This is a genomic window from Sulfitobacter sabulilitoris (assembly GCF_005887615.1).
GTDB lineage: Bacteria > Pseudomonadota > Alphaproteobacteria > Rhodobacterales > Rhodobacteraceae > Sulfitobacter_E > Sulfitobacter_E sabulilitoris.
This window is the reverse complement of sequence record NZ_VANS01000002.1, coordinates 449,479-505,712: the sequence shown is the minus strand read 5'-3', so window position 1 is coordinate 505,712 and position 56,234 is coordinate 449,479. Positions and strand designations below refer to the sequence as shown.

Sequence of the window (56,234 nt, the reverse complement as noted above, 5' to 3'; positions counted from 1 at the left end):
GTTGCAGGCGTCCAAGGACTACACGCAGTTCACGATGGACGGTCTGCGCGAGGGCGGCATGACCGTCGGCCCCGCCAGCGACCAGCTTATGACCGAACTGCGCGCCATCGGGGAGACAATGACCGCAGAATGGCTCGAGGCCGCAGGAGAGCAGGGCCAAGCGATCGTCGATGCCTACCGCGCGTCGAACTGAACGCCCCCTGCGCACCGGTCCCAGCGCGGGGCCGGTGCAACCTGATCGTTACATGAGGACCCTGTCCGATGAAAACGCTGCGCCGGTTTCTTGACTTTCTCTACCTTGCATCGGGCGTGTTGGCTGCGGTGTGCCTCGTCGCGATCCTTGCCTTGATCGTGGCGCAAATGGTCGCCCGCTGGACCGGCGAGATCTTTCCCGGCGCGGCACAATACGCAGGTTATGCAATGGCCGCCGCCAGCTTCCTGGCCTTCGCCAACGCGCTGAACCGGGGCGCGCATATTCGGGTGTCGGTCTTGCTGAACGCGCTGCCCGCCGGGCCGAAACGTCTGCTTGAAATCTGGTGCTTCGGCCTTGGTGCGGCGATTGCGTGGTATTTCACCTACTACGCCTATTGGTTCGTCTACTGGTCGTGGAAATTCAACGAAGTCAGCCAGGCGCAGGACGCGATCCAGCTTTGGATCCCGCAATCCGTGATGGTCGTGGGCGGCGGCATCCTTGCCATCGCGCTTACCGACAACCTGGTCCACGTCATTTTCAACGGCAGTCATCGCATCACCCGCGATCTGGTCGATCAAAGCTTTGGGGAGTGACGCCATGACCGAGATTTATGCCATCGTCCTGTTCCTGATCGTTCTTTTCGTGCTTCTGGGCACCGGTGTCTGGGTCGGCCTGGCCTTGATGGGTGTCGCATGGGTCGGGATGGAGCTGTTTACCACCCGTCCTGTCGGCGATGCGATGATCACGACGATCTGGGCCAGTTCAAGCAGTTGGACGCTGACCGCACTGCCGCTGTTCATCTGGATGGGCGAAATCCTGTACCGGACAAGACTGTCCGAGGACATGTTCAAGGGCCTCTCGCCCTGGCTGGCACGGCTTCCCGGCGGGTTGGTGCATACCAATATCGTGGCCTGCACCGTCTTTGCCGCGGTGTCGGGGTCGTCTGCCGCGACGCTGACCACCGTGGGCAAGATGTCGATCCCGGAACTGCGGGCGCGGCGATACCCCGAAAAGATGATCATCGGCACGCTGGCGGGCGCGGCCACGCTGGGCCTGATGATCCCGCCCAGCCTTGCGCTCATCGTCTATGGGGTGACGGTGAACGAATCGATCACCAAGCTGTTCTTTGCCGGCGTCTTTCCCGGCCTGCTGCTGGCCGCGATGTTCATGGGCTATGTCGCGGTGGTGTCCTTCACCTCAAAAGACTGGAATCCGTCGGTCGAAACCGGAATGAGTTTTGGCGAAAAGATTGCCAATTCGCGGTTCCTGTTGCCGGTGTTCGCGCTGATCGCGGTGGTGATCGGGTCGATGTACCTTGGCTATGCAACCGCCACCGAAGCCGCCGCGATCGGAGTGATCGGCGCGCTGACTCTGGCGCTGTTCCAAGGGTCGCTGACCGCGACGTCTTTTCGCGAAAGCCTGATGGGGGCGATGCGCACATCCGCCATGATCGCGCTGATCCTGGCGGGGGCTGCGTTTCTGAAGCTGTCGATGGGGTTCACCGGACTGCCCCGCGCCTTGGCCGATGGCATCGCCGCGATGGAACTGGGACGGTTCCAGTTGCTGATGGCGCTTTTGGTCTTTTACATCGTGCTGGGTATGTTTCTGGATGGTATTTCGTCGGTCGTCCTGACCATGGCCATCGTTGAGCCGATGGTGCGCAGCGCGGGTATCGACCTCATCTGGTTCGGTATTTTCGTGGTGGTCGTGGTTGAGATGGCGCAGATCACGCCGCCCATCGGCTTCAACCTGTTCGTGCTGCAAGGCATGACCGAACACGAGATGGGATATATCACCAAGGCCGCGCTGCCGATGTTCGCGATCATGGTTCTGATGGTCTTTGTGCTGATCTGGTTTCCCGAACTGGCGACATGGCTGCCGGACAACCTGCGCCAGACGCCGGGTTAGAGCCTGCCTGAATTGGAGCGTTTCCTATGGATGATCTCGGACCATGCCCGCACCTGCCTGATCGCCGGGCTGCTGGCGGGGCTGACCCTGCCGGGGCTGGCTGCCAGCCTGTTCGCGTGGTTGCCGCAGATGGTGGCCGGACTGTTGCTGATTACGTCGCTGCGCATCGGCCTGCGCGCGGCCACGGGCGCGCTGTCCGACCTGCGCTGGGGCCTTGGATCGGTGGCGGTTCTGCAACTCGGGGTGCCTTTGGCGCTGCTGGCGGCAATGTGGGGGCTGGGCCTGCATGGCACGCCGGTGGCAATGGTGCTGGTATTGGCCACCGCGGCGCCGGCGATCTCGGGCAGCGCAAACCTCGCGCTGCTGCTGGGTCAGGACGCGGGGCGGATGATGCAAATTCTCGTTCTGGGCACGGCCGCTTTTCCCCTGACGGTGCTGCCGCTTTTGTGGCTGCTGCCGCAGCTGGGCGACCCGGCACAGGTGATCGCGGCCGCACTGCGTCTGCTCGTGGTGATCTCGGCGTCTTGCGCTGCGGGCTTCGCGCTGCGCCGCTGGGCCTTTCCCGCCCCCTCGCCCGCGCGCATCAAATCGCTCGACGGGCTGTCGGTGCTGGCCTTTTCGGTGATCGTCGTGGCGCTGATGGCGGCCCTTGGCCCCGCTTTGCACGCCGATCCTGCGCGTGTGGCGCTCTGGGCGATCCTGGCCTTCGCCATCAGCTATGGCCTTCAGGTTCTGACGTTCACCTGCCTGCGCCGGGGGCGATTGGAACACGTGGCCGGGCCGCTTGCCATCGGCGCGGGCAATCGCAACATCGCGCTGTTTCTCGTGGCCCTGCCGGATCACGTCATGGCGCCCTTGATGATCTTTGTGGGCTGTTGGCAATTGCCCATGTACCTGACGCCGATCCTGTTGCGTCGGCTTTATCTGCCGGAGGCGCAGAATGACGAAACACCCTGAATTTCCCCGAATTCGCACTGTCGGGCTGTCCGGTCTGCTGGTCAGTTTCGGCGCTGCCATGTCAGAGCCCGCCAATCGCGCGGCACTTGCCTTTCGGGCGGCAGTCGACGCGAAAGGCTGGGACGAGGTGGCCGAGACCAGCACATCGCTTGTCTCGACCTTTTTGCGCGTCGATCTGGCCGCCGTTCCCACGCAGGACATGATCGACAGCCTGACGGCCTTGCTGGCCACACGCGACTGGTACGATGCGGCGCTGCCTTCGGGCCGCAAGCTGTGGTCGGTTCCGACGCTTTATGGCACCGATCTGGCGCCCCAACTCGAAGAGGCCGCGCAAGCCGCCGGTGTGGATGCCGACACCGCCATCACGGACCTGTCGCAAGCCCGTGTGCGCGTGCTGACCATCGGCTTTGCCCCCGGCCAGCCCTACATGGGCGAATTGCCGGACCATTGGAACATCCCGCGACAGCAGGGGCTGACCAAAAGCGTGCCGCAGGGTGCGCTGGTGGTCGCGATCAGGCAGCTCATCATCTTCACAAACGCCTCGCCGACCGGATGGCGACACGTGGGCCAGACCGCGTTCAAGACCTTCCGTCCCGAAAGCGAAACGCCCTTTGCCCTGTCGCCGGGGGACGAGCTGTCCTTTCCTGCCATCGACCGCGCCGAGCTTGACCATATCCGCAAGCATGACGACAGCGGCAATGGCGGCGCCACTTGGGAGGACATCGCATGAGCCGCACACTGACCATCCTGACCGCCGGTCCCGGCGTGTCGGTGCAGGACATGGGGCGCCCCGGCTACCTGTCGCAGGGCCTGACCCAAGGCGGGGCCGCCGATCCGGTGGCCCTGCACGAGGGCGCGGCGTTGCTGGGCCAGTCCGCCATGCTGGCCGCGATCGAGATGCCCGGCATGGGTGGCACCTTTGAGGCGAGCGCCGACACACGAATCGCGCTGACCGGCGCACGCATGTCCGCAAAGATCGACGACGATCCGGTCGTCTGGAATGCCAGCCATCTGTTGCCCGCCGGCGCGCGCCTGACCATCGGCGGCGCACAGACCGGGGCCTATGGCTATCTGCACGTGGGGGGCGGATTCGATACGCCCGTCCTGCTGGGTGCGCGCGCCAGTCACCTGAGCGCCGGGATCGGATCGGTGCTGGAGGCCGGCACCAGCCTTCCCATCGGCGCCGACAACGGCGGTGCGACCGGCAACGTGCTTACGCCGGTCGACCGGTTCGGCGGCGGGGCGGTGCGTATCGTGCCAAGCATGCAGACCGACGAATTCACACCCGAGACGCAAAACCGGTTCGAAGCCACCGAATTTCGGCGCGACGCGCGTGGCAACCGAATGGGTGTGCGGATGGATCAGCCCGGCGACGGTTTCTTTGCCGCAGATACGCTGAGCATCGTGTCCGAGGTGATCGTGCCCGGCGACATCCAGATCACCGGCGACGGCGCGCCCTTCGTATTGATGTGCGAATGCCAGACAACAGGGGGCTATCCGCGAATCGGAACGGTGATCCCCTGCGATCTGCCGCGCATCGCACAGGCGCAGGCAGGCACCGCGCTTCGGTTCGCCTTTGTCACGCCCGAGGAGGCCGCCCAGATCACCGCACGCGCCCGGACCGAGATCAAGACCCTGGCCGGACAGGTGCGCCCGCTGGTGCGCAACCCCCGCGACATTCGTGATCTGCTGTCCTACCAACTGGTCGGCGGCGTCGTGTCCGCGATGGCCGACCCATTTGCCACCCTGACCGAGGAACCCACACCATGACCCGCGTAGATCTGAATGCCGATATGGGCGAAAGCTTTGGCCCTTGGGTCATGGGCGACGATGCCGCCCTTTTGAAAACCGTCACCTCGGCCAATATCGCCTGTGGCGGGCATGCGGGCGATCCCGACGTGATGGCCGCCACCATGCGCATGGCCACCGACAACGATGTCGGCATCGGCGCGCATCCCGGGTTCACCGACCTTCAGGGCTTTGGCCGTCTGAGGATGCAGGTTCCGCGCGGCATGCTGCAAAATCAGGTCCGCTATCAGGTTGCCGCGTCGGTCGGGATGGCGCGGGCGGTCGGCGCCCACGTGCGTCATTTGAAACTGCACGGCGCGCTTGCCAACATGGCGTCGGAGGACGAGCTGCTGGCGCGCGACTGCTATGACGCGGCGCTGAGCGTGGCGCCCGACCTGATCGTCATGGTGCTGTCTGGCACCGCGCAGGAACAAGCGGTGCGCGCGCTGGGGTGCACATGGGCCGGAGAGATCTTTGCCGATCGCGCTTATAACGACGACGCGACACTCGTGGACCGCAGCAAGCCCGGGGCGGTGATCCACGATCCCGTCATCGCGGGCAAGCGCATGGTCGAAATGGTGCAGGCCGGTGCGATCATCACCGAATCGGGCAAGCGCATCGACACGCCGGTGGACACCATCTGCCTGCACGGCGACACGCCCACCGCCGTGCAGATCGCGCAGTCTGTCCGCAAGTCGCTGGAGGATGCCGGAATCACGGTCAGACGCTTCGACGGGCGCAACGGTTAACGGTGCCTGAGGCGCCATGAGGGAAAAGAAAAGTGGTGAGCCCGTCCGGGTTCGAACCGGAGACCTACTGATTAAAAGTCAGTTGCTCTACCAACTGAGCTACAGGCCCACTGGCGGCTTACTAGAAAGCTGGCGCGATAGGGTCAAGCCCTTAATCCCAAGTTTCTGGGCTACGGGCTGGAATAGTCTGCCGGGCGGCGTTATATGCGCGAAATGCTTGAGGATATTCACACCACTTTACCCTTCATGAAGATGCACGGGCTGGGCAACGACTTTGTCGTGCTCGACGGTCGCATGCACCGCATCGACGTCACGCCGGCGCTTGCGCGCGCCTTGGGTGACCGGCATCGGGGCGTTGGGTTCGACCAGCTGGCGCTGATGACGCGTGAGGGCCTCGGCGATGTGCATCTGACCTTTTTCAATGCCGACGGATCGCTGTCGGCGGCCTGTGGCAACGCAACCCGCTGCATCGCGCGCCGGGTGATGGAGGAAACCGGCAAGACGCAGCTGCACCTGACGACCGATCGTGGCAATCTGCTGGCGCAGGACATGGGCGGCGGGCTGACCGCGGTCAATATGGGTCAGCCGCAGCTTGACTGGGCAGAGGTGCCGCTGGCGCGCGAGATGGACACGTTGGAATTGCCCATCGACGGAACGCCGACGGCCACCGGAATGGGCAATCCGCATTGCACCTTCTTTGTCAGCGACGCCGAGGCCGTGGACCTGCCTGGCTTTGGCGCGGCCCATGAGCATCACCCGCTGTTTCCGCAGCGCACGAATGTACAGGTGGCGCAGATCGTCGGCCCCGACCATATCCGGATCCGGGTCTGGGAGCGCGGCGTCGGCGTGACATTGGCCTCCGGATCGTCGAGCTGTGCCACGGCGGTGGCTGCCGCGCGTCGGGGCCTGACGGGGCGCACCGTGCGGGTGGATCTGGATGGCGGCACGCTTGGCATCGACTGGCGCGACGACGGCGTGTGGATGACCGGGCCCACCGCGCATGTGTTCGACGGCGTCGTGACGGCCGCGTTCCTGGCGGAGATCGCGCAATGACCGCACCGGTGTTTTCCACCCTTGGCTGCCGCCTGAATGCCTATGAGACCGAAGCGATGAAGGATCTTGCCGCTGCCGCAGGTGTCGAAAACGCCGTGATCGTCAACACCTGTGCCGTCACTGCGGAAGCGGTGCGCAAGGCCCGGCAGGATATCCGCCGCCTGCGCCGCGATCATCCCGGCGCGCGGCTGATCGTGACGGGATGCGCCGCACAGACGGAACCAGAGACATTCACCGCGATGCCCGAGGTCGACGCCGTCATCGGCAACACCGAAAAGATGCAGGGTGCGACGTGGAAGGGGCTCGCCGCCGATTTCATCGGGGAGACAGAGGCGGTCCAGGTTGACGACATCATGTCGGTCACCGAAACCGCCGGCCATCTGATCGACGGTTTCGGCACCCGCAGCCGCGCATATGTGCAAGTGCAAAACGGCTGCGACCACCGCTGCACCTTTTGCATCATCCCCTATGGCCGCGGTAATTCGCGGTCGGTGCCCGCGGGTGTGGTCGTGGACCAGATCAAGCGGCTGGTGGACCGCGGCTATAACGAAGTCGTCCTGACGGGCGTGGACCTGACAAGCTGGGGCGCCGACCTTCCTGCCGCACCCAAGCTTGGCGATCTCGTGATGCGCATCCTGCGGCTGGTGTCCGACCTGCCGCGCCTGCGCATCAGCAGCATCGACAGCATAGAAGTGGACGACAACCTGATGCAGGCGATCGCCACCGAACCACGGCTGATGCCGCACCTGCACCTGTCGTTGCAGCACGGCGACGACATGATTCTCAAGCGGATGAAGCGGCGTCATTTGCGCGACGACGCCATTGCCTTTGCCACCGAGTCGCGAAAACTGCGCCCCGATATGACCTTCGGCGCCGACATCATAGCGGGCTTCCCGACCGAGACCGAAGCGATGTTCGAGAATTCGCTCAAGCTGGTGCAGGACTGCGATCTGACCTGGCTGCATGTGTTCCCCTATTCGGCCCGGCCCGGCACCCCCGCCGCGCGGATGCCCCCCGTGGACGGAAGGACGATCAAGACCCGCGCCGCGCGACTGAGAGCCGCGGGCGACGCGCAGGTCGCGCGGCATCTGGCGGCACAGCAGGGAAAGACGCATCACATCCTGATGGAAAACTCCACGATGGGCCGGACAGAGCAATTCACCGAAGTGGGCTTTGACGCGCCCCAGCCCGAAGGCAAGATCGTGACCGCCAAGATAACGGGGCGGCACGGTGCACGGCTGACGGCCTGACCGCCACGTCGGTCGCAAAGCCCGCCGGGCAAGACAGGTTCGCCCAATGCCGCGACAGCGACGACCTGTGGGCGGCACTTGTCGGCGTTGATACCCGCCAAGAGAAGAGGTCACGGGGGAACTGACGAAATCGCTCTGAAGATCTGTCTGTATTCACTTACGTTTTTCCCGCGCTGCGGGTAGGCTGCGTGGTAATAATTTGAAGAGCTTGATCATGATCCGTTCGCCCCTTCCCAAGACCGGTTTTCTGGCCGCCGCATCCGATGACCTGCGCGACATGCTGGATGGCCTAGCCACCGATGTCACGCTGTCAAAAGGCGACGTTCTGTTTGAAATGGGCGACGATGGCGATTCGCTGTGTGTAATCATCAGCGGTTCGGTCGAATTCAGCGTGCTGTCGCGCGAAGGGCGCAAGCTGTCGCTCGACGTGATGTGGGCCGGGGCGCTCTTTGGCGAGATTGCATTGTTCGATCCGGGCCCGCGCACGGCAACGGCAACGGCCCTTGAACGGACCCAATTGCGCATCGTCCGAAACGCCGATGTGCTGCGTGCCGTGCGCCATACGCCCGATCTTGCCGTCGATCTGATCCAGCTCGCCGGTGAACGCCTGCGCTGGATGAGCACGCAGTTGAACGAACAGGTCTTTTTGCCGCTGCCTGCGCGTTTGGCACGAAAGATCCTGCACCTGACCGTCCCGAACGCAGAGGAAAAGGCCGATCTGCCGTTGTCGCAATCCGATCTGGCCAACTTCGTCGGGGCCACCCGCGAGGCCGTATCGAAAACCATATCCACCTGGAAAAACGACGGTGTCATCGACGCCAGCCGGGGGGGATTACGGGTTCTGAATCGCGATGCGCTGCAGAAAATATCAGATTTTCAACGAATCTGACCTTTGATGTGATCTTGATCACATACACGGCGATCTGATCACGGCAGTGTCTACTCATTGCAAGTGAGTGGAGAATAGAACGGTCCAGTGTCTTGGCCTGCAAGCGATAATCGGAAGGGGATCGACGAGAGTTGCGTTTGACGCTCTGGGTTCGTCCCATGAAGGGGTGCGAAGCGGTCAGGAGACTTATTTCATCTCATCCCCAAGAGTCTGTTATTAGCCTGCCATGCGCGGTGCAGACAAAGAAAACCCCCCATGTCTTTCGGCATGGGGGGTTTTTGATGTTCACGATACCGGCAGCGGTCAGGAGGTCTTCTTGCCCTTGCCCTTGACCGGCGCCCAGATCCGCTTGTTCGTGAGGTACAACAGAACCGACAGCAAGGTCAGGAACACGACGCCGACGAAACCCGCCTGCTTGCGCGCCATCATCTTGGGCTCCGCGGTCCATGTCAGAAAGGCGGCAACGTCTTTCGACAATGCTTCGACGTCATTTTCGTGGCCGTCGATGAAGTCAACCGCACCGTCATACAGCGGCGGCGCCATTGCAATCCAGCCACCGGGGTAAGCGGTGTTTTCGTACAGAACCGCGCCCGCCTCTTCCTTGTCCTTGCCGGTATAGCCGGTCAGAAGCGACGCGATGTATTCCGGGCCGCCCATACCTTTGAAGAACTGGTTGATCCCAAGGCCGTAGGGGCCGTGAAACCCCGCGCGCGCCTTCGCCATCAGGCTCAGGTCGGGCGCGTTGGACAGGCTCGACTCGGGAAAGTGGTCGACTGGCGTCGCAGGCCGGAAATCTTCGATCTCCTCGTCGTAGACTTCGTAGCGTTCGGCATAGGCCCGCACCTGGTCTTCGGGCATGTCCGGGCCGCCTTCGTCAGACAGCGTACGGATCGGCACGAATTTCAGGCCGTGACAGGCCGAGCACACCTCGGTGTAGACCTGAAGACCGCGTTGCAACTGGTTCTGATCGAACGAACCGAACGGGCCTTCGAACGAGAAGTCGTAATCCTCGACGTAGCCCTCGACACCGGCGGCAAAAGCGCCGGTCGTACCAAGGGTCATGGCAACGATGGCCGGGATGGCAAATTTCTTCATCATTGTCTTTCCCTTCATTCCGCCGGATTGACCAGCGTTTTGGTGCCGCCGGTCTTGGGCGCCTTGTGCGCCTCGAAGTCGGCTTCGATCGTCTCTGGCTGCGGCAGCGGTTTTTCGATGACACCCAACAGTGGCAGGATGACAAGGAAGTATCCGAACCAATAGGCCGACGCGATCAGCGAGAAGGTGGCATAGGGCTCCTCGGCGGGCATGGCGCCAAGCCACATCAGCGCGAAGAAATCCACCACCAGCAGCGCAAACCACCACTTGAACATGGGACGATACCGACCCGACCGAACGCTCGATGTGTCCAGCCAAGGCGCCAGCGCCAGAACCGCGATCGCACCGAACATCGCCAACACGCCAAAGAACTTGGCGTCGATGATGCCACCGGTCACGAAGGACGCGATCTGCACCACCCAAACCTCGGAAGTGAAGGCGCGCAGGATGGCGTAGAAGGGCAGGAAGTACCATTCCGGCACGATGTGCGCGGGCGTCGCCAGCGGGTTCGCCTCGATGTAGTTGTCGGGGTGGCCGAGGTAGTTCGGCATGAAGCCGACGATGGCGAAGAAGATCGCAAGGATGACCGCCAGAGCGAACAGGTCCTTGATCACGAAGTAGGGCCAGAACGGCAGCGTGTCTTTCTCCGCTTCTTCCTTGGATCCGCGGCGCACTTCGACACCCGTGGGGTTGTTGTTGCCGGTGGTGTGGAATGCCCAGATATGCACCATGACCAGACCGGCGATGATGAACGGCATCAGGTAGTGCAGCGAGAAGAAGCGCGTCAGCGTCGCGTTGCCCACGGCGGGGCCGCCCAGCAGCCAGGTCTGCAGACCTTCACCGATGAACGGGATCGCACCGAAGAGGCCGGTGATCACTGTCGCGCCCCAGAAGGACATCTGACCCCAGGGCAGAACATAGCCCATGAACGCGGTGCCCATCATCAGCAGATAGATCAACATGCCGATGATCCACGTCACCTCGCGCGGTGCCTTGTACGATCCGTAGTACAGGCCCCGGAAGATATGCGCGTACACGGCGATGAAGAACAGCGATGCGCCGTTCGCATGCATGTAGCGCAGCATGAAACCGCCGTTCACGTTGCGCATGATGTGCTCGACCGACCCGAAGGCCAGATCGACATCGGGCGTGTAGTGCATCACCAGAACGATGCCGGTGATGATCTGCAGCGCCAGACAGAAAGTCAGCACGATGCCCCAGATCCACATCCAGTTCAGGTTTTTCGGCGTTGGGATCATCAGCGTGTCATACAGCAGACCCGCGATAGGCAGACGCTTGTAGAGCCACTTTTCGCCCTTTGACGTCGGTTCGTAATGGTCGTGAGGAATTCCAGACATTCGGCCTCTCCCTTAACCCAGTTTGATCGTTGATTCGTCGGTGAATTCGGCCACCGGCACGGGCAGGTTGCGCGGTGCGGGCCCTTTGCGGATCCGTCCGGCCGTGTCGTAGTGCGACCCGTGGCACGGGCAGAACCAGCCACCGAAATCGCCTGCGTCACCCAAAGGCACGCAGCCAAGGTGCGTACACACACCCATCTGGACCAACCATTCGCCGGTATCGTCCAACGCGCGGTTTTCATCCGTCGCGGGCACGTCGTCGGGCAGGTTTTCGTTGTTCGCGGTAGGATCGGGAAGCGCGCTGACATCGACGGCGCGTGCCTCGGCGATCTCTTCTTCGGTCCGGCGCCGGATGAACACCGGCTTGCCCAACCATTTCACGGTCAATTGCGTGCCGGCGTCGATGCCGCTGACATCCACACGAATAGAGCTGAGCGCCTGCACGTCGGCCGACGGGTTCATCTGGTTCACCAACGGCCAGACAGCGGCGCCTGCGGCGACGACACCTGTACCTGCGGTGGCATAGTAAAGGAAATCCCTCCGGGTGCCTTCGTGATCTTCTGCTTGGGACACGGGTTTACTCCAGTTGCTGGGCCCTCATGGGCCAATAATCCGGTCGGCCACGCGCGAACGCAGCCTTGCTCGGGTCGGTATGTAGCGTCCAGCGCGGCACACGTCCAGTGATCATGCGCGCGCAAACCGTCGCAGGCCGGGCCTGTATTTGCGGGGAAAACCGCGTCATGCACAGGATTTGCCCCGCCTGGCCGACCGTCAGACCGCCGGGGGGGCGGTCGCCTGCATCGATGCGCGCGAATCAAATTCGGCGAACCAATCGGCCAGCGCCTCGTTGCCCTTGCGCCATCCGCGTGCATCATGGCGGAAATCGACATAGCCAAGCGCGCAGCCGACGGCGACCTGTCCCATGTCGAGGGGCCCGGACAGATGGCTCATCCATTGGGTATCGAGCGCGTCGCAGACTGCCGCGATCTTGGACCACTGGCCGTCGACCCACTCGGGCCAGCGTTTGTCCTCGGGGCGCAGGCGGCCTTCGTAGGTCATCAGCAGTGCCGCATCCAGAATGCCGTCCGCCGCCGCTTCGAGGGTCAGCGTCTCCCACCGGCGCGATCCCGTCGGGTACAGCTTGTTGCCCGCGCGGGCATCGAGATAGGCGCAGATCACCCGACTGTCGAACAGCGTCGGCCCGTCGGGCCGCTCGAGCGCGGGCACCTTGGCCAGCGGGTTCATGGTTTTCAAGGTCGCATCGGGCGACACCGGCGTTGTCCCGTCAATCTGCTCGAGCGCGACATCCTTCAACTGACCGGTTTCATGCAAGAGCACCATCACCTTGCGCACGTAGGGTGAGGTCGGGCTGTAGTAGAGCTTCATCGCGGGGTGTCCTTTTGCGAAAGATATGCCGGCCACCCTAGCAGAGCGGTCAGTCCTGTCTATCGGCACCGCGCATCAACGCGGCGAGGGCTATGAGATCGGTGCCCAGTCCGTAACCTTCGACATGATCCGCGGCCTTCAGCCGGACATCGGCCGGTTTGTTCTGGTTCAGCTTCCACGTTCCATCGACGCCGGTGATCCGCAACGCGCACGGAACGATGGCGCGCATCATCCGGTCCATGGCGCCCTCTGTCATCTTGCTGCTGGTCCATGGCGGCTTGGGAAGCAGGCGGTGTTCGAACAGCCGCGACTGCCGGTCCAGCAGATCGCGCAGTTCCGACTGCGGGCGCATCTCCAGCATCCCGGTCACGTGCACCGCGACGTAGTTCCACGTGGGCACCTGATCCGCGATGCCGTACCAGTCCGGCGAGATATAGCTGTCAGGGCCCGTCACCGCGATCCGCGCCGGCACCGGCGCGCCGAGGCCTCGCACGATCGGGTTCGATTTGACAAGGTGCAGCCAGACCGTTTCGCCGTCCTCGTCCAAAAGGAACGGAACATGCGACACCAGGGGCCCTTGCGGTGCGTTCACCGCCAACATCCCAAAGGCCCGGTCGCGGGCAAAGGCAAGGTTATGGTCGGCGTCTTGGGTGTGGAAAACCGGATTGGGATGCATGGGACCGTCGATCGTGAAACGTCACGTCGGGTATTGCAGTCATGCCGCACTCTTGGCAACTTAATCTCGTTCTCAGGGCGGGGTGAAATTCCCCACCGGCGGTATGTGGCTTTTGCGCCACCAGCCCGCGAGCGGCCCCGCACCCTGTGTGCAGGGTGTCAGCAGATCCGGTGAGATGCCGGAGCCGACGGTCACAGTCCGGATGGAAGAGAATGCGGATGAACGGTACGCCCACTCGACCGAGGGCGTTGCCGCCATGCGTGATCGCCTTGGGTGGACGTGTCTGGACCAAAAAGGAGATCACAGGATGACACACACCCGATTTGCATTCGTAAAGGCCCGCTGGCACGCGGATATCGTGGACCGCAGCCTTGACGGCTTTACCCAGATCATTCCGGAAGCGCAGGTCGATGTATTCGACGTGCCCGGTGCCTTTGAACTGCCGTTGATGGCACGTGATCTGGCGGTGACGGGGCGCTTTGGTGCCGTGATCTGTGCAGCCTTTGTGGTCGACGGAGGAATCTATCGCCACGATTTCGTCGCACAGGCTGTGGTTGACGGCTTGATGCGCGCCGGGCTCGAGAGCGGCGTTCCCGTGCTGTCGGTTTCGCTGACCCCGCACCACTATCAGGAAACCGCGCATCATGCCGCGATCTACCGCGACCACTTCGTGACCAAGGGGCGTGAGGCGGCGCATGCGGCGCTGGCCATCGTCGAGGCACGCGATGCCCTGCGCGACAAGGCCGCCTGACGCCGTTTTCTGTCACAGAAACCGGGCCGGAATTTTCGAGAATTCCGCCGCCTTTCAGCCCAGGTAGGCCCGCAAGGCCGGCGGCGGATTGTCCAGCAGGTCCGCCGCCGGTTGCGGGGCATGCGCCCGACCGCCGTCGACAAAAATCACGTCGTCCGCGATAAGGCGCACGTCATCCGGCGTATGGGTCACCATCAGCAGGCTCGCGCCCTGTTCTGCCGTCAAATCGCGCACCAGTTCCAACATGTCGCGCCGAAGCGCCGGGCCCAGCGCGGCAAAGGGTTCGTCCAGCACGATCAACGGTCGCGCCTGTACCGACACGCGCGCCAGCGCCGCGCGGCTTTGCTGTCCGCCGGACAGTTTTCCGGGCTTCGTACCTGCGTATTGCGCGAGCCCGACACGGTCGAGCGCCAACGCGATCCGATCGCGATCGGCGGGCGACAACCGCAGGTCGGGGCGAAGGCCCAGGCCGACATTCTGCGCCACGCTGAGGTGCGGAAACAGGTTGTTGTCCTGAAACAGCATCGCCATCGGCCGCCGCCCCGGCGCCGTGCGGGTGATATCGCCGCCGTCCCAAAGGATACGCCCCGAGGCCAGCGGAACAAAGCCGCAGATCGCCCCCAGCAAGGTCGATTTCCCGGCGCCCGAGGGCCCGATGACCGCCACCTTACGCCCCGACGCCACCGTCAGGTCGGCTTCGAGCCTGAAGTCGCCCTGCTCTATCGTCACGCGGTCAAGTGTCAGCACCGGCGCGCCCCCCTGCATCGAACACCCAGAACACACCCAGAGCCAGCACCAGCAAGATCAGCGCGGCCCCCGCGGCGGCCTCCATGCGGTAGGCCCCCATCAATCTGTACATCTGCAACGGGAGCGTCGCGCGCTCGGGGTCGGCAAACAGCGCGATGACCCCCAGATCGCCCATCGACAATGCCCCGGTCAGCCCGGCGGCGAAGCCAAGCTGCGGGCGCAGCCGCGGCAGCAGCACCCATCGCCACAGCGCCCAGCCCCGCATGTCGAGCGCCGCGCCAAGGCGCCCGTACTGCAACAGCGTATCGCGCAGGCGCGGCACGAGAATGCGCAGCACGAACGGCAGCGCCATCAGCGCGTTGACCAGGGCCGTCACCGGCAGCGCCAGGGCGGCGGGATTGGCGACCGGGTTGATCAGGATGAACCACCCCGTGCCGATCATCAGCGGCGAAGCGGACAACCCCAACAGGCCGACCGCTTCGATACCGCCGCGCCGGCGCGGTGCAATAAGGGCAGCCATCGGAAGCGCGAGCACCCCCATGACGGCGACGCTGCTCAGGGCAACGCCGATCGACGCCGCCGCCGCCCGCCAGACAGAGGCGGGCACATCGTTCAACCCCGCCAGCCCGGCACCGAGAACAGCCACGAGCGGCAGCAGCAGAAACACGGTGGCGAGAAGGATCCAGACGGCATCCAGGCCACGCTGTCCGCCGCCACGGGCGTCCCAGCGTGTCAAGGGGCGGTCAAGCCCGGTTCCGAAGCTGATCGGCGGTATGAACCACAGCGCCAGCACCGCCACCCCGCCGGCCAGCACAAGCTGCACGACCGACAGGACCGCCGCGCGCCCGAGGTCGAAATCGAACCGGAACGCCTGATAGATCGCCAATTCGATCGTCGTCGCGCGCGGCCCGCCGCCCAGCGTCAGCGCCACGGCAAAGCTGGTCAGGCAGATCACGAACACCAGCGCCAGCGCCCCCGGCACCGCCTGCATCAACAGCGGCCACTCCAACGTGCGAAACACCATGCGCGGCCCAAGGTCCAACTGCGCGGCAAGGCGAAACCGCTCGACCGGGATCGACTGCCATGCCTGCAGCAAAAGCCGGGTTGCCAAAGGCAGATTGAAAAACACATGCGCAAGAACCACGCCGTGCAGACCATAGATCGACACCGGCGGCGCGCCCAGCGCATCGAGACCCAGGTTGACCCATCCCGCGCGCCCGAACACCGCCAGCAGGCCCAGCACCGCCGCGATCACGGGCAGGATGAAGGGCGCGCCCAACAGGGTTACCAACAACGCCCGCCCGGCAAACCTGCGCCGCGCCAGGGCCCGCGCGACCGGCACCGCCAACCCGACGGACAGGACGGCCGACCAGGTCGCCTGCACCACCGTGAATCGGATCGCGGACCAATCGCCCGCGCCCAACCCCCGGCTCGCATCCGCGCGCCACACCACGGCGGCCAGGGCCGACAGGATCAATGCCGCGACCGCAGCCGCCGCAAGCCCGCCCGGCCAGGCGCGTGGCGCAATTATCGCGACAGCGCGGTCAGCCATTCCTGCAACGCAGCGTCGCGCAGCGCCGGAACATCCTGCGGCGGAATCAGCAGCGCCTTGTCCGGCGTGACCAGCGAACTGAAGCCCTCGGGAAGCCCCGCCTCCGGCAGAACCGCCGGATACATCCAGTTGGTCGTGGGAATGATCGACTGGAACGCATCGCTAATCATGAACGTCAGGAAACGCTCCGCCAGATCGGGCTGATCGCTGGCCGCGAGCGTGCCAGCCACCTCGATCTGCATGTAGTGCCCTTCGTCGAACAGGGCAGCGGCCTTCGTCTCGTCCTCCTCGGCAATCAAGTGGTAGGCGGGCGAAGTTGTATAGCTCAGCACCATGTCCGCCTCCCCCTCTAGAAACAGGCCATAGGCTTCGGACCAGCCCTTGGTGACAGTCACCACATTGTCCGAAAGCCCCTGCCAGATCGCCGGCGCGTCATCGCCGTAGGCATCCTTGATCCACATCAGCAGCCCCAGTCCGGGCGTCGATGAACGCGGATCCTGGATGATGATTTTCAGATCACTGTCCGCCAGGTCCCGGAAATTGGAGGGCGCCGCCAGATCGGCGTTGTGCACGAAGGCGAAATAACCCCAGTCGTAGGGCACGAACACGTCGTCCCGCCAAGTGATCGGCAGGTCGAATGACGCGGATACGCCGCTTGGCGCGAACAGACCGGTGTTCTTGGCCGTGGCGATCAGGCTGGTATCAAGCCCCAGCACCACATCGGCGTCCGACCGCGCGCCCTCGAGCTTGAGCCGCGCAAGAAGCGCCGCCCCGTCGCCCGCACCCACGAAAATGAGATCGCAGTCGCAAGTTTCCTCGAATGCCGCTTCGACTGCCGGGCCGGGGCCCCAATCGGATACGAAACTGTCGTAGGTATAGATGACCAATTCCGGGGTCTCGGCCTGAACTGCGGCCCCCCCCATCGCGATTGCAGCCGAAATCGCCGTCAGTTTTGCTGCATGTGTAAGATACGTCATGGCATCCTCCATTATGCGGCGTCAGAAAAAGCATGGAGTAGATGTCCAGACCTTCCCTCCGCCGGTGTTAACCGGTTCAGGTTCAACGGGTCCGTGCATGTGCACATCTCAGCCAGAAAAGGCCCCCCGAGGTATGCTCAGACGTAGTGCAAGCGATGCACGAGTGCAACATGCCATCTGAATTGATCCAGAACAGTATCTGCGGCTCCCTACTCAGGGTAGTGTTAACAAAATTCACGAGAGGAAAGAAAATGAAACTAAATCATGCAGCTTGTGTCCTGACTGCGACCCTGTTGGCGTCCACCGCCTCAGCCCAGTCTTTTGAGTATCGCGGCAGTGTTGTGTCGCTTACCTATATCGACAACGACTTCGACGCGGCCCCTGGCGAAGCCGGGCAGCTGACCTCGACCACCGCCTTCGCTTTCGGCAATCTGCTGGGCGAGGTTTTCCTTGGCTACACGGACGAGAATTCCGCCGGGGCGAATTATGCGGAAACGACCACGATCGGTCTGCGCGGCCTCTACGAATTCTCGGACTCCTTCGCCGCGGGCGTCTACGCCCACCAGAACCTGTCCGACTTCGATGCCGGCGGCACCAACGACACCACCAATGTCGGCCTGGATGTACGCGCCAGCATGGGCGCCTATTCCTTTGACGGCTATTTCGGCGCCAACGAGGACGACACGAACACCTATGACGACTGGACCAGCCTTGGTCTGCGTGGGTCGGTGCAGATTTCAAACATGACGACGCTGTTCTTGCAGTATCAGCGCGACGATGCGACCGGCGGCGGACTGGATTTCGACGTCGACGCGGTGACGCTGGGCGCGACGCTTGACCTGCAGGGTGTCTATGCGCCCATCGGCCGGCCGGTCTATGTGACCGGCGAAATCGGACGCTGGAGCGGTCTGGGCGGTTCGCCCGACTGGACCCAGATCGCCGTGACGCTGAGCGTGCCCTTCGGCAACAACGCGGCCACGCCGCCCGCCTTCCGCGGGTCGCGCACGCTGTATACCGAATTCGGTTACTAAGCTCCGGCACCGAAACATCCGCATGCCCCGCGCCTGCCCTTGGCAAGCGCGGGGCATCGCTTTATGTGCTGGCCCAATCGTGGGAGAATGCGCATGAGCCTGAATAGCTTTGGTCACCTGTTTCGCGTGACGACATGGGGCGAAAGCCACGGGCCCGCACTGGGCGCGACAGTCGATGGATGCCCGCCCGGCGTCGCGATCGACGAAGCGATGATCCAGCATTGGCTGGACCGCCGCAAACCGGGCCAGAACAAATACACCACCCAGCGCCGCGAGGCCGACGAGGTCCGCATCCTGTCGGGCACCTTCGAAGGCGTGACCACCGGCACGCCGATCCAGTTGATGATCGAGAACACGGATCAGCGGTCGAAGGACTACGGCGACATCAAGGACAAGTTCCGTCCCGGTCACGCCGATATCACCTATTTCCAGAAATACGGCGTGCGCGACTATCGCGGCGGCGGGCGGTCCTCGGCGCGCGAAACGGCGTCGCGGGTGGCGGCGGGCGGCCTTGCCCGCGAAGCGATCCGCGCGATCGCCCCCGACATCCGGATCACCGGCTACATGGTGCAGATGGGCCAGCACAAGATCGACCGGGACGCGTTCGACTGGGATCAGATCGAACAGAACCCGTTCTGGGTGCCCGACGCCAAGGCGGCAAAGGAGTGGGCGGACTATCTTGACGGGCTGCGCAAATCCGGCAGTTCGGTCGGCGCCGTGATCGAAGTGGTGGCACGCGGTGTGCCAGCCGGCCTTGGCGCGCCGGTCTACGGCAAGCTCGACACCGATCTGGCCGCCGCGATGATGAGCATCAACGCCGTCAAGGGCGTCGAGATCGGCGAAGGCATGTCGGCTGCGATGCTTACTGGCGAATTGAACGCGGACGAAATTTTCATGGGCCCGAACGGTCCGGAGTATTCGTCGAATCACGCGGGCGGCATTCTCGGCGGGATCAGCACCGGCCAGGACGTCGTGCTGCGCTTTGCGGTCAAACCGACGTCAAGCATCCTGACCACCCGGCGCACCATCACCAAATCCGGCGAAAACACCGAGATCATAACCAAGGGCCGTCACGATCCCTGTGTGGGAATCCGCGCCGTGCCGGTCGGCGAGGCGATGATGGCCTGCGTCATCCTTGACCATATGCTGCTGCATCGCGGACAGGTGGGCGAAAACCGTGGCGTGATCGGCTAGGTCATGACGCGCGCGCACCGAACGATCCCCCAGCCCACAAAGATGCGCGCCCGATGAAGGTCGATGATTTCTCGGCGCGCCCGGCACTCGGCATCGGGCTCAAGCTTGTCGCGATATTCCTGTTCTCGACGATGGCGGCCATCATCAAGTTCATCTCGGATGACGTGCCGGCGGGACAGGCGGTCTTTTTCAGATCATTCTTCGCCATTCCGGTCATCCTGCTGTGGCTTGCGCAGCGCGGCCAGTTGCGCAGCGGGCTTGTCGCCAAGCGGCCGATGGGCCACGTCTGGCGCGGCCTGATCGGGACCACCGCGATGGGCCTGACCTTTACCGGTCTTGGCCTGTTGCCGTTGCCCGAAGTGACCGCGATCGGCTTTGCCGCCCCCATTTTCACCGTGATCCTTGCCGCGGTCCTGTTGGGCGAACGGATCCGCATGATCCGCGTGGGCGCGGTTGCCGTCGGCCTTGTCGGGGTGCTGATCATCCTGTCGCCACGGCTTGGTACGGCCATGACGCTGCAGGATACGGCGACCATCGGCGCGCTGTGCATCCTGATCGCCACCTTGATGCGGTCGCTGGTGCAGATTCACATTCGCCAACTGGTCCAAACCGAACATACCGCCGCGATCGTGTTCTACTTTTCGGCCACCGCATCGCTTTTGGCGCTGCTGTCGCTGCCCTTTGGCTGGGTCATGCCGGATGGCCAGACATTGGCGTTGCTGGTCTGCGTCGGGCTGATCGGCGGTGTGGCCCAGATTCTCGTCACGTCATCCTACCGCTATGGCTCGGCGTCGATGCTGGCACCCTACGATTACTCCTCGATGCTGTTTGCCATCGTGATCGGCTATGTCTGGTTCGGCGAATTGCCCACGGTCGTGATGCTTGCCGGGGCGAGCCTTGTGATCGGCGCGGGTGTGCTGGTGATCTGGCGCGAGCACCAACTGGGGCTGGAACGCGGCAAGGCCCGGTCGGTCACCGACCCCAAAGCCTGACGCGCCAACGCAACGGCGTGCGCGCGTCTCGGGCCGCCGAACATTTCCCGCAGGGCAAGAACAGCGTGCTACTCTGGCCTTCTGACTGCGGGGGAATCATCCGATCACGGCGTCGGGGCCTCGCTCATTTTTGGGAGGACTACCTATGAAACAAATATCATTTTTACCGCTCGTCTGCGCCCTGGGCATTGCCGCCGGGGCGGTCGCCGCGCAAGACTGCGCGCCGTCCAAATGGGGTGCCGACGATCAGATCGGATCCGCCAACCTGGTGACGCCGGAAAACACGCTCAAGGCGGCAGCCCTGATCAAGCAGGGGAAATCCTTGCCGCTGGGCATCACGATCGGGCCCGATACGCCGGCCTTTCCGCCACGATCCCTGAGCCTGCAGGTGGTCCAGCCCAATCAGCAGGGCGGTCAGAAGCTGACCGGCTTCGGCTACGAAGGCAACTATAATGACGATCTGCTGCAAACCTGGATCGGCATCGGATCGCAGCTTGATGGCCTGGGCCACCTTGGCGAGGACGGGATGTATTACAACTGCCTCGACGAGAAAGAGATTTCAGCGATCACAGGGCTGACGAAACTGGGCACCCACGCGGTGCCGCCGCTGGTCGGCCGGGGTGTGATCCTCGACATGGCGGCGCAGGCCGGCAAGGAGATGCTGGAGGCCGGAGAATATTTCGGCGAGGCCGAGATCAAGGCCGCCGCCGAGGCGCAGGGCGTGACCCTGGGCGAGGGCGATATCATTCTGTTCCACACCGGCTGGACCGAAGGCATGCTGGAAAGCGAACCGATGGCATGGGGCAGCGCCGAGCCTGGCCTGAGCAATGAAGGCGCGGTGTATATGGCCTCGCTGAACCCGATGGCCGTGGGCGCCGACACCTGGGGCCTTGACGCGGTGCCGCCGGCGCCGGGCGACAAGGTGTTCTACGGGCATGTGACACTGCTCAAGGACAACGGCATCTATATCCTCGAGACGATGAACACCGGCCCCCTGCTGCGCGACGGCGTGAACGAGTTCATGTTCGTTCTGGGCCAGCCGCGAATTCGCGGCACCGTTCAGGCGATGATCAACCCGGTCGCCCTTTACTGATGTGCGTCCCGTCGCCCTTGTCGCCGGGCGGCGGGAGTTTTCGGAACGTCCGCGCCACGCGGGCGTTTTGACATCATGGAAACACGAAACCACGCGCCTGCGTCTCTCAAGACCCGGCTCGCCCGCGCCCTGCATCCCATCGAGCGCGCGGTGGACAGGATCAAATACCGCGCGGCCAAGAATCCCGTGATCGAGCCCTACCTGGGTTATGCCACGGCCGACCGTCTGGTGCTTCGCGGGCGCGTGCTCAGCGCCGTGCACCGCGACAGCGCGCGGCACGACCAAAGCAGGTGGATCAACCTCAAGCAGATGCTTTTGCTGTTTGCCACGGACGAGGTCACGGGCATCACCGTGACCGCAGGCGGCGTGGACGGCGTAACGGACGAGGAAGGCTATTTCACCCTCCTGCTGCCACGCCCTGATGTCGCGGGCTGGCACAGCGTCGAGGCGCATCTGCCCGACCATCCCAAGACGCAGGTGACGCTGCAAGCCCTGGTGCCCGACTCCGGCGCCGCATTCGGCGTGATTTCGGATATCGATGACACCGTGCTCGAGACGGGCGCCTTTTCACTGGCGCGCAACCTTTGGACATCGCTGACGGGCAATGCTCTGACCCGGCACGTGTTTCCCGATGCCGTGGCACTGATCGACAGGCTGCATGACGGGCGCAACCCGGTCTATTATGTCAGTTCCTCTCCGTGGAACCTGTTCCGGTTCCTGATCGCGATATTTGATCGGCACAGACTTCTGCGCGGTCCGATGTTCCTGCGTGATCTGGGGCTTTCAGAGACGCAGTTCATCACCGGCACCCACGGTGGCCACAAGGGATCGTCCATCGATGCGATCCTTGGCGCCAACCCCGAGCTGTCTTTTGTTCTGATCGGCGACACCGGGCAAGAGGACGCGCATGTGTATCTGGACGCGCACCGTCGCCATCCCGGCCGCATCCGCACGGTCATTCTGCGGGAACCGGGGCCGGGGCCGGACCACGCCAGCAAAACGGCAATTGCACAGATGTCCGCCGAAAACCTGCGCGTGATGACCGGACCTGATTTCAGCAAGGTCAACCTGAAAGCCGTCTGAGGCATCACCCTGCCCAAGCCGCCATATCTTGCGATCCACGCGAGGTCGATTGATGCGGTCAGACACGGTCGGGGCTGCGATTGGTCGTTCAGCGGGGCCATGCCGGGCCTTTCCCGACGCTCTTGTGACGAAAACGCCGCCGAAACCATCGCCGGGGCCGCTCCGCAAGCGCATTGTTCGGATCACGACAGCCGCCCGGAATTGGAAAGCGGGTTGTTACGCCCGCTCTCCTTTAGCCTAGCTGCGCACCAGCGTTTCGTAGCCCTGGGCAATGTCGCGCGTCAAAGCGCCGACCTCGAAGTTGTAGTCGCCAATCTGGCCGACGGGCGTCACTTCGGCGGCAGTTCCGGTCAGCCAGCACTGCTCGAACCCTTCCAGTTCGTCGGGCATGATGTGGCGCTCGTGCACCTTGACCTGCCGGTCCTTGAGCATCCCGATCACCGTCTGGCGCGTGATCCCGTTGAGGAAACAGTCAGGATCCGGCGTGTGCACCTCGCCATCCTTGACGAAGAAGATATTGGCGCCTGTCGCCTCTGCCACATAGCCGCGATAATCGAACATCATCGCATCCGAGCATCCCTTCGCCTCTGCCGCGTGTTTGGACATCGTGCAGATCATGTAAAGACCGGCAGCCTTGGCATGGCTCGGGATCGTTTCGGGCGACGGGCGCTTCCACCTGGAAATGTCGAGCTTGGCGCCCTTCATCTTGGCATCGCCGTAATAGGCGCCCCATTCCCAGGCTGCAATCGCGAGGCGCACGGGATTCCGCGCGGCGGCGACGCCCATGTCCTCGCCCGATCCGCGCCATGCGATTGCGCGCACGTAAGCATCCTTCAGACCGCTCGCGGCCAGCACTTCGACCTTGGCGGCTTCGATCTCGTCCACGGTGTAGGGAATTTCGAAATCGATCATGTTGGCGGACCGCCGCAGACGTTCGGAATGTTCGCGCGACTTGAAGATCTTGCCATTATAGGCGCGTTCGCCTTCGAAGACTGAGGACGCGTAGTGCATTGCATGGGTCAGGATGTGGACATTGGCCTCGCGCCAGTCGATCATCTTGCCATCCATCCAGATCAATCCGTCCCGATCGTCATACCCGCCCGTCATTCTGCGTCCTCCATTGATATCCACGCATGGTTTCCATTTATTGCGCCATATACGTCCGATACGGACATAAAGTTGCGCAAAACCTGCCGAGGGATAGCCCTTCCCCCTTGGAATGTCAACAACACTGACGTAAGCTGTTTACGACACCGACCACAAAGCGAGAGTGACCATGTCAGACGGGCGCAGCGCAAACCCCTACAGCGGCGAGAACCTGCTGTTTCTGACCGATGAACAGTTGCGGCAGGGGATCGAGGCGATGTTCTTTGCCTATCGCGGCTTCACCGCCGATCCGGACCGCATTCTGGCGGATATGGCATACGGGCGCGCGCATCACAGGGCGGTGCATTTCATCAATCGGGCGCCGGGCACCACGGTCAACAACCTGCTGAATATTCTCGGGGTCACGAAACAATCGCTGAACCGTGTGTTGCGCACGCTCATCGCCGATGGTCTGGTGGAAAGCAGGGTCGGACAGACCGACAAGCGAGAGCGGCACCTGTACCTGACGGAGGCAGGGCACGCGTTGGAGCAAACCCTGTCGGATGCGCAGCGCGCGCGCATGCGCGCGGCGTTCCGCGACGCGGGCCCGAATGCGGTGGCCGGGTTTCGCACCGTACTCGAGGCGATGATGGACAGCGAATTGCGGCATGCGTACACCAGATTGAAGGATGCGGCGTCATGAGCGACAAGGACGCACATCTGCTGATCGTCGATGACGATGAGCGTATTCGCGACCTCTTGAAGAAATTCCTGATGCGTGCCGGGTTCCTGGTGACGGCGGCGCGGGACGCCGCCCATGCGCGGCGCATCCTGGCCGGGCTGGATTTCGACCTGATCGTGATGGACGTGATGATGCCCGGCGAGGACGGCGTCGCGCTGACCCGGTCGCTGCGCGAGACGATGCAGACGCCGATCCTGCTGCTGACCGCCAAGGGGGAAACGGACAACCGGATCGACGGGTTCGAGGCCGGCGCGGACGATTACCTGCCCAAACCCTTCGAACCCCGGGAATTGCTGCTCAGGATCAATGCCATCCTGCGGCGGATGCCGGACGCCCCGGTCGAAGCGGCCGTGCCCAAGATGCTTACGCTGGGCCCGATCCGCTATGACATGGAGCGCGGCGAGATGTGGCAGGGCGCCGATCTGGTCCGGCTGACCGCGACGGAAATGCACCTGATGAAGATATTCTCTGCCAGCTGCAACGAGGCGATCAGCCGTGCGAAGCTGGTCGAGGAACTGGGGCGCGATCGCGGCCAGGCGCAGGAACGTGCCGTGGACGTGCAGATCACCCGCCTGCGGCGCAAGATCGAGGCCGACCCCAAGCAGCCGCGTTACCTGCAGACCGTGCGTGGCGCGGGTTATATGCTGGCCCCGGACTGAGGGCTGACGGAGCAGCGCCCCGGGGGCTGTCTGCCCCCGGACCCCCGACGGTATTTTATCCATTTGGAAGACAGGCGCGAAACGCCGCACGTCTGGTCATGACGGCAGGGGGGCGATATGGTCGAGGCCAATGCAGTCAGAACATAGAAGGCCCACGGCATGAGCGACACCCCGGTATCCGAAATGACCTTTGAACAGGCGATGTCCGAATTGGAACAGGTGCTGAGCCAGCTGGAGCGGGGCGACGTCGCACTGGATGAAAGCATCGCGCTTTATGAGCGGGGCGCCGAGTTGAAGAAACGCTGCGAAGCCAAGCTGAAGGAAGCCGAGGAGAAGGTCGCGGCGATCACGCTGGATGCTGAAGGCAACCCCACGGGGACGACGCACGTTGAAGGCCAGTAACGCCTTTCGCGAGCGGCTTGCCGCAAGCGCCCAGGCCATCGGAGCGCACATGGAACAGGTTCTGGCGGGCCTGCCTGATGTGCCCATGGTTCATGCCATGCGCCATGCCACGCAAGGCGGAAAGCGTCTGCGCGGATTTCTGGTGCTGGAAGGCGCGCGCCTGCACGGGGTGCCAGTGGCCAATGCGCTGTGGCCCGCCACGGCCATCGAAGCGCTGCATGCCTACAGCCTTGTGCATGACGATCTGCCGTGCATGGACGATGACGATCTGCGGCGCGGCCAGCCGACCGTTCATCGCAAATGGGACGAGGCGACGGCAGTTCTGGTGGGTGACGCGTTGCAGACGATGGCGTTCGAACTGGTCAGCCACGAGGACACCAGCCCCCAGCCAGCCGTGCGCGCGGACCTCGCGCTGAGCCTTGCGCGGGCGGGCGGCGCGCAGGGAATGGTGTTGGGTCAGGCGATGGACATCGCGGCGGAAACCGCAGGCACACCGCTTGACCTTGAGACGATCACCCACCTGCAACGCGGCAAGACCGGCGCGCTGATCGAGTGGTCGGCGACCGCGGGCGCGCGCATGGCGGGTGCGGATATCGCGCCATTGCGGGACTACGCGCAGGCGCTGGGGCTGGCGTTTCAGATCGCCGATGACATTCTGGACGTGGAAGGCGACAGCGCCACGGTCGGCAAGGCAACAGGCAAGGATGCGGAGGCGGGCAAGGCGACTTTTGTGTCGCTGCTGGGGCTGGAAGAGGCAAAACGCCGCGCGGAAAGCCTGATGGAAAACGCCTGCGAACACCTATCTGGCTATGGGCCGGAGGCGGAAACCTTGCGGCAGCTTGCCCGCTTCGTTATTGCGCGCAAGCATTAGGGAGCCCGCACCATGTCCGACACACCCAAGACCCCCCTGCTCGATCAGATCGCGCGCCCGGCCGATCTGAAGCGGCTGAGCGACCGGCAGTTGGATCAGCTTGCCGCCGAACTGCGCGCTGAAACCGTGTCGGCGGTGTCGCAGACCGGCGGGCACCTGGGCGCGGGCCTTGGCGTTGTGGAACTGACCGTGGCCTTGCATGCGGTATTTGACGCGCCCCGCGACAAGATCATCTGGGACGTGTCGCACCAATGCTATCCGCACAAGATCCTGACGGAGCGTCGCGACCGCATTCGCACCCTGCGCCAGAAAGACGGCCTTAGCGGATTCACCAAGCGCAGCGAATCCCCCTATGATCCGTTCGGCGCGGCGCATAGCTCCACCTCGATCAGCGCGGCGCTCGGCTTTGCCGTGGCGCGAGACCTGGGCGGCAACGTGCCCGAGGGACTTGGCGATGCGATTGCGGTGATCGGCGACGGCGCGATGAGCGCGGGTATGGCCTATGAGGCGATGAACAACGCCGGCCATCTGAAAAAGCGGTTGATCGTGATCCTGAACGACAACGAGATGTCGATTGCCCCGCCTGTCGGCGCGATGTCGTCCTATCTGAGCCGCCTTTATGCCGAAGAACCGTTTCAGGATCTCAAGGCAGCCGCCAAGGGAGCGGTCAGCCTGTTGCCGGAACCGTTCAGGGAAGGCGCGCGGCGCGCCAAGGACATGCTCAAGGGAATGACGTTTGGCGGCACCTTGTTCGAGCAGTTGGGGTTCAGCTATCTGGGGCCCATCGACGGGCATGACATGGATCAGTTGCTGCCCGTGCTGCGCACCGTCAAGGCCCGCGCGACCGGGCCGATCCTGATCCACGTGCTGACCAAAAAGGGCAAGGGCTATGGCCCGGCAGAGGCGGCGCGCGACAAGGGCCATGCCACGGCCAAGTTCAACGTCATCACCGGCGAACAGAAAAAGACGCCGTCGAACGCGCCAAGCTATACCCGTGTTTTCGCTGACAGCCTGCTGCAGGAGGCCGCCGAGGACGACAAGATCTGCGCCGTCACGGCCGCGATGCCCGATGGCACCGGGCTGAACCTGTTTGCCGAACGCTATCCCAGCCGGTGTTTTGACGTGGGCATTGCCGAACAGCATGGCGTGACGTTTTGCGCCGGTCTGGCCGCGGGCGGGATCAAGCCGTTCTGCACGATGTATTCGACCTTTCTGCAACGGGGGTACGACCAGGTCGTGCATGATGTTGCGATCCAACGGTTGCCGGTGCGGTTTGCGATCGACCGCGCGGGGCTTGTGGGGGCGGATGGTGCCACCCACGCCGGTGCCTTCGACATCTCGTTTCTCAGCAATCTGCCCGGATTCGTCGTGATGGCCGCCGCCGACGAGGCCGAACTGAAGCATATGGTCGCCACCGCAGCCGCTTATGACGAAGGTCCCATCGCCTTTCGCTTTCCGCGCGGTGACGGCACCGGGGTCGAAATGCCCGAACGCGGGCAACCGCTCGAGATCGGCAAGGGCCGGATCATCGCCAAAGGCGCCCGCGTGGCGCTGTTGTCGTTCGGCACCCGCCTGTCAGAGGTTGAAAAGGCCGCCGAGGCGCTGAGCGCGCGGGGCATCAAGCCGACCATTGCGGATGCGCGTTTTGCCAAGCCGCTGGATCATGCGTTGATCCTTGATCTGGCGAATACCCACGAGGCGCTGATCACGATCGAGGAAGGTGCGATCGGCGGTTTCGGCAGCCACGTGGCGCAGCTTCTGGCCGAGAAAGGCGTGTTCGATTCAGGGCTGAAATACCGGTCGATGGTCTTGCCCGATATTTTCATCGACCAGGCCAGCCCCGAGGACATGTACGCCGTTGCGGGCATGAACGCGGACCACATCGAAGCCAAGGTGCTGGACGTTCTGGGCGTTGCCACCATCGGAGAAAAGCGGGCCTGAGCGGATCAGAACCAGCCCCGCACGACCAGCAGGATGACGACCGCCATCAGGGCGCTGACGCAGTAGCCGGCCAGCACGTAAAGTCCGTCGCGCGTGAACAATCCGAACACCAAAAGCGCAATCGTGCCGGCACCGAACGACGTGACCGTCGGCAGGATTTCAAGCGCCGGCCAGCCAAGCGGAATGATGGTGCATTGCAGCAAGGTCAGGAACCGCATCGGCCCCACGGTCAGGAATTGCAGGCGCGGATGCGAGTGGCGATCGATCCATGCCGCCGGACGACGCAGCCACGCGACCGCTGATTTCAGGTTTCGCCCCGCAACCGCGCGGTCCATCAGGAGGGCGGGCAGCCAAAGGCGCTTGCGCCCCAGGAGCGCTTGCGCCGACAGCAGGCAGATGATGACGGCGGTGATCGTGGGCACCATCGGAATGCCCGAAATCGGCGACACCAGCAAAAGCGCGATCATCAGGATGAAAGGCGTGATGGACCGGTCTCCGATCTCGGAAATGACGTCGCGCACCGTTACGACTTCGCGGTCCGCGGCCTGCGCAACCGCATCCAACAGATGCGTCAGCGGTCTGTCATCCTGGGATTCCGTTGGAATCGCTTGCATCTTGTCAGGTGTCTTGCGTCATCATGGCACGCAATCCTTTGCGGTAGTCGGGATAGCGAAGGTCGATTCCCAACTCCTGCTTGATCAGATCGTTCCGCACCTTCTTGCTTTCGGCATAAAAGCTGCGCGCCATCGGTGACATGTCGGCGTCTTCGAAGGCGACGGCAGGCGGCAGCGGCATGCCCAGCAATTCGGCGGCATGGCCGATCACGTCCTGCGGCGGCGCGGGATCGTCATCGCAAAGGTTATAGACAGCGCCGGGATTTGGCCGGTCCAGCGACGCTGCCAGCACCTGTGCGATGTCCTCGACGTGAATGCGCGAAAACACCTGTCCGGGCTTGATGATCCGCCGCGCGGTGCCGTTGAGCACCTTGGCAAAGGGGCCGCGACCGGGCCCATAGATCCCCGCCAGGCGAAAAATGTGCAACGGTAGTCCAGGGACGCCGCGCCATGCCGCTTCGGCGGCGACGCGCGCCTTGCCACGTTCGGTCGAAGGCTCCAGCGCGGTGTTCTCGTCCACCCAATCGCCACCGTGATCGCCATAGACGCCGGTGGTGGACAGGTATCCGACCCACCGCAGATGCGGCGCGGCCGCCTCGATCAGGGGGCGGGCCTGCGCCAGAACCGGGTCACCGTCCGGACCGGGCCCGACCGACACCAGAACGCTGTCGGCCGCCGCCAATGCATCGCCCAGATCGGTGCCCGGCCAGATCAACGGCTCCACGCCGGTCTTCGCGATGTCGCGCGCCTTGTCGGCACTGCGTGTGGTGCCGATGATGCGCCACCCTTGCGGGATCAGCAATTCGGCAAGATAGCGGGCCGAATATCCGTGCCCGAGCGAAAGCAATGTACGTGTCATGGCCTATAGGTGGACTGCCCCGCATCTCACGGCAAGGGGGCAGGCAGGTTTTGGCCAGACCTTACTGTTCCAGCACCAAAATGGTGTAGTAACCCACGGTCGGTCCGACCCACTGCCGCGACTTGCGGATCTTGTTGTTACCGATCTGCACCCAGTAATCATTGGCGAACGTGCCGGTAGGGCCCCTGCAGGTCTCGCGCAGTCGCGTGGTGGCAAGGGTATTGGACCCGATTGCAAGCGGCGCCTGACCAAGGTTGGCGATGTCGCATTGCAGCCGCAGCGTCGTATAGGTGTTGTCGCCCTGCTGCAGCACCATGCTGCGTTCTCCCGCGCCTGACCTCCGGGCGGTGACCGCCGCAATCGTGGATGTCACGTCAGACGACAAAAGATCGCGGCCCACGCCGCGTGTGGTCACCAGCACACCATCCCGCAGCACGATCTGCGCGGCATCCGAAGATTGCCAGACGGTGATCAGGCCGGGCGTTGCATCGCGCCGCTGCGCCACCAGGTCCAGGTATCCGGTCTTGCCAAGCCGCTCGGGCGTGACCGCCAGAACATCCGGGGCCGCCTGCGCGACACCGCCAAGGGTCACGGCAACCGGTGCCGGCGCGGGTCCTGCCGTTCCCACCACCGCGTCCAGCGCCGCCTGTTCGATGGATCCGCCACGAATTCCACCGCTGCAGGCGGCCAGCGCGGTCAACGCCGCGGCGGCACAGATCGCACGCAATCCAACACTCATTGCAGCACCCTCGACCATTGGCCGGCGACGGCATCGCGATGCCCCGACCGCACCTGTTCATAAAGCCTGTTCGGCACGGAAAGCCGCGCGCCGCCATCACGCTGAATCGGGCGGATCGTCCCCGACGCCGCCTGGCGTGTGGGCTTGCCCAGAAACCAATTGATCGGGATCGTCATCGCGATGCCCTTGTCAAAGGATCCCTCGCCGAAATCCTCGGAAGACACATCCGTCAGGGTCATGAAGCCGCCAATCCGCCAGCCGTTCCTGAACTCGCGCGTCAGGGTCAGCGTCGCGCCGACATCGCCGGCAAGATACCGCCCCACGTCGAGTTGCGCGAGGTAATCCTCGCCAAGCTCGTAATAGGCCGACACATGGCCTGTCGCGACCGAGTAATCCTGAAACCCGAAGCCCCTGTCGAATTCGCGCTGCTTGACGTAATTTGCCTCGGCGCCCAGCGCGAGCCTGCTGCTGACCGGTTTCCACAGCAGCTCTGCCGAAACACCGCCGAACATCGATTCAAGATACCCCGCCGTCACGCGAGCATATGTATTTTGGCCGGTCTTCCATTGGCGGCTGCCGTAAAGCGTTTCGATATAGGTATCCGCGCCGCGTGCATATTCGCGTGCATTCGTGCGCACCCGCGGCAGCACGGAATTCGACGGGCGGTTGGAACTGCCGATGTTGCCCGCAAGACGATGACGCACCTGCCCGCCGACAAGCCAGCCCGACGCCAGCCGGTATTCCGCCGACGCCTTGACCCCGAAATCCGCGCGGATCGGTTCGTCCGGGTCGAAATAGCTGGGGTTCAGGTACGGTCCGATGGACCAGCTGAAATCGGGATAGACATCGCCGCCGTCGATTGCACCGGCAAGCCGCGGTGCGGCCTCGCCGAAACCGGTGACCGCCAGCAGGGCATCATGGGCCTGCGGGTCGAATTCCAGCGCCTCGAGGTCGGACCGGCGGATCGTGACAGCCGACAGCGCCATCCCTTCGGAGGTCGGCACGATGCGAAACGTCTCGACGGAGGCGGGCATGACCTGCGCCATGGCCCGCGCCGCGCGCCCCACCGCATTTGTCGTGGACAGATACCGGGTGTTCAGGAACCGCAACTCCGCCTGCGTCGGCGTCACCGACAGCGCCTCGATGTATAGTCCGCTTTGCCGCAGCAGGGGCGCAAGGCGATCGCGCAACGTCAGGGTCGCGGAGGGGGCGGCTGCCCAATCGGTCGCATAAGCGGCAGGATCGGACGTACGGCTTGGGCGCGGCTGGATCGGGCGCGGGGCGGGTTGGCGCATGTCCGTGACCGGGCGTTTCGGATTCAGCTGAAGCTGCGCCGAGATCCCGATTTCAGAGCCGTAAAGATAGTAGGCTCCCAGCCGCAGCGCTTTCGAATACTGGTACTCCGCCCCAAAGTTGAAGCGCGACGTGCGTGTGAACACCCCGCGTTGCGCGGCCTCGGGCAGGTAGGCATCAGACGAATATTCGGCCTTTACGCCGAAGGTGTCGTTGATCTGCCACTCCACCCCGCCGAACGGGGCGGCAGGGCCACGGAACCATTGATCGACCGAAAACGATCCACCCGTTTCGTTGGGGTTGAACGTCGGGCGTTCGGTGCCGAACGGGTTCCCGATGCTGCCGGAACTGCCAAGCCGCCCCCACCCCAGACCCGCGGTGACGCGCACCGTGCCGGGCAGCCGCGCAGCGCCGATTCCCGGCGTCGCAAAGGATTTGCTGGCGACGACGTATTCGCCCGCGTTGATCCCTGTTCCGGCAAAATCCTGAAGTCCGACGGTGACCGCAGGCCAGATCCGGCTTTCGCGATTGAGCAGGAAACGCACGTCGAAATTGCGATCGCGGTAGGTCTCGAACCCATCGGAGTTCCAGTCCTGAATGCCGACATAGCGGAAGCTCGCGGTGATCCGGGGGGTCGCCTGAAAGCTCAGCGTGTTGCGTGTGATCCCGCCAAAGCTCGACACCGACAGGACAAGCTGCCCGTCCGGCAGGGCCTGCGCCTCCGGCATGTCGACCAATCCGGGCAGGCCGTAGAAGTTGAGGCTGGGCTGATCCGATACGGGATAGATATCACCGCCGGATTGCGCCATTGCCCCCGTCCCCGCCCCAAACGCAAGGCCAAGCGGCACCGCCACCGGAATGAGCCGTTTCAGAGCGTGCAGCACGAGTGTCACCTTTCAACAGCCTGATGTTCCACCTGTTAGTGCCCCGCCGCGCGCGTCAGATCAACGCAACCAAGCGCGTAACGCAGGCGGAGATCGGCCAATCGCGGCTTTTGGGTGACAGGTGTTGCCCACGGCCGGGTTGCTCCACGCGGTCGAAGTTCCGGATCGATCACCGCCGATGGGGTGTCATCCGCGCACGGCGTGACGTTCCTGGGCCGGCAAACGGCTGGCGTTGAACCCTTCGACCCAGCGCATGACCACGTCACGGGCCATCACCTCGTCGCTGGCGACGAATGCCTCGCGCAGTCCGCGCAGGGCCGTGGCGATCTCGATCTCCGACAACGCATCCTCGCGCGCCGAGAATATCTTGGGGTGCCGCGTTGCCACGAGATCGCCCGACAGCGTCAGCTCCTCGGTCAATTTCTCGCCCGGGCGCAGGCCGGTGATCCGGATCTCGATATCGCCATCCGGGTGCGTATCGTCACGCACGGTGTAACCGGCGCTTTCAATCACTTGCCGGGCCAGGTGCATGATCGGAACAGGCTTGCCCATATCCAGCACAAAGACCTCGCCGCCCTGCGCCAGCGACCCGGTCTGCAACACCAGCTTGACGGCCTCCTGGACAGTCATGAAATAGCGCGACACCGACGGGTCGGTCACGGTCAGGGGCCCGCCGCGGGTCACTTGGTCCTGAAACAGCGGGATCACCGACCCCGAAGACCCAAGCACATTGCCAAAGCGCACCATGGTGTAGATCGGGCCCTTACCCACCGGAATCCGCTGCGCAATGTCCTGCACCACGAATTCGGCCAGTCGTTTCGACGCGCCCATCACATTGGTCGGGCGCACGGCCTTGTCCGATGACACCAGGATGAAACGCTCCACCCCGGCCTTCGCCGCCTGCTGCGCCAGCGTCTGAGTGCCGAACACGTTGTTGACCAACCCCGAGAGCGGATTGCTTTCGACCAGCGGCACGTGCTTGTAGGCAGCGGCGTGCAACACGACCTGAACGCCATGCTCGTTCATCACCTTGCGGACCTGGCGACTGTCGGTGACGGATCCCAGGATCGGCACGATCTCGATCGTTGTTCCCTCGGCCAGTTGACGCAATTCCATGTCGACGTTGTACAACGCCAGCTCGCTCAACTCGTACAAGACCATCTTGCTGGGCCGGCAATCGAGCACCTGGCGGCACAGCTCCGACCCGATGGACCCGCCCGCCCCCGAAATCAACACGACACGATCTTCGTAGCAGCCAACGCTCTCGCCCAGGGATTCTTCGACCTCGGCCCGGTTCAGGAACTTGTGCGACGAGACCGGCTTGAGCTTGTCGACAAGCGCCTCTTCGCCAATCAGCTGGGCAAAGGACGGCAGGGTCTGCACCTCCAGTCCCATCTTCTGCAACCGCCGCGCGATCTGAGCCTGCTTGGGCGGGCTGACCGATGGTATCGCCAAAAGGACGCGATCGATCTTGTAGGTCTTCACGATCTCGGAAATTCGCGCCGGGGCGAACACCGGCAATCGCGCAACGGTCAGCCCCTGCAAGGCGCGGTTGTCATCTACGAATGCGACCGGTTCGATCGTCTCGTGCCCCCGCAGGGCCGATGTCAGTTGCATGCCGGTCGTTCCGGCACCGTAGATCAGCACGCGAAAACGTGGCGCCGACCGGCGGTAAATCGCCAGCAGCACCTGAAGCAGGATCGTCCGGCTGATGACCGAGAACAGGAAGAAACTGACGCCGAACACGAAGTGGACGCCAAGCGGCAGGTCCAGCCCGGCAATCGACGAAAAGACGACCGATGCGAGGACAAGGCAGCCTGAAAACACCGCTGTTTGCCCGATGGCACCGGTTTCATAGGAATTCAGGCGAACCGCGCAGATGCCCAGGTACATCGACGCCCCGATGGTCGTTGCCACCATGTAAGGTAATACCGGCAGATAGTGGATCATCGTCGCAAAGGCGTTTTCAGGAAGTGTCTGAACGGCGAACGCAAAGGACAGGGCAAAGACGACAAGCGCCGTATCCAACAAGAGCATGATCGTTCGCTTTTGCCGCGGAGACAGCGACTTAATAATACTCAACATTCAAATCGCCCTCAATTGGCGTCCATCGACCAACAGCCTTTGACAAAGCACTCGCGGCTAGCGTCGGGAACCTGAACCAGCCGAAAACATGGTGCCTCAGGCGCTTTCCCGTCCAATAGGCAGCCTAATATAGCATGGGTGCCGAAAAAAATAGCAGAGTCTGCTCCGAGCCGGGGATCGGAAGAAACCCGCCGCTATTTGCGAACCGATCGCCGCTTCTGGCTGCTTTTTCGACGAAACAGGTTTCCGATGGTCTGGAATACAAGGTCAAAGTCGTAGCACGTGCTTTGATGGCGCTGATAGATCAGGTCAAGACGTGCTTTGCGCGGAACGCAGATTCGGGTGTAGATATCATCGGTTTCCGCAGCGGTCTTGCACCGTTGCAACAGGGCGTCCTCGTGCTTGTGGAATCGGATCGTGGCCAGCCCGGTCACGCCCGGCCGCGATTTCAGCACCTCGTCGTAGATGTCGGGGAACCGCTCCACGTATTCGCGCAGCGGCGGGCGTGGCCCGACAAAGCTCAGGTCGCCTTTCAGGATGTTCCAAAGTTGCGGGAATTCATCCAGTCGCTTGGCGCGCAGCCAGCGGCCTGTCGGCGTGACCCGAGCCGACTTGTCGCCGCCAGACACGCCCTGATCCTCTGGAACCACGGTCATCGTCCGGAGCTTCCAAAGGTTCAAGGGTTCGGTCGGCGTCTTCATCCGCTCCGCCACGTAAAACAGCGGCCGCCCCTCGCGCCACCAGATATACCCCAAAAGCCCAATCAAGATCGGCCCCAGGATCACAACCAGCAGGCTGGCGAAAAACAGATCGAACAGGCGTTTGCGCAGGGTCATGGCTCTCTCGGGTTCAAGGGACCGTTCAAGACACGGCGCCACTCTGCCACCAAATTCAACGGGTCGCTGTCTTCTGGCGCAAGCGGCACCAATTGCGCAAGCCGTTGCGTGGACAGCGAGACATCGGGAATGGCGCCGGCGATTGCGGGGCGCGGTGTCCACGGCAGGTCGGCGGCTGACAAAATCGCGCCCATCTCCACACTGCCGGGCGCGGCGACGTTCAATGTCGCCGGCATGTGGCGAGCCGAGTGCCGCGCCAACATCGCCAGAACACGCGCCAGCGTGATCGGTCCGATATAGCTGCGCCGCGGCGTGGACCCGTCCGGGAATCGGTCGATCTCCATCCCGCTGCGCCACCCCGCCAGAATGGCATCGGCCCCCGCGACGTTGCCGATGCGCAGCGCCGTCACCGGATGGCCGAGATCATGCCCCAGCCGCACCGCCGCCCGTTCCATCGCATGTTTGGCCTTGCCGTAGGGCGACAGCGGCGCGCAGGGCCGGTCTTCATCCAGTATTCCGCCCGCGGCACCGTACACCGCCGCGGAAGAGGCAAGGAACACACGACCGGCGCCCGCCCGCGCCGCGGCCCGCACGACCGCAAGCGCCAGATCGGTATTCAGGCTCATGGCAGCCCCGTCGCCGGCGGCCTGTGCCGGTGTGATCCCCGACAGGCAGACGACCGCGCCCGCATCGCTCAGGGCAGCCTCCAGCGCCGCGGCGTCCCGCAACAGGTCGAACGCCATCCGGCCATCCGCACCATCGCGGCTGTGCCACAGCGCAGGCGACCCGCCAGGCCAGGCCGGGCGCAGCAGTCGCCCCAGCCGTCCGGAACTGCCGAGCAACACTGTTCTGCCGATTTTCGCGGGATCGCCCGAAATCATTGACCCGCTGTCCGCAAGGAGTATCTTTCGACCAAAACCGTGCCGACGACGGTAGCCGGGATCCAGGGCAGGCTTTTCATTTGCTGTCTCATGCTGTCAATTGGCTTTCATCCGTCCGGGGGCACCGGCATTGTAATACAGAGCAGGCGACCCGATGATCAATATCCTGAAACACGCAGTCGGCATTGTCGCCATCGCCGCCTTGTCCGGATGTGTCAGCTTGCCACGCGGTGCGGCCGTCGAGTCGGAAATCCTCAAGTCCGCGGACGACGTCGATGCCGATTTCGCGATCTACCCCGTGACACGCAGCTTCCTGCCCAGCGTGGCACAGTGGCCGCGCACCGGAGAGCCGCATCGCCAGTGGATCGCCGGCAGCCGGGGATCCGACGAACAGGTGATCCGCGCGGGGGATACGATCGACCTGCAGATCTGGGACAGTGGCGAGAATTCGCTGTTGACCAGCACCGAGCAACGCGTCGCCAACATGCAGGCGATCCGCGTATCGACCAGCGGCACGATCTTTGTTCCCTATGTCGGCAAGGTCAACATCGCCGGTCGTACGCCCGACAGCGCGCGGCAGGCGATTCAGCGCAGCCTCGAAGCCATCGTTCCCTCGGCGCAGGTGCAGTTGAGCCTGATCGAGGGGCGCAGGAATTCCGTTGATCTGGTGGGCGGCGTATCGCAGCCGGGCAGCTATCCGATGCCGGACCAGAACTATACCGTTCTCAGTCTGATTGCAGATGCCGGAGGCGTCCGCGACGCGCTCAACAATCCGCAGGTGACGTTGCTGCGCGGCGGGTCGATCTACGGCACATCGGTAGAGACCCTGTTCGAGAACCCGGCGCTGGATACGCGGCTGCGCGGCGGCGACAAGGTCATCATCGAAAAGGACGACCGCTATTTCCTGTCGCTTGGCGCTACGGGCAAAGAGGCGCTTCATCTGTTCACCAGGGACAAGGTCACAGCGCTCGATGCCCTGTCGATCATTGGCGGGGTGAACGATGCACGCGCGGACCCAAAGGGAATCCTGATCCTGCGCGAGTACCCCGCCGACGCAGTCCGGCCCGGTGTCCGTGGCCCACGCCAGACGCGGGTGGTCTTTACCCTTGATCTGACGACCTCGGACGGTTTGTTTTCAGCCCGCAAGTTCGACATCTATTCCGGCGACCTGGTACTGGCAACCGAAAGCCCGATCACGAATGCCCGCACCATTCTGGGGCTCGTGGGATCGGTCTTTGGCGTGGCCAACACGCTGAACAACTCGACAAACTGATCGGGCAGGCGCGGCGCGCCGGGCTGCGGGATGCGCCGCGTGGCTACCCCGGCAGGGCCATCCGCTTGTCGGCGGGCACCAACGCGTTGATCTGTCGGATATGTTCGGGCAGACAGGCCGACACGAAGTCATAGTGTTCGACCACATGCGCCCGCGCCGCCGGACCAAGGTGGGCATAGTCGGCGGGCCGCTCCAGCACATCGACCACCTGATCGGCCAAGGCCGCGGGATCAAAGAAATCGACCAGCAATCCGGTCTTGCCATGCGCCACGGCCTCGCGCACGGGCGCCACGTCGGACGCGATGATGGTGGCCTCCATCGACATCGCTTCCAGCAGCGACCAGGACAGTACGAAGGGCATCGTCAGGTATATGTGACACCGGCTGATCTGCACCAGCCTGCAAAATTCGGGATAGGGAATTTGCCCCAGGAAATGCACCCTCTCCCAGTCGACGCGCGCGCCGACCTCCTTTTCCATCTGTCCGCGCAGCCCTCCGGGGTGGGTGCTCTTGCCGCCATAGGACACGTCGTTTCCGCCCAGCACCAGGACCCGCGCATTCGGCCTGCGTTCGAGAATGTCGGGCAAGGCGCGCATGAACACGTGAAATCCGCGCGTCGTCTCGAGGTTGCGGGCGATATACGTCACGATTTCGTCGTCGCGCGTCAGCGGCCGGTCCAGACGCCCCAGTGACAGCTGCGCCTTGGGGTCGGGGCGCAACAGATCGGTGCGGATACCGTCGTGGCACACATACATCTTGTCGTGGAAAGCCTTTGGAAACCGATCGCGCTGCCAATAGGTCGGACACTGTCCCAGATCGACGGTTTCGATATTGGCCAGCGGCACGGCATTGCGCGCACGCAGCAGGAACGGCGCATGTTCCGATACCGGCTCTGCGGGATCAAAGCCCACCGGACCGCCCTTGGTGCTGTAGTAATACTCGAAAAAGCCGATGATCGGCACGTCGGGCCATATCTCCTTGAAAAAGGTAAGCTCCCCCCATCCGACGTGCCCGATGACGATGTCGGGCCGAAAACCCTCGTCGCGCTCCAGCGTCCGTGCCGCCATCGCGGCGCCAAAGCCTGATCCCGCGGCCTCCTCCCAGACCTTGGACAAGCCATAGGCGGCCTTGTCGGGGCGATGGTGCGGCGCGTAGATAATCGTGCGGACGCCGGGGATCTTCGGCGGATTGCGGCGCTGGGTCAGAAAAACGATCTGGTGGTCCTGATGCTGCACCAGCCATTGCACGAACTCGCGGTACTGCCCCGGCATATTCTGGTGCACAAACAATATCTTCATGACGCGGCCTTACTCTCGCGGCCCGGTGTTCGGCCGCGTGACCAGATAACCCCGGATACCGCCGCTTGGCAAATCCCGCATCAGCGGCCTTTCCACACCGGGTCGCGTTTCTCCGCAAAGGCGCGGGCGCCCTCGACCTGATCCTCCGAGGAATAGAGCCGGTCGACCGTCGCCAGTTGCCGTTTGGTGATGCGGTTCATCGCGTCCTGAAACTTGGCGTCCTCCGCATCGCGCACGATCTCCTTTATCGCGGCATAGACCAGCGGCGGACCCGAAGCGAGCAACCGCGCCAGGTCCCACGCACGATCCATCAGTTTTTCACCGGGCACGATTTCGTTCACAAGGCCCCAGCCCTTGGCCTCCTCGGCGTCGAACCACCGACCGGTCAGCAAAAGCTCCATCGCGATGTGATAGGGGATGCGCTTGGGCAGCTTCACCGACGCGGCGTCGGCCACGGTGCCAGACCGAATTTCCGGCAAGGCGAATGTCGCATGATCCGCGGCCAGGATCATATCGGCGCTCAGCGCCAGTTCCAGCCCGCCCCCACAGGCGATTCCGTTGACCGCGGCGATGACCGGCTTGTTCATGCCGCGCAGTTCCTGCAGCCCGCCAAAACCACCAACGCCGTAATCCCCATCCACCGCATCGCCATCGGCCGCGGCCTTGAGATCCCAGCCGGGACAAAAGAACTTGTCCCCCGCGCCGGTGACGATCGCGACCCGCAGGTCCGGATCATCCCGAAACCCGGCAAACACATCGCCCATCACCCGCGAGGTCGCGAGATCGATCGCGTTGGCCTTTGGCCGGTCCAGCGTCACTTGCAAAATCGCACCGACGCGCGTGGTCTTGATGGGGCTCATGTTTTTTCGGTCCTTTCCGGTATCGTCACGATCAGGGCGTCCGCCGCGATCGCATCATCGGGTGTGCAGATCAACGGATTGACCTCAACCTCGCTGATGTGATCGCGGCGTGCAATCACACAGGCCTGCACGGCACGGATCGCGGCCAGCACGGACGGCATATGGGCACGGGGTTTACCCCGATACCCCTCCAACAACGGAAAGATCCTCAGCCGCCGCAACGCCGCGGTAATCTGCGCATCCGACGCCGGAATCAAAAGCGATTGCGTATCCTGCCACAATTCGGTCAGCACCCCGCCCGCACCAAGGGTCAGCACGAAACCATGCGCGGGATCATGCGTGACACCGATCAGCAGTTCGGCCACCGGGGCCGGCACCATTTCCTCGATCAGGAAATGATCGGCCCGCATCGTGGCCGCGGCATGCGGCAGATCGTCGTGGTCGAGATGCAGACGCACAGCGCCCACCTCCGATTTATGCGCGATCCCCTGTGCCTTGAGCGCAAGCGGCGGCACCAGGTCCGCCGCGACACTCGCCACTTCGAAAGCGGTATGGGCCGCACGCCCGCGCGGAATATGCAGCCCGCAGCCATGCAGCACGGCTTTCGCCGCGCCTTCGGTCATTTGCACGCCGGCGCGCGCGGGCCCCGCGACCAGCGGCGGCTGCGGATCCGGCGGGCCGATCGTGCTGGCCGCCTCCGCCGCCGCGATCGCTTCGGTCAGACCGCACAAGGGCACGACCCCGCCCTGCATCAACAGCCGCGCGACATCCGGCGGCATCAGTTCAGGCAGGGTCGACACGACCGCCACGGCACGGCCTGACAGCGCCCGCACGGTCAGCGCCGCCTGCGTCGCCGACGCCCAGTCGTCCGCATTGGTGTGCGGGTAATCCACGATGATCAGGGTCAGACCGATGTGCTCCGCGGCCATGGGTGCCCAGGCCTCGGTCATACGGGCGGCATCGTTCCAGATATAGGTATGATAATCCAGCGGATTGGACAGCGCGACCATCGGGCCCAACGCCGCGCCCAGCGCGCGCCGTTGCGCATCGGTGAGCGGCGGAAAGCTGACGGCGCGTCCCAGCGCGGTATCCGCCGCAAGACTGGCCTCGCCGCCGGAGCAACTGATCGACGACAGCGTGGGCGCGTCAAGCGGCCCGGCAACATGCAACAGCTTGAGCGTCTCGAGAAAGGTGGGCAAGTCGCGCACCTGCGCCATCCCCAATCTGGCCAGCAGCGCCATAGCGCCCGATGCGCTGCCCGCGAGCGACGCAGTATGCGACAGTGTGGCGGTTTTCGCCTGGTCGGACAGCCCCACTTTCAACGCGACAAGCGGCACAGCCCGTGCATGCGCCGCCACGGCCAGATCGTGCCATTCGGCGACGTCGCCGAACCCTTCGATGTGCAAACCGATCGCTGTCACGCGATCGTCCTCCAACAAGGCGCGGGCGATCTGCGCCTGGCTGGTCTGGGCCATATTTCCGCAGGTCACGACATAGGCAATCGGCAGGCCCCTCTTTTGCATTGTCAGATTGATCGCGATGTTGGAGCTTTGCGTCAGAATGGCCACACCGCGATCCACCGGTACGCAGCCGTGCTGATCGGGCCACAGCAACGCCCCATCCAGCGCATTGATGAAACCATAGCAATTGGGCCCGAGGATCGGCATTCCGCCTGCCGCCGCAACCAGCCGCGCCTGCAGGTCCGTGGCACCTGAATCTTCTGCCGCACTTTCGGAAAACCCGGATGCAAAACACACGGCGCCTCCCGCGCCCATCGCCGACAGGGTCGCAACCGTGTCGATCGTTGCATGGCGGTTGACACCCACAAAGGCGGCATCGGGTGCTCCCGGCAGATCGGCGAGCGATCGCACGGTTGCGACCCCCTCGACGTCCTCACGGGCCGGGTGGACCACCTGCAACGCCCCTTCGAACCCCATGCGTCGCGACTGGAGGATGATCTGCCGACACCAGGCCCCACCGCCGATGACAGCGATAGAGGAGGGCCGCAGCAGTCTGGACAGGTTGCGCATCATGGCAGATCTCCCTCGAGAAAAGATATCCTGCCTCCGGCGGGGATATTTTTGAACACAAGAAGAAAGGATTTGTTAAACATCTCGTGCGATCCTGCAGCGGCAGTACAGGCGGGGACGCCGATGACTGCAACATGAGAAGAGGCACCACGTGTCTTGCTCGAAGCAGAAGGGGTCGTCACACTCCTTCTGCTTCTTTTGTTCATAAATATCCCCGCCGGAGGCATAGACTCTCTTACGCTCCCAACGCCCGCAGCAGATCGCGGCTGATGATGTGGCGCTGAATCTCCGAAGTGCCGTCCCAAATCCGTTCGACCCGCGCATCCCGCCAGAACCGCTCGAGCGGATAGTCATCCATCAACCCCATGCCGCCATGAATCTGAATCGCGGCATCGGTCACACGTGCCAGCATTTCAGAGGCGTAGAGTTTGGCGCTCGCAATCTCGCGGTTGGCTGGCAGGCCCTTGTCCAGCCTGTCTGCCGCCGCCAAGGTCAGCAGATCGGCCGCATCGATTTCGGTGATCATGTCGGCCAGTTGGAAACTCACACCCTGGAACTTGCCGATCTTCTGGCCGAACTGCTCGCGCGTCGCGGCATGATCCAGTGCATAGTCGAACACGCGCCGCGCGCGCCCCACGCTCATCGTCGCCACCGTGATCCGCGTTGCATAAAGCCATGTGTTCATCACCTCGAACCCGCCATCGACCTCGCCCAGCACCTGCGCGTCGGGCAGGCGGCAATCGTCGAAATCGAGGATCATGTTCTTGTAGCCCCGGTGACTGACCGATTTGTACCCATCGCGAATGGTGAACCCCGGCGTGCCGCGATCCACCAAGAACGCAGTGATCCTTTTCTTCGGTCCCTTCGGCGTCTGGTCCTCTCCGGTCGCGAAGAACACGATGACGAAATCGGCGTGATCCGCGCCCGAGATGAAATGCTTGGTGCCGTTGACGACCCAATCGCCGCCATCGCGCCGGGCGGCACAGGTCATGCTGCGCACATCCGACCCGGCCCCTGGTTCGGTCATCGCCAGCGCATCCATCCGTTCGCCGCGCACGGCAGGCATCAGGTAGCGGTCCACCTGGTCGCCTTCGCAGGCCATGAGTATATTCTGCGGCCGGCCGAAGAAGTGATTGAGCGCCATCGACCCGCGCCCCAGTTCACGCTCCACCAGCGCGAATTCCAGGTGACCCAGCCCGGCGCAACCCACGCTTTGCGGAAAGTTGCAGGCATAAAACCCCAATTCTATGGTCTTGCGCTTGATCTCGTCGGCAATCTCCCGCGGCACCTCGCCGGTGCGCTCGACCAGTGCTTCGTGGGGATAGATCTCTTTCTCGACAAAGCTGCGGACGGTCTCCGCGATCATGTGGTGCTCGTCGCTCAGGCCATAGGTCATCACTGCTGTCTTTCGGTCTGGTGGTCGGATTGGATCGGGTCGCTGCGCCTAGCTGGCGTAATCGGAGTTCTCGCGGTCGAGGATGGCTTTCAATTCGGCCAGGTGGCGCGCGTCCTGTTCGGGGTAATCTTCAAGCTCTTGCGCTGTCTTTTCCGCGATATCGTCAGGCAACACGCGAAGCGGCTGACCGGTCTGCAGCGCACGGATATAGGTTTCAGCCGCACGTTCGAAGTAATAGAGCCTGTTGAACGCATCCGCGACCGTGCGTCCGATAACGAGCACGCCGTGATTGCCCATGATCATAACCTTTTTTCGCGGATCGGTCAGCAGCCCCGCACAGCGCGCGCCCTCATCCTCGAACGCAAGGCCGCCATAGCCGTCGTCGATCACGTAGCGGTTGAAGAACGTGGCGCAATTCTGGTCGATCGGCGGAAGGCGGCTGTCGGCGAGCGAGGCGAGCACAGTGGCAAAGATGGAATGGACATGCATGACACACCGCGCATGGGCGCAATGCCGGTACACCCCGCCGTGCAAGCCCCAAGCGGTTGGATCCGGTGCGCTGGGCCCTGACAGCGTTTCGGGATCGCTCGCATCGACCTCGATCAGGTCGGATGCCTTGATCCGGCTGAAATGGGTCTGGTTGGGGTTCATCAAGAACCGTGTGCCGTCGTCGTTTACCGCCAGCGAGAAATGGTTCGCCACCGCCTCGTGCATATTGAGCCGTGCAGTCCAGCGAAACGCGGCGGCCAGATCGACCCGCTCGGGCCAATGGTGCAGGTTGGGACGAATGTCAGTTACGGTCATCGCAAAGCCTTTGATGAAGGGTCACCGCCAGCACAGCACGCGGCGCGGCGGTTGACGAGGGAAAACTGAACTCTGCTCAGGTTTTACCGCCCGGCTCCGTCGCAGCGAAGGGGTCACGCCCGACGCTGCAACGGGCGGCTGGCGACCCAGGCATAGCCGTTTTCGCACAAGATATACGCCTCGCGCAGGCCGTGCGGTTTATCGGTTGGTCCCTGTAAAACAGTCTCTCCTGCCCGTACTGCCCGCCTGGCGGCCTCGTCCGGATCGGTGTCGTACAGCCGGATCTCGACACCCGCGCCGCGTGGCGGGGTTTCGGGCAGCAGGCCAAGCAGCGGGTTGGAATGGTAGGTACGGTCCGCATGGATCTGGAACACGGCATCGCCGTAGCGCACAATCGCAAAGTCGTCCGAGACACGCTGCGGCGACAGGCCGAAGACGGCCGTCAGAAACGCGCATTCTCGCCGCACGTCCCGCACCAGGATATTCAACCCGATGCCTCTCAAACCGGCGCCGAACTCTTCGGCGCTGACTGTTTCGTAATCCATCTGCGTTCCCTTGCGTTCCACCGCTTGATCCTGCCTGTGGCGCATGCAACCGTGCGCCATGACGCGAATACCCTTTCCATCATGGCCGGACGTGGCCGCCGACCTGATCGGCGTGGCCACCGGGCGCAGCCACGCCGACACAGTGATCAAGGACGGCATCTGGGTCAACGTGCACACGCGCGAAGCGTTGCCGGCCCATAGCATCGCAATTCGTCACGGACGCATTGCCTGCGTCGTTCCCGATGCCAGCCATTGCATCGGGCCCGCGACGGTCGTGATCGACGCTGCCGGGCGCTACATGATCCCCGGGCTTTGCGACGCGCACATGCATATCGAAAGCGGCATGCTGACCCCGGCGGAATTTGCCCGCGCGGTGATCCCGCACGGCACCACGTCGATGTTCACCGACCCCCACGAGATCGCCAATGTACTGGGTCTGGCCGGTGTGCGGATGATGCATGACGAGGCGTTGATGCAGCCCATCAACATATTCACGCAAATGCCATCTTGTGCGCCATCCGCTCCGGGGCTGGAAACGACCGGATTCGAGATCACCGCGGAGGACGTCGCAGAGGCGATGTCATGGCCCGGCGTCATCGGGCTTGGCGAAATGATGAATTTTCCGGGCGTCAGCAACGCGGACCCCAAGATGCTGGCCGAAATCGCCGCGACCCAAAAGGCGGGCAAGACCGTGGGCGGGCATTATGCCTCGCCCGATCTGGGGCCCGCCTTTGCCGGCTATGTCGCGGGCGGCCCGGCCGACGATCACGAAGGCACCTGCGAGGCCGACGCCATCGCCCGCGTCCGGCAGGGCATGCGGTCGATGATGCGGCTGGGATCGGCCTGGTACGATGTCGAAAGCCAGATTACCGCCGTCACGGAAAAGGGCCTCGATCCGCGAAATTTCATCCTCTGTACCGACGATTGCCACTCCGGCACGCTGGTCAACGAGGGCCATATGAACCGCGTCGTCCGGCACGCCATCGCCTGCGGATGCGACCCGCTCGTGGCCTTGCAGATGGCCACGATCAACACCGCCACTCACTTCGGGCTTGAACGCGAGATCGGATCGCTCGCACCGGGGCGACGGGCCGATGTGATCCTCACCCCTGACCTTGAAACGCTCGTGGTAGAGACTGTTATCGCGCGCGGACAGATCGTGGCCCGGAACGGCCAGTGCCTTGTCGATTGCCCACATTATGACTGGCCCGGCAGCGCACGCGATACGGTCCACATTGGCAAGACCCTTGCAGCAGCGGATTTCGCCGTTCGCGCCCCCGACGGCGCCAACGCGGTGCGCGCCAACGTGATCGGCGTCGTCGAAAACCAGGCTCCGACCAAGGCCATGCAGTTTGAATTGCCGGTGACCGATGGCCGCGTGCAGGCCACCGGCGAGGTGTGCCAGATCGCGCTAGTCGAACGGCACCGGGCGACGGGCGGCGTGACCAATGCGTTCGTATCAGGCTTTGGGTATCAGGGCCGGATGGCGATGGCATCGACGGTTGCGCACGACAGCCATCACATGATCGTCGTGGGCACCGATGCGGATCAGATGGCGTTGGCCGCGAACCGGTTGGCGCAGGTCGGCGGCGGGATCACGGTGTTCAAGGACGGTGTGGAACTTGCGCTTGTTCCGCTGCCCATTGCGGGGCTGATGTCGGACAGCCCGGCGCGCGATGTCGCGGCACAGGCCGATGCGATGATGCAGGCGATGCGCGACTGCGGTTGCACGCTCAACAACGCCTATATGCAACATTCGTTGCTTGCGCTGGTCGTCATACCGGAACTGAGGATATCGGACCTTGGTCTTGTCGATGTCCGGTCGTTCCAATTCATCCCTTTGTTAGAGCCTGTTTCATGAACACAATCCTGACCCCTGACAGCCCCGGCGCAACAGAATTCCACGATGCCGGCGACGCCGTTGCACGGCTTGAGGCGCTGTATGCGCAAGCCACCGGCTTTTTGTGCGCGCATTTCGCTTCGGCCATGGACAACGGCGCGCCCCATGCGCGCGTGCGGGCCTTTTATCCGCAGGTTAGGTTCACGACCGAAACCTATGCTCAGGTCGATACCCGCCTGTCCTTCGGGCATGTGTCTTCGCCCGGCACGTTTTCGGCCACGATCACCCGGCCCGATCTCTTCCGCAGCTACCTCAAGCAGCAGATCGGCCTGCTGATCGAAAATCACGGCCAGCCCGTCGTCGTCGAACCATCCGACACACCCATTCCGGTGCATTTCGCCGTCGCCAACGACACCAGCATCACCGTTCCACAGGAAGGTGTGGCGGATTTCACGCTGCGGGATGTGTTCGACGTGCCCGACCTCAGCACCACCAACGACGACATCGTCAACGGAACCTATGTCCCAAATGGCGACGCGCGCCCTCTGGCGCCCTTTACGGCGCAGCGGGTCGATTATTCGCTGGCGCGCCTTGCGCATTACACCGCCACCGATGCCAGCCATTTCCAGAACCACGTGCTGTTCACGAACTACCAGTTCTACGTCTCCGAATTCGAAGCCTACGCGCGCCAGCAACTCGACACACCGGCCAGCGGATACACCTCCTTCGTGTCGACCGACAACGCCGAGATCACGGCCGGTGATGCGCCGCTTCCGGTCACGCTCAAGACACCACAGATGCCGACCTATCACCTCAAACGCGCCGACGGGTCCGGGATCACGCTGGTCAACATCGGCGTAGGTCCGTCGAACGCCAAGACCGCGACCGACCACATCGCGGTTCTGCGCCCGCATGCCTGGCTGATGGTCGGCCACTGCGCCGGACTGCGCAACAGCCAGGCGTTGGGCGATTTCGTGTTGGCGCACGCCTATCTGCGCGAAGACCACGTTCTGGATGACGATCTGCCCGTCTGGGTGCCGATCCCGGCGCTGGCGGAAATCCAGATCGCGCTCGAGCAGTCGGTGGCGCAGGTTACCGCGCTGGAAGGCTATGAACTCAAGCGGATCATGCGAACCGGCACCGTGGCCACCATCGACAACCGCAACTGGGAATTGCGCGACCAGTCCGGCCCGGTGCAGCGGCTCAGCCAGTCCCGCGCAATCGCGCTCGATATGGAAAGCGCCACGATCGCCGCCAACGGCTATCGCTTTCGGGTGCCCTATGGCACGCTTTTGTGTGTCTCCGACAAACCTCTGCATGGCGAGTTGAAGCTGCCGGGAATGGCGTCGGACTTCTATAAAACGCAGGTTTCACGGCATTTGATGATCGGAATTCACGCGATGGAGCGGTTGCGAAACATGCCGTTGGAGCGTATCCACAGCCGGAAATTGCGATCGTTTGACGAAACGGCCTTCCTCTGAAGGGGAAAAACCGCAAAAAAACACTGTTTTGCGCATTAATCAGGCCACTATTCGTTGTGTTTGCACACAACATTCCGTTACATTCCGCGTGTGAGGCCCTATACATCGGGCGGACGAAGGAGAAAAAAAGATGGCAACCAAACCAATGACCAAAACCCAACTCGTCGCCGCACTGGCCGATGAAATGGGGTCTGACAAGAAAGCCGCAGGCGCCGCACTGGACGCGGTCTGCAACCTGATCACCCGCGAAGTGTCGGGCGGCGGCGCCGTGACCCTGCCCGGCGTCGGCAAGATCTACTGCCGCGAGCGCCCCGAGCGCATGGTGCGTAACCCTGCCACCGGCGAGCAATTCAAGAAAGACGCCGACAAGGTGGTCAAGATGACCATCGCGAAGGCATTGAAAGACAGCGTGAACGGGTAACACCGGCCACCATCACCGATTTAAAGGGGTCGCTCGCTGAGCGGCCCTTTTTTTGTCTCTCCCCTGCCCGCCCGCTGCCCGGAAAGTTCGAATTTTCCGGACCGGATTTTTCGAAAAATCCGCGCGCGCCACCCATGGCTTGCCCTTGGCGGGAAATTGCGAAAGGGTCTCGTGAACCCGAACCGGACGAGGCCCCAAATGGACATGCGCGCAATTTTCATGGGGCTTGCCTTTGCGATCATGTGGTCCTCCGCCTTCACTTCCGCCCGGATCATCGTGGCCGATGCCTCTCCCCTGCTGGCGCTGTCGCTTCGGTATCTCATATCGGGGTTGCTCGGCGTCGGTATCGCGCGCCTTCTGGGGCAAAGCTGGCGGCTTACCCCCGCGCAGTGGCGCGCGACGATTGTCTTTGGCATCCTTCAGAACGCCGTCTACCTGGGGCTAAATTTCGTGGCGATGCAAACCGTGCAGGCGTCGCTTGCCGCGATCATCGCGTCGACGATGCCGCTTCTCGTGGCGCTGGCCTCGTGGCTGGTTTTGCGCGAACGGCTGCGGCCCCTGGGAATTGCCGGGCTGATCGCCGGCCTGGTCGGTGTGGCGTTGATCATGGGTGCGCGGTTGCAGGGTGGCGTCGACCTTTACGGTGTGGCGCTTTGCGGTATCGGCGTCGTCGCGCTTACGATTGCAACCCTTTCGGTGCGCGGCGCGACATCTGGCGGCAATTTCCTGATGATCGTGGGGCTGCAGATGCTGGTTGGCTGCGTCACGCTCAGCCTTGCCACGGTGCTGTTCGAAACCCCGCGACTGAACCCGACCTGGCCGCTGGCTCTCGCGTTTGTCTACACGACACTGGTTCCCGGGCTTGCCGCCACATTCGTGTGGTTCTGGCTGGTGAACCGGGTCGGCGCCACCCGTGCCGCGACCTTTCACTTTCTCAACCCGTTCTTCGGTGTCGCCATCGCAGCGCTGTTCCTGGGCGAAGCGTTGGAGCCCCGCGACGTCCTCGGCGTCGTCGTCATTGCATTGGGCATTCTCGCGGTTCAGATCTCCCGACAGTCCAAAACCGCTGCTTTGCGTCGCGTTTGACCACCAAGACCCACCTCGGCACAGGCTAGACTATCCCACGAACACAAAGGTGGGATCATGCAACACACCCGCATACCGCAACTGGGGCCCCTGTGATGTCGGCCCCGGATGCGCCCAAACGCTACGCTTTTCTGCTGATCCCCGGCTATTCGCAGCTGGGCTTTTCCTGCGCACTCGAGGCCCTGTCACTGGCGAACCGCCACCCCTCGGGACAGCAATTCTATGCCTGGCGCCTGCTGAGCGAAAGCGGCGCGCCGGTTGCGGCCTATAACGGCGTGACCATGATGGTGGACGACACGCTGGTCGATCTTGCCCGCGACGAAACACTCGTCGTCTGCGCCGGTGAAAATGTGGGCAAGGGCAGCAGCAAGAAGGTCCTGAACTGGCTGCGTCGCGAGGTGCGCAAAGGGATGGATTTCGGTGCGCTGTCCAGCGGCACCTACGTTCTGGCCTGTGCCGGGCTGATCCGGGAAAAGCGCGTGACCACCCACTGGGAGTACAAATCCGCCTTGGCCGAGGTCCTGCCCGACGTGATCATGGAGGACAGCATCTTTTCCGTCGATGGCCGCGTTTTCACGTCTGCGGGCGGCGCCGCGTCGATGGACCTGATGCTATACCGGATCAAGGAAGACTACGGCATCGACCTTGCCACGTGGGTCGCGGATCAGATGGTCTATACCGACCCGCGCGTTCCGGGCCACGCACAGCGCATGTCGCTTCAACGCGGCACGCAGGTGCGCAATGCCAAGCTTGTTCTGGCGATGCAGATCATGGAGAACAACATCGAAGACCCCCTGACACCGGACGAGATTTCCGGTGTGGTCGGGCTCTCCACCCGGCAGCTTGAACGCCTGTTCGCCAAATACGTCGGCGTTTCGCCCAAGCGGCACTACCTGCATCTGCGGCTTGAAAAGGCGCGCAACCTGTTGCGGCAGACGGAACTGTCGGTGACGGACATCTGCGTGGCATGCGGCTTCAAGTCACTCTCGCACTTCTCGAAAAGCTACCGCGCGACCTATGGCATCAGCCCAGGCCATGAATCGACCGGCAACAAGCTGCTTTGGCGCGACGGCACCTAGGCTCTAGCGCGGCAAGACCGTCTCTATCTTGGTCCGGATGTCGCGCGACATCGGATTGGCGGACGACCCCCATGTCGCAACGACGGACCCGTCAGGCCCGATCAGCACCTTGTTGAAATTCCAGCGCGGTGCAAACCCTGTGTCGGTGGCCACCTGTCGGTAAAACGGATGCGCCGACGATCCCGTGATCCGCGTGATGTCCGTCATCGGCAGATCTAGGCCAAAGGTCAGTTCGCAAAACGCCTTTACCTCTTCCGCGCTGTCCAGTTCCTGCCGGAAATCATCTGACGGAACGGCCAGCACCACCAGACCACGGTCCCGGTAGGTATCATACAGCGCTTGCAGATCGGCATATTGACGCGTGAACGCGCATTGCGACGCGGTATTGACCACCAGAACCGGCCGCCCCGCCCAGTCGCCCGTGTTGAGCGTGCCACCGTCGATTGACGAAAACATGAACCCAGGCATCCCGGCCCAAGCCGCGGTTGCCGCCAAAACAGAAACCAGCGCTGCAAAGATACGTGCCATGATGACCCCCAATTCACTGCCGAATACGTCGTAACGCCGCGGGCGGATCACTGCACGCCCTCGTGATCGACTGAAATAGCCCCTTTTCATCAGGGGTCCACAGACCATTTAATAGGGCAAACAGGTAAAGGAGCATATCATGCCCAAATACGAGAAAACCGAGGACGCCATCGCCGCCTTGTCGCCCGAGGAATACCGCGTCACCCAGCAAAGCGGGACAGAGCGACCCGGCACCGGCAAGCTTCTTAACAACAAGGAGCCGGGGATTTACGTCGATATCGTATCGGGTGAACCGTTGTTTGCCAGTGCCGACAAGTATGAATCCGGCTGCGGCTGGCCCAGCTTTACCAAGCCGATCGAACCCGCCCATGTCAGCGAGTTGCGCGATGCCTCGCTTGGCATGATCCGTACCGAAGTCCGCTCGACCCACGGCGACAGCCACCTCGGCCACGTCTTTCCCGACGGACCACGCGACCGGGGCGGTTTGCGCTATTGCATCAACTCGGCCTCGCTGCGCTTTGTCCATCGCGACGACATGGAGGCCGAAGGCTATGGCGATTACATTGATCAAGTGGAGGACGTAGCATGAGCACTCACCACCGTGCCGTACTTGCAGGCGGTTGTTTCTGGGGCATGCAGGATCTGATCCGCAAACGCAAAGGCGTGATTTCAACGCGGGTCGGATATACTGGCGGTGATGTGCCCAACGCGACTTATCGCAACCACGGCACCCACGCCGAAGGCATCGAGGTCATCTACGACCCCGAAGTCCTGAGCTACCGTGAATTGCTGGAACTGTTCTTTCAGATCCATGACCCGACGACCTTGAACCGGCAGGGCAACGATCGCGGGCTCAGCTATCGTTCGGCGATCTATTACGTGGACCAAGATCAGAAGGCCGTCGCACTGGACACGATTGCCGATGTCGAGGCTTCGGGGCTCTGGCCCGGCAAGGTCGTGACCGAGGTCGAGCCGGTCGGTGACTTCTGGGAGGCGGAGCCAGAGCATCAGGACTATCTTGAGCGCATCCCCAACGGCTATACCTGCCATTTCCCGCGAGCCGACTGGGTGTTGCCAAAACGCGACGCAGCGGAATAGCAGTCCGGGGCGCGCGCGCGACGCGCGTCCCTACCCCACCGCGACCCGCGGCCGTCCCGATGCCTCGACTGTCACTTGCGCCTCGACAAAGACCTCTCGCGCTTCGACGCCAACGGTCTTGATGTCGCGAAGGACCGTCAGTTGAATATCCGCGGCTCCTGCGGCGACGGCCTCGGTCTGGGCTGCGTCCCGCAAGGCTGTCTCCAATCTTTGCAAGGCGCTGTGCTGATCGCCGAAATCCTCGGGGCCCGCATCAAGATGCACGCGATATTTCCCTTCGCTGGGCGAGGTCACCGTGCCGCTGCGCCGCATCGTCACCTGCCCCACCACCGCGCCGATCGCGTTGGCGACGCCCGCGTGCTCCGGCAAGATCATGTCCGTCCGCAACAATGCCCCCACCGCCGGATAATAGCTCGCCGCGGACGCGCCCAGACCGATCACCGGCACGTTCAACCCGGTATCGATGCGCAGGATTCCCGCGTGTCCGCCCAATCCACGTTGCATCAGGACATGTCGCGCCAGCTGCTCCGCCGGCAGACCGAAGGGCAGGTCCTCTTCCTCGAAAGCGGTCTCTAACAAGGCCAAAGCCGTTTGATGCGTCAATTGGTCAACGATGGTTCTGGCCACGACACGAGGATCCGTCGCCAGGGCGTTTCCGGCGCCTGTGCGTCTGCGGCCGAAGAGCGTCAGCGCCTTTTCCGCCGCCGACCTGTCCCATGCGTCCACCATGCCCAGAACATGGCTGGCGTCCGACGGCGTAACGCCGGCGATTTGCACCAATCCGCGCTCGACCAGTCGCTTCAGCGCCCCCTGTTCGATCCGGCTGCGCAGAATGTCGCCCAGCGGATGCACCTGCGATCCGATCCGCTCCAGCAGGGTTTCCTCTCGGGGTCCGATCCCTTCGCGGGTCTGCGCCTGCACCGCGCGCACGAACCGGCCGTCGTATTCCCCAGGCGTGGTGCCGCGCAATTGTGCATCCAACGCGCCGTATACCACGTCGGGCGCATCCCGCGCGACCAGGGATACAGGCAGCAAACGGCGCGGCCCCAGCGTGACCCCACCCTGCAACCCTTCGCTGATGAAATGCACCTCGCTGTCACCACCAAGGCCAGTCGTGCGCATCGCAACCGCCTCGACCATCGTGCGATATGGCCCGACACGCGCCCCGGCCGGATCGATGGTTGGCCGACCATCGCGCAACAGCGCCACATCCGTGGTCGTCCCGCCAATATCGCTGACCATCGCGAAATCCGCACCGGTCATCCAACGGGCTCCGACGATGGATGCTGCAGGCCCGCTTAGAATTGTCTCGATCGGTCGTGCACGGGCCTGCGCGCTGGAAATCAACGCACCGTCCCCCCGGACAACCATAAGCGGCGCCGTGATGCCAAGGCCGGTCAACGTCTGCTCCGCGCGCCCGATCAGGCCATCGATCATGCCGATCAGCCGGGCGTTCAACACCGCCGTCATTGCCCGCTTCGGCCCGTTCAGCTTGGCCGACAACTGGTGCGACGATGACACGGGGCGTCCGGTGATCTCGGCCACCAAAGCAGCGGCGCGCAACTCGTGCGCGGGGTTGCGGGTCGCAAACTGGCTGGCCACGGCAAAGCCGCTCACCGCGTCCTTATGTGCCTCTAAAAAGCGGAGCAGGGACAATTCATCCAAGGCCATCGCTTCGCCGCCCGCATGATCATGGCCGCCCGCGCAGACGATATAAGGGTCGCCCTTCATCGCCTCGCCCAAGCCATGCGCGGCCAGATCGCGTTCCTTGAAGCCGATATAGATCAGAGCCACGCGGCCGCCCTGCCCCTCGACCAGCGCATTGGTGGCCAGCGTGGTGGAGAGCGAGGCCATCGCGATATCGCCCGGCGTCACACCGGACCGCGCAAGCACCTCGCGCACAGCACCACCGACACCGATGGCCAGATCATGCCGGGTCGTCAGCGCCTTGGCCGAAGCGATCACCTGGGTTTCGTCGCGGATCAACACCGCATCGGTATAGGTCCCGCCCGTATCCACGCCCAACAGCAAACTCATCGGCCACTCCATTGCTTTCGAATATCGGTCTATCGAAATTCACGGCGCGATCCAGCCAATTTGCGTCATACCGGCGGCACTCTCCGGGCCGCCCAGCGCGCGGCGTCCGCAACCGCCGGGTCTGCATCCTCGGTCAGCGATTGCGCGACGGGCCGCAAAGATGCGCGCCCGGAATTGCCGATCGCATAGAGCACATTGCGGACGAAACGGTCTCGTCCGATCCTCTTGATGGGGGAGCCGGAAAACATCGCGCGAAATCCCGCATCGTCCAACCGCGCCAGGGTGGACAACTGCGGCGCCATCAACTCTGTCTTCGCGGTCAAACGCATGTCCCGCGCAGCAACGGCGAATTTGTTCCAGGGGCATATCGCCAGGCAATCGTCACAGCCGTAAATCCGGTTGCCCATACGCCCGCGCAAGTCTTCGTCGACCGGCCCTGTGTGTTCGATCGTCAAGTACGAAATGCACCGCCGTGCATCCAATCGGTAGGGCGCGGGAAACGCATCGGTGGGGCAGATATCCAGACACGACCGGCAGGACCCGCAATGGTCGACCTCCGCGGGGTCCGGGGCCAGGTCGAGCGTGGTGAAAACAGACCCTAAAAAGGCCCAATTGCCCCATTCACGGCTCAGCAGGTTGGTGTGCTTGCCTTGCCAGCCCAGCCCGGCGGCCTGGCCCAACGCCTTTTCCGGCACGGGTGCCGTATCGACAAAGACCTTCACTTCGCAGGGGGCCTGCGCGATAAGCCAACGCGCCAGCCGCTTGAGCCGTTTCTTGACCACATCGTGGTAATCGCGCCCCTGGGCGTAAACCGAAATGGCGCCCGCCTCGGGATGCTCGAGAATCTCCAGCGGGTCATGTTCGGGCGCGTAGCTTTCAGCCAGCATGATCACCGACCGCGCTTGCGGCCAAAGCGCCGCGGGGTCGCCGCGCCAATGCATGCGCTCCGCCATCCACCCCATCTGGCCATGGTGCCCCGCCTCGACAAACGCCGCCAGCCGGTTCGGCACCTGTGGCACTGCATCCGGGCGGCACACACGGCATGCGACAAAGCCCATGTCGCGGGCCGCATCGACCAGTCGGGTTTTCAGATCGTCATCCATGCGGCACCCTGCCGACGAAACTCTTGCGGGTCGGATGGCACAGGGCCGTCGGTCTGACAGAGAGTTTAGAAATCGAGGTCATTGTAGTGGCGCGGCGGCGGAAAGCCCGGCACCTGATCGGCGAGAATTGATCGGAAGGCCGGCCGGGATTTGATTTTTGCATACCAATCCTTGACGACATCCGAGCGATTCCAATCGACGTCAGAAATGTAATCCAGCGATGACAGATGCGCAGCGGCCGCGAAATCCGCGAGCGTCATCGCATCGCCAGCCAGCCAGCGACGGTGATCCAGCAACCATGCCATGTAATCGAGGTGATACTTGATTGCCTTGGCGCCGTCCTTGACATTGCGACTGTCGGGAAATCCTTGACCCATGACCTTCTTGTTGACCCGCTCATACAGCAGTTTTGACGTCACCTCGTTGTGGAACTTGTCATCGAACCAGTTGACCAGGCGGCGCACCTCAAGCCGGGCTGCTGGATCGCTTGGCAACAACACGGGGTCGGGGCGGGTTTCTTCGATGTATTCGCAGATCGGCGCGCTTTCCGACATCACGATCCCGTCCAGCCGCAGCACCGGCACCTTGCCCGCCGGGTTGCGCCGCAGGAAATCGGGGTCCGCCTCCCAATAACGCTCCTCGACCAGTTCCACCTCGATCTTTTTCTCCGCAAGGCTCAGACGGACCTTGCGGCAAAATGGGGACAAGGGAACATGAAACAGGCGCGCCATCGGGGGTATCC

55 protein-coding genes, 1 tRNA gene and 2 riboswitches (1 of these 58 running past the window's edge) are annotated in these 56,234 nt (G+C 63.3%); of the genes, 29 read left to right on the top strand and 27 right to left on the bottom strand.

Annotation, left to right across the window (positions count from 1 at the left end):
• The 7 genes from FDT80_RS10775 to FDT80_RS10745 form a co-directional block, all read left to right on the top strand.
• Positions 1–193, top strand: the final stretch of a protein-coding gene (locus FDT80_RS10775; protein WP_138662281.1) for a TRAP transporter substrate-binding protein. Its footprint begins 788 nt before the window's first position; only the last 193 of its 981 coding nucleotides appear in the window; its start codon lies off the left edge, out of view; it ends in the stop codon at positions 191–193.
• Positions 194–261: 68 nt separating this feature from the next.
• Positions 262–786 (top strand): TRAP transporter small permease, encoded by a 525-nt coding sequence (locus FDT80_RS10770; protein ID WP_138662280.1) that lies wholly within the window; start codon positions 262–264, stop codon positions 784–786.
• 4 nt (positions 787–790) lie between these two features.
• Positions 791–2,101 carry a TRAP transporter large permease gene (locus tag FDT80_RS10765; RefSeq protein ID WP_138662279.1) on the top strand — a complete coding sequence of 437 codons (1,311 nt, stop codon included), beginning with the start codon at positions 791–793 and terminating at the stop codon, positions 2,099–2,101.
• A 30-nt stretch (positions 2,102–2,131) separates the two neighbouring features.
• Entirely contained in the window at positions 2,132–3,058 is a 927-nt protein-coding gene (locus FDT80_RS10760) for a hypothetical protein (protein WP_138662278.1), read from the top strand.
• The gene (locus FDT80_RS10755) at positions 3,042–3,788 is read left to right on the top strand and encodes a 5-oxoprolinase subunit B family protein (RefSeq protein WP_138662277.1); all 747 of its coding nucleotides are present in this window, start codon (positions 3,042–3,044) and stop codon (positions 3,786–3,788) included. Before FDT80_RS10760 ends, FDT80_RS10755 begins: the two co-directional genes overlap by 17 nt.
• A complete protein-coding gene (locus FDT80_RS10750) occupies positions 3,785–4,828 on the top strand; it encodes a 5-oxoprolinase subunit C family protein (protein ID WP_138662276.1) in 1,044 nt (347 codons plus the stop codon). Before FDT80_RS10755 ends, FDT80_RS10750 begins: the two co-directional genes overlap by 4 nt.
• Positions 4,825–5,595 carry a LamB/YcsF family protein gene (locus FDT80_RS10745; RefSeq protein ID WP_138662275.1) on the top strand — a complete coding sequence of 257 codons (771 nt, stop codon included), beginning with the start codon at positions 4,825–4,827 and terminating at the stop codon, positions 5,593–5,595. Before FDT80_RS10750 ends, FDT80_RS10745 begins: the two co-directional genes overlap by 4 nt.
• A gap of 33 nt (positions 5,596–5,628) precedes the next feature.
• Here FDT80_RS10745 and FDT80_RS10740 read toward each other — a convergent pair.
• Positions 5,629–5,704 (bottom strand) — tRNA-Lys (locus tag FDT80_RS10740).
• Positions 5,705–5,799: 95 nt separating this feature from the next.
• On the opposite strand from FDT80_RS10740, the gene dapF reads away from it, so the two are divergent.
• The 3 genes from dapF to FDT80_RS10725 all read left to right on the top strand — a co-directional run bounded on the left by dapF (position 5,800) and on the right by FDT80_RS10725 (position 8,787).
• Entirely contained in the window at positions 5,800–6,648 is an 849-nt protein-coding gene (gene dapF / locus FDT80_RS10735) for a diaminopimelate epimerase (protein WP_425471991.1), read from the top strand.
• Positions 6,645–7,898 carry a tRNA (N(6)-L-threonylcarbamoyladenosine(37)-C(2))-methylthiotransferase MtaB gene (mtaB, locus tag FDT80_RS10730; protein WP_138662274.1) on the top strand — a complete coding sequence of 418 codons (1,254 nt, stop codon included), beginning with the start codon at positions 6,645–6,647 and terminating at the stop codon, positions 7,896–7,898. Before dapF ends, mtaB begins: the two co-directional genes overlap by 4 nt.
• 214 nt (positions 7,899–8,112) lie before the next feature.
• Complete coding sequence (locus FDT80_RS10725; protein ID WP_138662273.1) at positions 8,113–8,787, top strand: Crp/Fnr family transcriptional regulator; 675 nt, start codon at positions 8,113–8,115, stop codon at positions 8,785–8,787.
• Positions 8,788–9,090: 303 nt separating this feature from the next.
• Here FDT80_RS10725 and FDT80_RS10720 read toward each other — a convergent pair whose 3' ends face one another.
• The 5 genes from FDT80_RS10720 to FDT80_RS10700 all read right to left on the bottom strand — a co-directional run bounded on the left by FDT80_RS10720 (position 9,091) and on the right by FDT80_RS10700 (position 13,302).
• The gene (locus tag FDT80_RS10720) at positions 9,091–9,885 is read right to left on the bottom strand and encodes a cytochrome c1 (RefSeq protein WP_138662272.1); all 795 of its coding nucleotides are present in this window, start codon (positions 9,883–9,885) and stop codon (positions 9,091–9,093) included.
• An 11-nt stretch (positions 9,886–9,896) separates the two neighbouring features.
• Positions 9,897–11,240 (bottom strand): cytochrome b, encoded by a 1,344-nt coding sequence (petB, locus tag FDT80_RS10715; RefSeq protein WP_138662271.1) that lies wholly within the window; start codon positions 11,238–11,240, stop codon positions 9,897–9,899.
• A gap of 12 nt (positions 11,241–11,252) precedes the next feature.
• Positions 11,253–11,813: a ubiquinol-cytochrome c reductase iron-sulfur subunit gene (gene petA / locus FDT80_RS10710; RefSeq protein ID WP_138662270.1), complete on the bottom strand. Its 561-nt coding sequence runs from the start codon at positions 11,811–11,813 to the stop codon at positions 11,253–11,255.
• A 198-nt stretch (positions 11,814–12,011) separates the two neighbouring features.
• The gene (locus FDT80_RS10705; protein ID WP_138662269.1) at positions 12,012–12,626 is read right to left on the bottom strand and encodes a glutathione S-transferase; all 615 of its coding nucleotides are present in this window, start codon (positions 12,624–12,626) and stop codon (positions 12,012–12,014) included.
• A gap of 49 nt (positions 12,627–12,675) precedes the next feature.
• Positions 12,676–13,302, bottom strand: a complete 627-nt coding sequence (locus FDT80_RS10700; protein ID WP_138662268.1) for an FMN-binding negative transcriptional regulator — start codon at positions 13,300–13,302, stop codon at positions 12,676–12,678.
• 64 nt (positions 13,303–13,366) lie between these two features.
• Positions 13,367–13,520, top strand: a riboswitch (FMN riboswitch).
• An 89-nt stretch (positions 13,521–13,609) separates the two neighbouring features.
• Between FDT80_RS10700 and FDT80_RS10695 the strand changes: the two genes are divergently transcribed.
• Positions 13,610–14,053 carry a 6,7-dimethyl-8-ribityllumazine synthase gene (locus FDT80_RS10695; RefSeq protein ID WP_138662267.1) on the top strand — a complete coding sequence of 148 codons (444 nt, stop codon included), beginning with the start codon at positions 13,610–13,612 and terminating at the stop codon, positions 14,051–14,053.
• Between the two features lie 54 nt (positions 14,054–14,107).
• On the opposite strand, the gene FDT80_RS10690 is transcribed toward FDT80_RS10695, so the two are convergent.
• From FDT80_RS10690 to thiB, 3 genes are read right to left on the bottom strand one after another with little or no spacing between them, the layout of a single operon-like run.
• Positions 14,108–14,800 carry a thiamine ABC transporter ATP-binding protein gene (locus FDT80_RS10690; RefSeq protein ID WP_138662266.1) on the bottom strand — a complete coding sequence of 231 codons (693 nt, stop codon included), beginning with the start codon at positions 14,798–14,800 and terminating at the stop codon, positions 14,108–14,110.
• The gene (locus tag FDT80_RS10685) at positions 14,787–16,352 is read right to left on the bottom strand and encodes a thiamine/thiamine pyrophosphate ABC transporter permease ThiP (protein WP_138662265.1); all 1,566 of its coding nucleotides are present in this window, start codon (positions 16,350–16,352) and stop codon (positions 14,787–14,789) included. The genes FDT80_RS10690 and FDT80_RS10685 overlap by 14 nt, the downstream gene beginning before the upstream one ends.
• Positions 16,328–17,329, bottom strand: coding sequence for a thiamine ABC transporter substrate binding subunit (gene thiB, locus FDT80_RS10680; RefSeq protein ID WP_170311846.1), 1,002 nt, complete (start codon positions 17,327–17,329; stop codon positions 16,328–16,330). The genes FDT80_RS10685 and thiB overlap by 25 nt, the downstream gene beginning before the upstream one ends.
• Before the next feature lie 36 nt (positions 17,330–17,365).
• A riboswitch (TPP riboswitch) is annotated at positions 17,366–17,468 on the bottom strand.
• Between the two features lie 202 nt (positions 17,469–17,670).
• Here thiB and FDT80_RS10675 point away from each other — a divergent pair.
• The 5 genes from FDT80_RS10675 to FDT80_RS10655 all read left to right on the top strand — a co-directional run bounded on the left by FDT80_RS10675 (position 17,671) and on the right by FDT80_RS10655 (position 22,722).
• Positions 17,671–18,360: a porin gene (locus tag FDT80_RS10675; RefSeq protein ID WP_138662264.1), complete on the top strand. Its 690-nt coding sequence runs from the start codon at positions 17,671–17,673 to the stop codon at positions 18,358–18,360.
• A gap of 93 nt (positions 18,361–18,453) precedes the next feature.
• On the top strand, positions 18,454–19,554 hold the full coding sequence (gene aroC, locus FDT80_RS10670) for a chorismate synthase (RefSeq protein WP_138662263.1): 1,101 nt from the start codon (positions 18,454–18,456) through the stop codon (positions 19,552–19,554).
• A gap of 53 nt (positions 19,555–19,607) precedes the next feature.
• Positions 19,608–20,546, top strand: coding sequence for a DMT family transporter (locus tag FDT80_RS10665; protein ID WP_138662262.1), 939 nt, complete (start codon positions 19,608–19,610; stop codon positions 20,544–20,546).
• Positions 20,547–20,691: 145 nt separating this feature from the next.
• Positions 20,692–21,639 carry a cyclase family protein gene (locus tag FDT80_RS10660; RefSeq protein WP_138662261.1) on the top strand — a complete coding sequence of 316 codons (948 nt, stop codon included), beginning with the start codon at positions 20,692–20,694 and terminating at the stop codon, positions 21,637–21,639.
• 75 nt (positions 21,640–21,714) lie between these two features.
• Positions 21,715–22,722, top strand: a complete 1,008-nt coding sequence (locus tag FDT80_RS10655) for an App1 family protein phosphatidate phosphatase (protein WP_138662260.1) — start codon at positions 21,715–21,717, stop codon at positions 22,720–22,722.
• A gap of 237 nt (positions 22,723–22,959) precedes the next feature.
• On the opposite strand, the gene FDT80_RS10650 is transcribed toward FDT80_RS10655, so the two are convergent.
• On the bottom strand, positions 22,960–23,829 hold the full coding sequence (locus FDT80_RS10650; protein ID WP_138662259.1) for a branched-chain amino acid aminotransferase: 870 nt from the start codon (positions 23,827–23,829) through the stop codon (positions 22,960–22,962).
• A 169-nt stretch (positions 23,830–23,998) separates the two neighbouring features.
• Here FDT80_RS10650 and FDT80_RS10645 point away from each other — a divergent pair, with 169 nt between their 5' ends.
• The 5 genes from FDT80_RS10645 (at position 23,999) to dxs (ending at position 28,423) form a co-directional block, all read left to right on the top strand.
• Entirely contained in the window at positions 23,999–24,511 is a 513-nt protein-coding gene (locus FDT80_RS10645) for a MarR family winged helix-turn-helix transcriptional regulator (RefSeq protein ID WP_138662580.1), read from the top strand.
• A complete protein-coding gene (locus tag FDT80_RS10640) occupies positions 24,508–25,209 on the top strand; it encodes a response regulator (protein ID WP_138662258.1) in 702 nt (233 codons plus the stop codon). The genes FDT80_RS10645 and FDT80_RS10640 overlap by 4 nt, the downstream gene beginning before the upstream one ends.
• Positions 25,210–25,368: 159 nt before the next feature.
• Positions 25,369–25,611 (top strand): exodeoxyribonuclease VII small subunit, encoded by a 243-nt coding sequence (locus tag FDT80_RS10635; protein ID WP_138662257.1) that lies wholly within the window; start codon positions 25,369–25,371, stop codon positions 25,609–25,611.
• Entirely contained in the window at positions 25,565–26,482 is a 918-nt protein-coding gene (locus FDT80_RS10630) for a polyprenyl synthetase family protein (protein WP_138662256.1), read from the top strand. The genes FDT80_RS10635 and FDT80_RS10630 overlap by 47 nt, the downstream gene beginning before the upstream one ends.
• A gap of 12 nt (positions 26,483–26,494) precedes the next feature.
• Positions 26,495–28,423 (top strand): 1-deoxy-D-xylulose-5-phosphate synthase, encoded by a 1,929-nt coding sequence (gene dxs, locus FDT80_RS10625; protein WP_138662255.1) that lies wholly within the window; start codon positions 26,495–26,497, stop codon positions 28,421–28,423.
• Positions 28,424–28,428: 5 nt separating this feature from the next.
• Here the strand turns inward: dxs and FDT80_RS10620 are convergent, their stop codons facing one another.
• From FDT80_RS10620 to FDT80_RS10590, 7 genes are all read right to left on the bottom strand, one after another.
• Positions 28,429–29,037, bottom strand: coding sequence for an exopolysaccharide biosynthesis protein (locus FDT80_RS10620; RefSeq protein ID WP_138662254.1), 609 nt, complete (start codon positions 29,035–29,037; stop codon positions 28,429–28,431).
• 4 nt (positions 29,038–29,041) lie between these two features.
• Positions 29,042–29,896, bottom strand: a complete 855-nt coding sequence (locus FDT80_RS10615) for an SDR family oxidoreductase (protein ID WP_138662253.1) — start codon at positions 29,894–29,896, stop codon at positions 29,042–29,044.
• 61 nt (positions 29,897–29,957) lie between these two features.
• Positions 29,958–30,635: a YjbF family lipoprotein gene (locus FDT80_RS10610; protein WP_170311845.1), complete on the bottom strand. Its 678-nt coding sequence runs from the start codon at positions 30,633–30,635 to the stop codon at positions 29,958–29,960.
• Positions 30,632–32,812, bottom strand: a complete 2,181-nt coding sequence (locus tag FDT80_RS10605) for a YjbH domain-containing protein (RefSeq protein ID WP_138662251.1) — start codon at positions 32,810–32,812, stop codon at positions 30,632–30,634. The genes FDT80_RS10610 and FDT80_RS10605 overlap by 4 nt, the downstream gene beginning before the upstream one ends.
• Before the next feature lie 186 nt (positions 32,813–32,998).
• Positions 32,999–34,897: a polysaccharide biosynthesis protein gene (locus FDT80_RS10600; RefSeq protein WP_138662250.1), complete on the bottom strand. Its 1,899-nt coding sequence runs from the start codon at positions 34,895–34,897 to the stop codon at positions 32,999–33,001.
• Positions 34,898–35,091: 194 nt separating this feature from the next.
• Positions 35,092–35,733 carry a sugar transferase gene (locus tag FDT80_RS10595; protein WP_138662249.1) on the bottom strand — a complete coding sequence of 214 codons (642 nt, stop codon included), beginning with the start codon at positions 35,731–35,733 and terminating at the stop codon, positions 35,092–35,094.
• The gene (locus FDT80_RS10590; protein ID WP_138662248.1) at positions 35,730–36,614 is read right to left on the bottom strand and encodes an NAD-dependent epimerase/dehydratase family protein; all 885 of its coding nucleotides are present in this window, start codon (positions 36,612–36,614) and stop codon (positions 35,730–35,732) included. Before FDT80_RS10590 ends, FDT80_RS10595 begins: the two co-directional genes overlap by 4 nt.
• 154 nt (positions 36,615–36,768) lie before the next feature.
• Between FDT80_RS10590 and FDT80_RS10585 the strand changes: the two genes are divergently transcribed.
• Positions 36,769–37,887: a polysaccharide biosynthesis/export family protein gene (locus tag FDT80_RS10585; RefSeq protein WP_138662247.1), complete on the top strand. Its 1,119-nt coding sequence runs from the start codon at positions 36,769–36,771 to the stop codon at positions 37,885–37,887.
• A 43-nt stretch (positions 37,888–37,930) separates the two neighbouring features.
• Here the strand turns inward: FDT80_RS10585 and FDT80_RS10580 are convergent, their stop codons facing one another.
• From FDT80_RS10580 to FDT80_RS10555, 6 genes are all read right to left on the bottom strand, one after another.
• Entirely contained in the window at positions 37,931–39,184 is a 1,254-nt protein-coding gene (locus tag FDT80_RS10580; protein WP_138662246.1) for a glycosyltransferase family 4 protein, read from the bottom strand.
• Between the two features lie 80 nt (positions 39,185–39,264).
• Positions 39,265–40,044: a carnitinyl-CoA dehydratase gene (locus FDT80_RS10575; RefSeq protein WP_138662245.1), complete on the bottom strand. Its 780-nt coding sequence runs from the start codon at positions 40,042–40,044 to the stop codon at positions 39,265–39,267.
• Entirely contained in the window at positions 40,041–42,077 is a 2,037-nt protein-coding gene (locus tag FDT80_RS10570) for an acetate--CoA ligase family protein (RefSeq protein WP_138662244.1), read from the bottom strand. Before FDT80_RS10570 ends, FDT80_RS10575 begins: the two co-directional genes overlap by 4 nt.
• 232 nt (positions 42,078–42,309) lie before the next feature.
• Positions 42,310–43,470, bottom strand: a complete 1,161-nt coding sequence (locus FDT80_RS10565) for an acyl-CoA dehydrogenase family protein (RefSeq protein ID WP_138662243.1) — start codon at positions 43,468–43,470, stop codon at positions 42,310–42,312.
• A 48-nt stretch (positions 43,471–43,518) separates the two neighbouring features.
• Entirely contained in the window at positions 43,519–44,274 is a 756-nt protein-coding gene (locus FDT80_RS10560; protein ID WP_138662242.1) for a class II aldolase and adducin N-terminal domain-containing protein, read from the bottom strand.
• Positions 44,275–44,387: 113 nt separating this feature from the next.
• The gene (locus FDT80_RS10555) at positions 44,388–44,819 is read right to left on the bottom strand and encodes a VOC family protein (protein WP_138662241.1); all 432 of its coding nucleotides are present in this window, start codon (positions 44,817–44,819) and stop codon (positions 44,388–44,390) included.
• A 58-nt stretch (positions 44,820–44,877) separates the two neighbouring features.
• Here FDT80_RS10555 and ade point away from each other — a divergent pair, with 58 nt between their 5' ends.
• From ade to FDT80_RS10530, 5 genes are all read left to right on the top strand, one after another.
• A complete protein-coding gene (gene ade, locus FDT80_RS10550; protein WP_138662240.1) occupies positions 44,878–46,680 on the top strand; it encodes an adenine deaminase in 1,803 nt (600 codons plus the stop codon).
• Complete coding sequence (locus tag FDT80_RS10545) at positions 46,677–48,140, top strand: AMP nucleosidase (protein ID WP_138662239.1); 1,464 nt, start codon at positions 46,677–46,679, stop codon at positions 48,138–48,140. Before ade ends, FDT80_RS10545 begins: the two co-directional genes overlap by 4 nt.
• A 130-nt stretch (positions 48,141–48,270) precedes the next feature.
• Positions 48,271–48,561, top strand: a complete 291-nt coding sequence (locus tag FDT80_RS10540; protein ID WP_170311844.1) for an HU family DNA-binding protein — start codon at positions 48,271–48,273, stop codon at positions 48,559–48,561.
• Positions 48,562–48,759: 198 nt separating this feature from the next.
• A complete protein-coding gene (locus FDT80_RS10535; protein WP_138662238.1) occupies positions 48,760–49,647 on the top strand; it encodes a DMT family transporter in 888 nt (295 codons plus the stop codon).
• 95 nt (positions 49,648–49,742) lie between these two features.
• Positions 49,743–50,726 (top strand): GlxA family transcriptional regulator, encoded by a 984-nt coding sequence (locus tag FDT80_RS10530; RefSeq protein ID WP_138662237.1) that lies wholly within the window; start codon positions 49,743–49,745, stop codon positions 50,724–50,726.
• A gap of 3 nt (positions 50,727–50,729) precedes the next feature.
• Here the strand turns inward: FDT80_RS10530 and FDT80_RS10525 are convergent, their stop codons facing one another.
• The gene (locus FDT80_RS10525) at positions 50,730–51,254 is read right to left on the bottom strand and encodes a glutathione peroxidase (RefSeq protein WP_138662236.1); all 525 of its coding nucleotides are present in this window, start codon (positions 51,252–51,254) and stop codon (positions 50,730–50,732) included.
• Positions 51,255–51,393: 139 nt separating this feature from the next.
• Between FDT80_RS10525 and msrB the strand changes: the two genes are divergently transcribed.
• Together msrB and msrA are read left to right on the top strand one after the other, a co-directional pair.
• Positions 51,394–51,843, top strand: coding sequence for a peptide-methionine (R)-S-oxide reductase MsrB (msrB, locus tag FDT80_RS10520; RefSeq protein ID WP_138662235.1), 450 nt, complete (start codon positions 51,394–51,396; stop codon positions 51,841–51,843).
• A complete protein-coding gene (gene msrA / locus FDT80_RS10515) occupies positions 51,840–52,352 on the top strand; it encodes a peptide-methionine (S)-S-oxide reductase MsrA (RefSeq protein ID WP_138662234.1) in 513 nt (170 codons plus the stop codon). Before msrB ends, msrA begins: the two co-directional genes overlap by 4 nt.
• Positions 52,353–52,382: 30 nt before the next feature.
• On the opposite strand, the gene FDT80_RS10510 is transcribed toward msrA, so the two are convergent.
• From FDT80_RS10510 to fzlA, 3 genes are all read right to left on the bottom strand, one after another.
• Positions 52,383–54,389: a hydantoinase/oxoprolinase N-terminal domain-containing protein gene (locus tag FDT80_RS10510; RefSeq protein ID WP_138662233.1), complete on the bottom strand. Its 2,007-nt coding sequence runs from the start codon at positions 54,387–54,389 to the stop codon at positions 52,383–52,385.
• A 65-nt stretch (positions 54,390–54,454) separates the two neighbouring features.
• Positions 54,455–55,492 carry a tRNA epoxyqueuosine(34) reductase QueG gene (gene queG / locus FDT80_RS10505; RefSeq protein ID WP_138662232.1) on the bottom strand — a complete coding sequence of 346 codons (1,038 nt, stop codon included), beginning with the start codon at positions 55,490–55,492 and terminating at the stop codon, positions 54,455–54,457.
• Positions 55,493–55,557: 65 nt separating this feature from the next.
• The gene (gene fzlA, locus FDT80_RS10500) at positions 55,558–56,223 is read right to left on the bottom strand and encodes an FtsZ-binding protein FzlA (protein WP_138662231.1); all 666 of its coding nucleotides are present in this window, start codon (positions 56,221–56,223) and stop codon (positions 55,558–55,560) included.
• Between the last annotated feature and the right edge of the window lie 11 nt (positions 56,224–56,234).

Bases quoted from the DNA above. Each gene is read 5' to 3' on its own strand.
- FDT80_RS10725 (WP_138662273.1), top strand. From the start codon at position 8,113: ATGATCCGTTCGCCCCTTCCCAAGACCGGTTTTCTGGCCGCCGCATCC.
- FDT80_RS10765 (WP_138662279.1), top strand. From the start codon at position 791: ATGACCGAGATTTATGCCATCGTCCTGTTCCTGATCGTTCTTTTCGTG.
- FDT80_RS10590 (WP_138662248.1), bottom strand. From the start codon at position 36,614: ATGATTTCGGGCGATCCCGCGAAAATCGGCAGAACAGTGTTGCTCGGC.
- FDT80_RS10510 (WP_138662233.1), bottom strand. From the start codon at position 54,389: ATGAGTTTGCTGTTGGGCGTGGATACGGGCGGGACCTATACCGATGCG.
- FDT80_RS10655 (WP_138662260.1), top strand. From the start codon at position 21,715: ATGGAAACACGAAACCACGCGCCTGCGTCTCTCAAGACCCGGCTCGCC.
- FDT80_RS10755 (WP_138662277.1), top strand. From the start codon at position 3,042: ATGACGAAACACCCTGAATTTCCCCGAATTCGCACTGTCGGGCTGTCC.
- msrB (WP_138662235.1), top strand. From the start codon at position 51,394: ATGCCCAAATACGAGAAAACCGAGGACGCCATCGCCGCCTTGTCGCCC.
- FDT80_RS10530 (WP_138662237.1), top strand. From the start codon at position 49,743: ATGTCGGCCCCGGATGCGCCCAAACGCTACGCTTTTCTGCTGATCCCC.
- FDT80_RS10745 (WP_138662275.1), top strand. From the start codon at position 4,825: ATGACCCGCGTAGATCTGAATGCCGATATGGGCGAAAGCTTTGGCCCT.
- FDT80_RS10645 (WP_138662580.1), top strand. From the start codon at position 23,999: ATGTCAGACGGGCGCAGCGCAAACCCCTACAGCGGCGAGAACCTGCTG.
- FDT80_RS10585 (WP_138662247.1), top strand. From the start codon at position 36,769: ATGATCAATATCCTGAAACACGCAGTCGGCATTGTCGCCATCGCCGCC.
- FDT80_RS10635 (WP_138662257.1), top strand. From the start codon at position 25,369: ATGAGCGACACCCCGGTATCCGAAATGACCTTTGAACAGGCGATGTCC.
- FDT80_RS10560 (WP_138662242.1), bottom strand. From the start codon at position 44,274: ATGACCGTAACTGACATTCGTCCCAACCTGCACCATTGGCCCGAGCGG.
- ade (WP_138662240.1), top strand. From the start codon at position 44,878: ATGACGCGAATACCCTTTCCATCATGGCCGGACGTGGCCGCCGACCTG.
- dapF (WP_425471991.1), top strand. From the start codon at position 5,800: ATGCGCGAAATGCTTGAGGATATTCACACCACTTTACCCTTCATGAAG.
- FDT80_RS10695 (WP_138662267.1), top strand. From the start codon at position 13,610: ATGACACACACCCGATTTGCATTCGTAAAGGCCCGCTGGCACGCGGAT.
- mtaB (WP_138662274.1), top strand. From the start codon at position 6,645: ATGACCGCACCGGTGTTTTCCACCCTTGGCTGCCGCCTGAATGCCTAT.
- FDT80_RS10610 (WP_170311845.1), bottom strand. From the start codon at position 30,635: ATGAGTGTTGGATTGCGTGCGATCTGTGCCGCCGCGGCGTTGACCGCG.
- FDT80_RS10535 (WP_138662238.1), top strand. From the start codon at position 48,760: ATGGACATGCGCGCAATTTTCATGGGGCTTGCCTTTGCGATCATGTGG.
- FDT80_RS10595 (WP_138662249.1), bottom strand. From the start codon at position 35,733: ATGACCCTGCGCAAACGCCTGTTCGATCTGTTTTTCGCCAGCCTGCTG.
- FDT80_RS10650 (WP_138662259.1), bottom strand. From the start codon at position 23,829: ATGACGGGCGGGTATGACGATCGGGACGGATTGATCTGGATGGATGGC.
- msrA (WP_138662234.1), top strand. From the start codon at position 51,840: ATGAGCACTCACCACCGTGCCGTACTTGCAGGCGGTTGTTTCTGGGGC.
- FDT80_RS10685 (WP_138662265.1), bottom strand. From the start codon at position 16,352: ATGGCTGACCGCGCTGTCGCGATAATTGCGCCACGCGCCTGGCCGGGC.
- FDT80_RS10525 (WP_138662236.1), bottom strand. From the start codon at position 51,254: ATGGCACGTATCTTTGCAGCGCTGGTTTCTGTTTTGGCGGCAACCGCG.
- FDT80_RS10575 (WP_138662245.1), bottom strand. From the start codon at position 40,044: ATGAGCCCCATCAAGACCACGCGCGTCGGTGCGATTTTGCAAGTGACG.
- FDT80_RS10770 (WP_138662280.1), top strand. From the start codon at position 262: ATGAAAACGCTGCGCCGGTTTCTTGACTTTCTCTACCTTGCATCGGGC.
- dxs (WP_138662255.1), top strand. From the start codon at position 26,495: ATGTCCGACACACCCAAGACCCCCCTGCTCGATCAGATCGCGCGCCCG.
- FDT80_RS10720 (WP_138662272.1), bottom strand. From the start codon at position 9,885: ATGATGAAGAAATTTGCCATCCCGGCCATCGTTGCCATGACCCTTGGT.
- FDT80_RS10540 (WP_170311844.1), top strand. From the start codon at position 48,271: ATGGCAACCAAACCAATGACCAAAACCCAACTCGTCGCCGCACTGGCC.
- aroC (WP_138662263.1), top strand. From the start codon at position 18,454: ATGAGCCTGAATAGCTTTGGTCACCTGTTTCGCGTGACGACATGGGGC.
- FDT80_RS10630 (WP_138662256.1), top strand. From the start codon at position 25,565: ATGCTGAAGGCAACCCCACGGGGACGACGCACGTTGAAGGCCAGTAAC.
- FDT80_RS10570 (WP_138662244.1), bottom strand. From the start codon at position 42,077: ATGATGCGCAACCTGTCCAGACTGCTGCGGCCCTCCTCTATCGCTGTC.
- FDT80_RS10555 (WP_138662241.1), bottom strand. From the start codon at position 44,819: ATGGATTACGAAACAGTCAGCGCCGAAGAGTTCGGCGCCGGTTTGAGA.
- FDT80_RS10700 (WP_138662268.1), bottom strand. From the start codon at position 13,302: ATGCATCCCAATCCGGTTTTCCACACCCAAGACGCCGACCATAACCTT.
- FDT80_RS10750 (WP_138662276.1), top strand. From the start codon at position 3,785: ATGAGCCGCACACTGACCATCCTGACCGCCGGTCCCGGCGTGTCGGTG.
- thiB (WP_170311846.1), bottom strand. From the start codon at position 17,329: ATGACGTATCTTACACATGCAGCAAAACTGACGGCGATTTCGGCTGCA.
- FDT80_RS10660 (WP_138662261.1), top strand. From the start codon at position 20,692: ATGAAACAAATATCATTTTTACCGCTCGTCTGCGCCCTGGGCATTGCC.
- FDT80_RS10640 (WP_138662258.1), top strand. From the start codon at position 24,508: ATGAGCGACAAGGACGCACATCTGCTGATCGTCGATGACGATGAGCGT.
- FDT80_RS10565 (WP_138662243.1), bottom strand. From the start codon at position 43,470: ATGACCTATGGCCTGAGCGACGAGCACCACATGATCGCGGAGACCGTC.
- FDT80_RS10600 (WP_138662250.1), bottom strand. From the start codon at position 34,897: ATGTTGAGTATTATTAAGTCGCTGTCTCCGCGGCAAAAGCGAACGATC.
- petB (WP_138662271.1), bottom strand. From the start codon at position 11,240: ATGTCTGGAATTCCTCACGACCATTACGAACCGACGTCAAAGGGCGAA.
- FDT80_RS10665 (WP_138662262.1), top strand. From the start codon at position 19,608: ATGAAGGTCGATGATTTCTCGGCGCGCCCGGCACTCGGCATCGGGCTC.
- queG (WP_138662232.1), bottom strand. From the start codon at position 55,492: ATGGATGACGATCTGAAAACCCGACTGGTCGATGCGGCCCGCGACATG.
- FDT80_RS10545 (WP_138662239.1), top strand. From the start codon at position 46,677: ATGAACACAATCCTGACCCCTGACAGCCCCGGCGCAACAGAATTCCAC.
- fzlA (WP_138662231.1), bottom strand. From the start codon at position 56,223: ATGGCGCGCCTGTTTCATGTTCCCTTGTCCCCATTTTGCCGCAAGGTC.
- FDT80_RS10615 (WP_138662253.1), bottom strand. From the start codon at position 29,896: ATGACACGTACATTGCTTTCGCTCGGGCACGGATATTCGGCCCGCTAT.
- FDT80_RS10760 (WP_138662278.1), top strand. From the start codon at position 2,132: ATGATCTCGGACCATGCCCGCACCTGCCTGATCGCCGGGCTGCTGGCG.
- FDT80_RS10705 (WP_138662269.1), bottom strand. From the start codon at position 12,626: ATGAAGCTCTACTACAGCCCGACCTCACCCTACGTGCGCAAGGTGATG.
- FDT80_RS10620 (WP_138662254.1), bottom strand. From the start codon at position 29,037: ATGCAAGCGATTCCAACGGAATCCCAGGATGACAGACCGCTGACGCAT.
- FDT80_RS10580 (WP_138662246.1), bottom strand. From the start codon at position 39,184: ATGAAGATATTGTTTGTGCACCAGAATATGCCGGGGCAGTACCGCGAG.